48 protein-coding genes and 1 tRNA gene (1 of these 49 running past the window's edge) are annotated in these 57,671 nt (G+C 66.0%); 8 read left to right on the top strand and 41 right to left on the bottom strand.

The window, feature by feature from the left end:
* The coding region (locus F7O44_RS22580) for an HNH endonuclease signature motif containing protein (protein WP_162452579.1) at positions 1-1,020 on the top strand (1,020 nt) is incomplete at its 5' end.
* A 208-nt stretch (positions 1,021-1,228) separates the two neighbouring features.
* Here F7O44_RS22580 and F7O44_RS22585 read toward each other — a convergent pair.
* From F7O44_RS22585 to F7O44_RS22600, 4 genes are all read right to left on the bottom strand, one after another.
* Complete coding sequence (locus F7O44_RS22585; RefSeq protein WP_162452580.1) at positions 1,229-3,049, bottom strand: ABC transporter ATP-binding protein; 1,821 nt, start codon at positions 3,047-3,049, stop codon at positions 1,229-1,231.
* The gene (locus F7O44_RS22590; RefSeq protein ID WP_222851603.1) at positions 3,049-4,887 is read right to left on the bottom strand and encodes an ABC transporter ATP-binding protein; all 1,839 of its coding nucleotides are present in this window, start codon (positions 4,885-4,887) and stop codon (positions 3,049-3,051) included. The genes F7O44_RS22585 and F7O44_RS22590 overlap by 1 nt, the downstream gene beginning before the upstream one ends.
* A 94-nt stretch (positions 4,888-4,981) precedes the next feature.
* The gene (locus tag F7O44_RS22595) at positions 4,982-5,656 is read right to left on the bottom strand and encodes a response regulator (protein ID WP_162452581.1); all 675 of its coding nucleotides are present in this window, start codon (positions 5,654-5,656) and stop codon (positions 4,982-4,984) included.
* A complete protein-coding gene (locus tag F7O44_RS22600; RefSeq protein ID WP_162452582.1) occupies positions 5,653-6,864 on the bottom strand; it encodes a sensor histidine kinase in 1,212 nt (403 codons plus the stop codon). Before F7O44_RS22600 ends, F7O44_RS22595 begins: the two co-directional genes overlap by 4 nt.
* A 204-nt stretch (positions 6,865-7,068) precedes the next feature.
* On the opposite strand from F7O44_RS22600, the gene F7O44_RS22605 reads away from it, so the two are divergent.
* Entirely contained in the window at positions 7,069-8,208 is a 1,140-nt protein-coding gene (locus F7O44_RS22605; protein WP_222851604.1) for a hypothetical protein, read from the top strand.
* A gap of 43 nt (positions 8,209-8,251) precedes the next feature.
* Here F7O44_RS22605 and F7O44_RS22610 read toward each other — a convergent pair whose 3' ends face one another.
* Complete coding sequence (locus tag F7O44_RS22610; RefSeq protein WP_162452583.1) at positions 8,252-9,034, bottom strand: 6-phosphogluconolactonase; 783 nt, start codon at positions 9,032-9,034, stop codon at positions 8,252-8,254.
* A gap of 94 nt (positions 9,035-9,128) precedes the next feature.
* Positions 9,129-10,097: a substrate-binding domain-containing protein gene (locus tag F7O44_RS22615; RefSeq protein ID WP_162452584.1), complete on the bottom strand. Its 969-nt coding sequence runs from the start codon at positions 10,095-10,097 to the stop codon at positions 9,129-9,131.
* Positions 10,098-10,213: 116 nt separating this feature from the next.
* On the opposite strand from F7O44_RS22615, the gene F7O44_RS22620 reads away from it, so the two are divergent.
* The gene (locus tag F7O44_RS22620) at positions 10,214-11,467 is read left to right on the top strand and encodes an AGE family epimerase/isomerase (RefSeq protein WP_162452585.1); all 1,254 of its coding nucleotides are present in this window, start codon (positions 10,214-10,216) and stop codon (positions 11,465-11,467) included.
* On the opposite strand, the gene F7O44_RS22625 is transcribed toward F7O44_RS22620, so the two are convergent.
* From F7O44_RS22625 to F7O44_RS22690, 14 genes are all read right to left on the bottom strand, one after another.
* A complete protein-coding gene (locus F7O44_RS22625; protein WP_162452586.1) occupies positions 11,443-14,007 on the bottom strand; it encodes a hypothetical protein in 2,565 nt (854 codons plus the stop codon). The genes F7O44_RS22620 and F7O44_RS22625 overlap by 25 nt on opposite strands.
* A gap of 108 nt (positions 14,008-14,115) precedes the next feature.
* Positions 14,116-14,997 carry a carbohydrate ABC transporter permease gene (locus F7O44_RS22630; protein ID WP_222851605.1) on the bottom strand — a complete coding sequence of 294 codons (882 nt, stop codon included), beginning with the start codon at positions 14,995-14,997 and terminating at the stop codon, positions 14,116-14,118.
* Positions 14,994-15,914: a carbohydrate ABC transporter permease gene (locus tag F7O44_RS30605; RefSeq protein WP_222851606.1), complete on the bottom strand. Its 921-nt coding sequence runs from the start codon at positions 15,912-15,914 to the stop codon at positions 14,994-14,996. Before F7O44_RS30605 ends, F7O44_RS22630 begins: the two co-directional genes overlap by 4 nt.
* A gap of 74 nt (positions 15,915-15,988) precedes the next feature.
* Positions 15,989-17,239, bottom strand: coding sequence for an ABC transporter substrate-binding protein (locus F7O44_RS22640; RefSeq protein ID WP_162452588.1), 1,251 nt, complete (start codon positions 17,237-17,239; stop codon positions 15,989-15,991).
* A gap of 399 nt (positions 17,240-17,638) precedes the next feature.
* Entirely contained in the window at positions 17,639-18,685 is a 1,047-nt protein-coding gene (locus tag F7O44_RS22645; RefSeq protein ID WP_222851607.1) for a zinc-binding dehydrogenase, read from the bottom strand.
* Between the two features lie 166 nt (positions 18,686-18,851).
* On the bottom strand, positions 18,852-22,742 hold the full coding sequence (locus F7O44_RS22650; RefSeq protein ID WP_162452590.1) for a GH32 C-terminal domain-containing protein: 3,891 nt from the start codon (positions 22,740-22,742) through the stop codon (positions 18,852-18,854).
* 98 nt (positions 22,743-22,840) lie between these two features.
* Entirely contained in the window at positions 22,841-23,821 is a 981-nt protein-coding gene (locus F7O44_RS22655; protein ID WP_162452591.1) for a family 43 glycosylhydrolase, read from the bottom strand.
* Positions 23,822-23,891: 70 nt separating this feature from the next.
* The gene (locus F7O44_RS22660; RefSeq protein WP_162452592.1) at positions 23,892-25,397 is read right to left on the bottom strand and encodes a glycoside hydrolase family 32 protein; all 1,506 of its coding nucleotides are present in this window, start codon (positions 25,395-25,397) and stop codon (positions 23,892-23,894) included.
* Positions 25,397-26,974, bottom strand: coding sequence for an ABC transporter substrate-binding protein (locus F7O44_RS22665; RefSeq protein WP_246221373.1), 1,578 nt, complete (start codon positions 26,972-26,974; stop codon positions 25,397-25,399). The genes F7O44_RS22660 and F7O44_RS22665 overlap by 1 nt, the downstream gene beginning before the upstream one ends.
* Before the next feature lie 40 nt (positions 26,975-27,014).
* Positions 27,015-27,932 (bottom strand): carbohydrate ABC transporter permease, encoded by a 918-nt coding sequence (locus F7O44_RS22670; protein WP_162452594.1) that lies wholly within the window; start codon positions 27,930-27,932, stop codon positions 27,015-27,017.
* Between the two features lie 21 nt (positions 27,933-27,953).
* Positions 27,954-28,964 (bottom strand): ABC transporter permease, encoded by a 1,011-nt coding sequence (locus tag F7O44_RS22675; RefSeq protein ID WP_222851609.1) that lies wholly within the window; start codon positions 28,962-28,964, stop codon positions 27,954-27,956.
* Position 28,965: 1 nt separating this feature from the next.
* Entirely contained in the window at positions 28,966-30,060 is a 1,095-nt protein-coding gene (locus F7O44_RS22680; protein ID WP_162452595.1) for a substrate-binding domain-containing protein, read from the bottom strand.
* Between the two features lie 313 nt (positions 30,061-30,373).
* Complete coding sequence (locus F7O44_RS22685; protein WP_162452596.1) at positions 30,374-31,765, bottom strand: HNH endonuclease; 1,392 nt, start codon at positions 31,763-31,765, stop codon at positions 30,374-30,376.
* Between the two features lie 229 nt (positions 31,766-31,994).
* Entirely contained in the window at positions 31,995-32,579 is a 585-nt protein-coding gene (locus tag F7O44_RS22690) for a TetR/AcrR family transcriptional regulator (protein ID WP_162452597.1), read from the bottom strand.
* 94 nt (positions 32,580-32,673) lie between these two features.
* Here F7O44_RS22690 and F7O44_RS22695 point away from each other — a divergent pair, with 94 nt between their 5' ends.
* Positions 32,674-33,489: an oxidoreductase gene (locus F7O44_RS22695; protein WP_222851610.1), complete on the top strand. Its 816-nt coding sequence runs from the start codon at positions 32,674-32,676 to the stop codon at positions 33,487-33,489.
* Between the two features lie 8 nt (positions 33,490-33,497).
* Here the strand turns inward: F7O44_RS22695 and F7O44_RS22700 are convergent, their stop codons facing one another.
* The 19 genes from F7O44_RS22700 to F7O44_RS22790 form a co-directional block, all read right to left on the bottom strand.
* On the bottom strand, positions 33,498-33,938 hold the full coding sequence (locus F7O44_RS22700) for an SRPBCC family protein (RefSeq protein WP_162452598.1): 441 nt from the start codon (positions 33,936-33,938) through the stop codon (positions 33,498-33,500).
* Between the two features lie 96 nt (positions 33,939-34,034).
* Positions 34,035-34,373 carry an ArsR/SmtB family transcription factor gene (locus F7O44_RS22705; RefSeq protein WP_162452599.1) on the bottom strand — a complete coding sequence of 113 codons (339 nt, stop codon included), beginning with the start codon at positions 34,371-34,373 and terminating at the stop codon, positions 34,035-34,037.
* A complete protein-coding gene (locus F7O44_RS22710; protein ID WP_162452780.1) occupies positions 34,370-34,843 on the bottom strand; it encodes an SRPBCC domain-containing protein in 474 nt (157 codons plus the stop codon). Before F7O44_RS22710 ends, F7O44_RS22705 begins: the two co-directional genes overlap by 4 nt.
* Before the next feature lie 124 nt (positions 34,844-34,967).
* Entirely contained in the window at positions 34,968-36,377 is a 1,410-nt protein-coding gene (locus F7O44_RS32050; RefSeq protein ID WP_162452600.1) for a GH32 C-terminal domain-containing protein, read from the bottom strand.
* Positions 36,374-37,750 (bottom strand): glycoside hydrolase family 172 protein, encoded by a 1,377-nt coding sequence (locus F7O44_RS22720; RefSeq protein ID WP_222851613.1) that lies wholly within the window; start codon positions 37,748-37,750, stop codon positions 36,374-36,376. The genes F7O44_RS32050 and F7O44_RS22720 overlap by 4 nt, the downstream gene beginning before the upstream one ends.
* Positions 37,751-37,796: 46 nt before the next feature.
* Positions 37,797-38,684 (bottom strand): carbohydrate ABC transporter permease, encoded by an 888-nt coding sequence (locus tag F7O44_RS22725; RefSeq protein WP_222851614.1) that lies wholly within the window; start codon positions 38,682-38,684, stop codon positions 37,797-37,799.
* Positions 38,665-39,636 (bottom strand): carbohydrate ABC transporter permease, encoded by a 972-nt coding sequence (locus F7O44_RS22730; RefSeq protein ID WP_162452601.1) that lies wholly within the window; start codon positions 39,634-39,636, stop codon positions 38,665-38,667. Before F7O44_RS22730 ends, F7O44_RS22725 begins: the two co-directional genes overlap by 20 nt.
* A 13-nt stretch (positions 39,637-39,649) precedes the next feature.
* Positions 39,650-41,095, bottom strand: a complete 1,446-nt coding sequence (locus F7O44_RS22735; RefSeq protein WP_162452602.1) for an ABC transporter substrate-binding protein — start codon at positions 41,093-41,095, stop codon at positions 39,650-39,652.
* Positions 41,096-41,134: 39 nt separating this feature from the next.
* On the bottom strand, positions 41,135-42,175 hold the full coding sequence (locus F7O44_RS22740; RefSeq protein ID WP_162452603.1) for a LacI family DNA-binding transcriptional regulator: 1,041 nt from the start codon (positions 42,173-42,175) through the stop codon (positions 41,135-41,137).
* A 261-nt stretch (positions 42,176-42,436) separates the two neighbouring features.
* A tRNA-Leu gene (locus F7O44_RS22745) sits at positions 42,437-42,510 on the bottom strand.
* Positions 42,511-42,666: 156 nt separating this feature from the next.
* A complete protein-coding gene (locus tag F7O44_RS22750; protein ID WP_162452604.1) occupies positions 42,667-42,867 on the bottom strand; it encodes a cold-shock protein in 201 nt (66 codons plus the stop codon).
* Between the two features lie 205 nt (positions 42,868-43,072).
* Positions 43,073-43,618, bottom strand: coding sequence for a peptide deformylase (def, locus tag F7O44_RS22755; protein WP_162452605.1), 546 nt, complete (start codon positions 43,616-43,618; stop codon positions 43,073-43,075).
* Positions 43,615-44,133 carry an ACT domain-containing protein gene (locus F7O44_RS32055; protein WP_162452606.1) on the bottom strand — a complete coding sequence of 173 codons (519 nt, stop codon included), beginning with the start codon at positions 44,131-44,133 and terminating at the stop codon, positions 43,615-43,617. The genes def and F7O44_RS32055 overlap by 4 nt, the downstream gene beginning before the upstream one ends.
* A gap of 7 nt (positions 44,134-44,140) precedes the next feature.
* The gene (locus F7O44_RS22765) at positions 44,141-45,433 is read right to left on the bottom strand and encodes an SAM-dependent methyltransferase (protein WP_162452607.1); all 1,293 of its coding nucleotides are present in this window, start codon (positions 45,431-45,433) and stop codon (positions 44,141-44,143) included.
* Between the two features lie 67 nt (positions 45,434-45,500).
* Positions 45,501-46,841 carry an NAD(P)/FAD-dependent oxidoreductase gene (locus F7O44_RS22770; RefSeq protein ID WP_162452608.1) on the bottom strand — a complete coding sequence of 447 codons (1,341 nt, stop codon included), beginning with the start codon at positions 46,839-46,841 and terminating at the stop codon, positions 45,501-45,503.
* Positions 46,842-47,060: 219 nt separating this feature from the next.
* Positions 47,061-48,011: an LLM class flavin-dependent oxidoreductase gene (locus F7O44_RS22775; protein WP_162452609.1), complete on the bottom strand. Its 951-nt coding sequence runs from the start codon at positions 48,009-48,011 to the stop codon at positions 47,061-47,063.
* 180 nt (positions 48,012-48,191) lie between these two features.
* Positions 48,192-48,854, bottom strand: coding sequence for a methionine ABC transporter permease (locus F7O44_RS22780; RefSeq protein ID WP_162452610.1), 663 nt, complete (start codon positions 48,852-48,854; stop codon positions 48,192-48,194).
* The gene (locus F7O44_RS22785) at positions 48,851-50,005 is read right to left on the bottom strand and encodes a methionine ABC transporter ATP-binding protein (protein ID WP_162452611.1); all 1,155 of its coding nucleotides are present in this window, start codon (positions 50,003-50,005) and stop codon (positions 48,851-48,853) included. The genes F7O44_RS22780 and F7O44_RS22785 overlap by 4 nt, the downstream gene beginning before the upstream one ends.
* Positions 50,002-50,892, bottom strand: a complete 891-nt coding sequence (locus F7O44_RS22790; protein ID WP_162452612.1) for a MetQ/NlpA family ABC transporter substrate-binding protein — start codon at positions 50,890-50,892, stop codon at positions 50,002-50,004. The genes F7O44_RS22785 and F7O44_RS22790 overlap by 4 nt, the downstream gene beginning before the upstream one ends.
* Before the next feature lie 484 nt (positions 50,893-51,376).
* On the opposite strand from F7O44_RS22790, the gene F7O44_RS22795 reads away from it, so the two are divergent.
* From F7O44_RS22795 to F7O44_RS22805, 3 genes are read left to right on the top strand one after another with little or no spacing between them, the layout of a single operon-like run.
* The gene (locus F7O44_RS22795; RefSeq protein WP_162452613.1) at positions 51,377-51,958 is read left to right on the top strand and encodes a TetR/AcrR family transcriptional regulator; all 582 of its coding nucleotides are present in this window, start codon (positions 51,377-51,379) and stop codon (positions 51,956-51,958) included.
* A 33-nt stretch (positions 51,959-51,991) separates the two neighbouring features.
* Positions 51,992-53,368 (top strand): MFS transporter, encoded by a 1,377-nt coding sequence (locus tag F7O44_RS22800; RefSeq protein WP_162452614.1) that lies wholly within the window; start codon positions 51,992-51,994, stop codon positions 53,366-53,368.
* A complete protein-coding gene (locus F7O44_RS22805) occupies positions 53,365-54,117 on the top strand; it encodes an SDR family NAD(P)-dependent oxidoreductase (RefSeq protein WP_162452615.1) in 753 nt (250 codons plus the stop codon). Before F7O44_RS22800 ends, F7O44_RS22805 begins: the two co-directional genes overlap by 4 nt.
* Here the strand turns inward: F7O44_RS22805 and F7O44_RS22810 are convergent, their stop codons facing one another.
* Entirely contained in the window at positions 54,118-54,948 is an 831-nt protein-coding gene (locus tag F7O44_RS22810; protein WP_162452616.1) for a uracil-DNA glycosylase family protein, read from the bottom strand. It lies immediately after the preceding gene.
* A gap of 278 nt (positions 54,949-55,226) precedes the next feature.
* On the opposite strand from F7O44_RS22810, the gene F7O44_RS22815 reads away from it, so the two are divergent.
* Complete coding sequence (locus F7O44_RS22815) at positions 55,227-57,236, top strand: N-acetylmuramoyl-L-alanine amidase (RefSeq protein ID WP_162452617.1); 2,010 nt, start codon at positions 55,227-55,229, stop codon at positions 57,234-57,236.
* A 107-nt stretch (positions 57,237-57,343) separates the two neighbouring features.
* Here F7O44_RS22815 and F7O44_RS22820 read toward each other — a convergent pair whose 3' ends face one another.
* Positions 57,344-57,671 carry the 3' end of a Ppx/GppA phosphatase family protein gene (locus F7O44_RS22820; RefSeq protein ID WP_162452783.1) on the bottom strand. The gene runs 599 nt beyond the window's last position, so the window shows 328 of its 927 coding nt (coding positions 600-927); its start codon lies off the right edge, out of view — the gene reads right to left on this strand; its stop codon occupies positions 57,344-57,346.

Consider the following 57,671-nt stretch of genomic DNA (forward strand, 5'->3'; position numbering starts at 1 on the left):
TCCTCCACCTTCGACGGCGCAGTCGTGCTCGACGGAATCCTCGGCGAAGAAGACGGCACCATCGTCAACACCGCCATCAACGCCCTCGCCACCCCCAGTGGCCCCGACGATCAACGCACCCCATCCCAACGCCGCGCCGACGCCCTCGTCGAACTCTGCCGCCGCGCACTCGCCAACCGCGACGTCCCCACCCACGGTGGCGAGCCCACCCACCTCATCGTCATCACCGACCTGGCCACCCTTGAAGCCCGCACCGGCGGGCTCGGCGAACTACCCAACGGATCCATCCTGCGCGGCGACGCCGTACGCCGCCTCGCCTGCGACGCCCGGATCAGCCGGATCATCACCGGCCCGGACTCCCAACCCCTCGACGTCGGCCGCTCACAACGCACCGCCACCCCCGCACAACGCAAAGCACTACGCCTACGCGACCGCGGCTGCATCTTCCCCGGCTGCGACCGCCCACCCGAATGGACCGACGTCCACCACCTCATCCCCTGGGCCCAAGGTGGGCACACCGATATCGACGAGATGGCCCTGCTCTGCCGCAAACACCACACCGTGGTACACGAGGGCGGCTGGACCATGCTGGCCACCGGGCCGCGACGGTTCCGCTTCGTCGATCCGCATGGAGTTCCTGTACCGGCCGATCCGATCCCACGCACCACCAGCACCGTCACCACCCTCATCAACACCACCCAACCCCCACCCCGAGCCGGACCCACCACCAGCAATGACACCAACACCAACACCGGCTGCGGAAACAGCGGACCAAGCCAGGACCACAAAGACGGCACGGCAGGTGAACACGCCAGAAACCGTCAGGCCAGTGAGCACGCCGCACCCACGGGCAGCACCGACGCGGCCGGCCAGGAAACCGCCGGAGCGACCAGCGATGTAACCGTTGCTGCAACGAGCCATCCAACGCGCTTGGCACCTGGCGAGGCAGCGAACATTGCTGAACCTGCGACGAGCGCGGACCCACCGACCGATCCTGCCGACAGAGCCGACGCCGCCTGAACGGCGAAGCCTGAGCACCACGGTCTTGGACACCACAGCCTTGAGCGCCACAGCCTTGAGCGCCACAGAGCACGGGAACCCGTGCCTGAGCAGGCACCACCGCCAAGCCTACAGTGCTGTGACCGGATACGCGGCGAGCGCCATCGCCATCGCCAACTACAGCTCGGCCGCGATCACCGGTCAGAACATGAGGAGGAGGCGTCCGGCGTCATGGGGCGGCGGGGACGAAACCAGAGCCCGGCTGATAGTTAGGTGACTGGTGCCGGAAGTACGTGTTGTAAACCTCGCAGTATCGGCCGCCGGCCCGCAGCAGCGTCGCGTGGTCGCCTTCCTCCATGATGCGGCCGTGGTCGAGCACAATGATCCGATCCACGTGTTCGATGGTGGACAGCCGATGCGCGATGACGATGGACGTGCGGCCGGCTAGCACCACGTCGAGACCTTCGGAGATCTGAGCCTCCGTCAGCGGGTCAACGCTGGCCGTGGCTTCGTCAAGGACGACGATGGCGGGGTCCTGAACCAGCAGCCGCGCCAGCGCCACCAACTGTCTTTGCCCCATCGACAAGGCACGGCCGAACTCGCCGACGTCGGTGGCCAGCCCGTCCGGCAACGCTTCGAGCCATTCGCCACCCGCGACCTGGCTGGCAGCGGTGAGTACCTCCGCGTCAGTGGATTCCGGGCGCGGGTACCGGATGTTGTCCGCGACCGTGCCACTGAACAAGAACGGCTGCTGGGGCACCGCACCGATCTGCTGGCGGTACTCCCCGATGTCGAGGCTGCGGATGTCTCGCCCGTCGACCAGCAACCGGCCTCCGGAGAACTCGTAAAAGCGGGTGATCAGCTTCGACAACGTTGATTTGCCCGCGCCGGTGTGCCCGACGAGCGCGACGGTCTCACCGGCTTCGATGACGAGGTTGAACTCTCTCAAGACCGGCCGGGCGGGCTCGTACCCGAAGGTCAGATTGCGGAACTCGATGTGCCCGGCCAACCGGCCCACCGGCTGTGAATCTTCCTGAACCACCCGCGGTGTGGCATCGATCAGGGCAAATACCCGTTCGGAAGCAGCCATACCCTGCTGGAACTGCGACCAGAACGCCGCGATGGACGTCAGCGGGAACCAAAACAGGGCAACGGCCTGCAAGAAGAGATACCAGTCTCCGGCACTGAGCGAGCCACCGATCACCGCCGTGCCACCCACCTGGACCAGCACGACGGTCGCCAACCCGGCGACCAGGAACAACAGCGGAAAGATGCCGGAGAAGACAAAGCCCTGCCGCAGGGTGACGGCGTAACTCTGCTGGTTGATCGGGCGGAACTCCGAATAGACCGTGTGCTCCTGCCGGAAGTTCTTGGCCACCGAGATTCCGCCCATGGTCTCCTGTAGGTTCGCATTGACCCTGGCCAGCGAACGCTGGGCACGCAGCGTATTGCGACGGGCGACGCGCCGGAACAACAGCGCCAGCCCTATCACGATCGGCGACACGAGCAGAGTGAGCAACGCCAATTCCACGTTGCGCAGGAACAACAATCCGGTGATGAACCCAACCAGCAATACCTGACTGAGCAGGTTCATGGTGAGGTTGACCACGGTGGCGAAATCGTCGGTGTCGGAGGTGACCCGGCTGACGATCTTGCCGGTGGCATGCTCGTCATAGAACGACATGTCGCGGTCGAGCACCGCGTCGAAGGCATCCTCACGCAGATCGAGCACGACGTCTCCGGTGACCTTGGCGCTGTACCACTGGCGGAAGAAGTTGAACACCCAACCGAGCACACCCGCCGCCAGGATGCCAGCAGTCAGTATCCAGCCGATGTCGGCGACCGTCCCTGCCTCGATCCGGTCGACGCCCCAGCTGATCAGCAGCGGCATGGCGGTCTGGGTCAGTGAGTGCAGCACGATCATGACCGCCACCAGGGCCATGGCGGCGAACTTCGGCCGGAAGTAACGCAGTACCCGCCGCAGCAGCTCCCGGTCGTCATACGTGCGGTCGTAGTCCTCGACATCGAGGCCGTTCATGATGAAGCCCATCAGACGACCGCCCCTTCTTCCGGTTCTTCCGGGACAGACGCCACCTGGCTGCCCGGTGCGACGTCGACCTCGTCGTAATGCGCGAAGATTCGCCGGTAGAGCGAACTGCGCTGGAGGAGCTCGTCGTGGGTGCCGAAGTCGACGAGCTCTCCACGGCGGAGTAGCAGCACCTTGTCCGCCCAGCGGATCTGCGCCAGCCGGTGGGTGATGAGCAAGGTGGTGCGCCCCGCCAGGATCCGCTTGATGGCCTGCTGGATCAGGTCTTCGGTGGCGGAGTCGATGGCGCTGGTCGAATCGTCCAGAATCAGGATGGCCGGGTCGGTGAGCAACGCCCGCGCGATGGCCAGCCGCTGCCGTTGTCCGCCGGACAGTGTGACGCCACGCTCGCCGATCACCGTCTCGTAGCCGTCGTCCAGCTCGGAGATGAACTCCTCGGCCTGGGCATCTCGGGCGGCTTGGACGACGGCATCACGGTCCACCTGCTGGCCGAGACTGAACGCGATGTTCTCCGCCACCGAACGGGAGAACAACACGATGTCCTGTTCGATGGTTGATATCTGCGACCGGAGCGAGTCGAGGTTCCAATCCTGCACATCCACGCCGTCAACCAGGACCCGGCCGGAGTTCACGTTGTAGATACGCGGTACCAGCTTGGTGAGTGTGCTCTTGCCGGCGCCGGTCTCCCCGACCACGGCCACGGTCTCGCCGGGGCGCGCGGTGAATGTGACGTCGCGCAGTACCGGCTCGGCGTCACCGTAACCGAAGGTCACGTTCTCGAAGACGATCTCACCGCGGACTCGCGCCTCGCGCCCGGCCGGATTGTGGTCGAGCTCGCTCTCGCTGTTCATGATCCTCAGAATCCGGCGGGCGGACACAAGACCGATCTGCACCAGCGAATACGCGAAGATCGAGATGAAAGTGGGAAAGCCAAGCAAACCCATCAGACCCATGAAGGCGATCACGTCGCCCAAAGACAGGTCGCCAGCGCCGTAGAGCGTCAGCGCGTGCCACAGCGCTCCCGCCATCGCCACGGCCAGGATGAGCGTGGGCAGGTAGCGCGCCTGGATCAGGCCGTTGCGCACGAACGAGTCGCGGTAGCGCCGCGCATTGCGCTCGAACCGCTGCCGTTCCTGTGCTTCCTGCGCGGTGACCTTGATGACTTCGATGCCCCGCACGGCCTCGTTCAGGCCGGCGTTCAGGTCGCCGAACTGCTCCCGCATCGTGGTGGAGACCGGGCTGAGCTGGCGCATGTAGTGCCACAGCGCGAGAACGAACGCCACCACGAACAGCACCGGCACCAGCAGCAGACGCGGGTCGATGGTGGCGATGAAGATCAAGGGAATAAGCCCTTGCAGCCCCGAGTCCACGATCAGGTCGAGGCCGGGGGTGACCATGTTGGACAGCTGCCGGATGTCGTTGGCCGCGCGGGCCATCAGGTCTCCGACCCGCTGCCGGTTGTGGAAGGTCTGGCTCTTGCCGAGCAGGCTGACATACAGCTCGTCCCGGGCATCGCGTTCCAGGCGCTTGGCCAGTACTTCTCCGCTGAGCCGGGCTCCCAGGTCGAGGATTCCCCGCCCGGCCACCACCAGTAGGAGCGCGACCGACACCATCATCAACGCGCGCGCAGCGTCGCCGTCGCCGCCCAGCACGGCGTCAAAGGCCCGGCCCGTGAGAGTCGGAATCATCGAATTCAGCGCGACCATCACCGCCGAACCGCCGACGAACCCGAGCAGGTAAAACGGCTGACGGCGCATGTGGGACCACACCCACCGGACCGGGCCTCTGCGGTCGAACCGGTGCGCGCCGTCGACGGTGAACTCAGAGTTCAGCAAAGACACAGTGCGCTCCGGACATAGACGGCCTGGGGTCTGCAGCGGTGGGTGGCGACGGACCCACATAGTTCTACCTGATTCCACCGACAGGGTCGCGGCATTATTCGCCGGTTGCGGCGCTCATCAGTCCGCTCGACCACGCCCAGCCCGCGACCCCGACCCGATTGCGCACGCCCAGCTTCTGCTGGATGTTCGCGAGGTGGTTCTTGGCCGTGCCGGGGCTGATGAAGAGCTCGGCGGCCACTTCGGCATTGCTGCATCCTTGCGCGACGAGTCGCGCCACCTCCACCTCGCGCTCGGTCAGCGCACTCGCCGGCACGGTGTCGTGAGTTCCACCGCCCGGCGCCGGAGATCGCATGTGCGCCAATAGGCGGACGGTGATCTGCGGGCTGATCAGCGTATCCCCGGCCACGGCCGCGCGAACCGCCTCGATCAAAAGGTTCGGTCCGGAGCGTTTGAGCAGGAAGCCGCATGCACCACCCCGCAACGCGGCATGCACATATGTGTCGAGGTCGAACGTCGTGACCACAACCACACGCACCGGAGCCGCGACCGAGGGGCCCGCCAGCCGCCGGGTGAGCTCGAGCCCGTCCATCCGAGGCATCCGGACATCGGCCAGCACGACGTCGGGCCGCAGCCTGCTCACCATCTCGAGAGCCGCCATGCCGTCCGCGGCCTCGCCGACTACCTGCATATCCGGCTGCGCGTCCAGCACCATCCGGAACGCGCCGCGGATAGCCTCCTGGTCGTCGGCGATGACGATCCGGGTGGTCATCGTCCCCCCTCCGGACCAGCTGAGTAGGTGGCCACCAGGGGCAGCCGTGCGGAGACCCGCCATCCCTGGCCGTCCGGGCCGGCACGAAACGTGCCGGAGAGCGCCTCGACCCGTTCGGCCAGACCGGGCAGGCCGACTCCGCCGCGGCGACCCAGATCCGGGATCGGTGCTCCACCGGCGTCGTTGCTCACGAGAACCTCCAGCTCATCGCCGTCCTCGCGGATGACGATCCGCACCGTGGTCGCCGACGGCGCGTGCCGGCGTACGTTGGTCAGCGCCTCGACGACCACCCGGTGGACCGTGCCCGCGAGCTCGCGCGGCACCCGGGCGACCAGGTCCGGATCCAGGCACAGACGAACATCCGCCGCGCCGGCGCTTCCGAACCGTTCAACCAGCTCAGGTAGTTCGGCCAGGCCTGGCGATGCCCCGCTCACGCCCACCTGCCGATCGGAGGCATTCCCGTCGCCGCGCAGGAGGTGCACGGTGCTGTCCATCGAGGTCATCGCCCGCAAGCCGGCCGCCTCGATCCGGCGCAACACCACCTGGACCGGGTGACCGTCGTCAGTGATGACCTGGGCGGCCTGCGCCTGGGCGATCATCTCACTGACGTCATGGGCGACGTAATCGTGCAGATCGTGTGCGAGTTCTAGCCGCTGCGCCTGCCGTGCGGCAGCAACGGCACGCGCCCGACGGTGGTCCAGATGGCGCAGGTACAGACCGACCGCGGCGGCGAGAATCGGACCGAGGGCCCAGAATGCCACCGCGTAGACCGACTCCTCGACGGTCAATTGGTCCGCGTCCGAGTAACCGGTGGCCCGCAGAACGCTCACCGAAGCCGCCAGCCCGGCCAGGCAACCCGCGACCACAGCCGCCCGCACCGTTGCCCAGCGGACGACCACTCCGACCAGTACACACAGCAGCGCGGTCTCGGCGACCGCCAACGGCGGCATACCCGGCCAGTCCAGCACCCGGTGGCCGAGCGTCGCCACACCGGACACCACACCGGCGCCACCGACAAGCCACGGCAGCCACGGCAGCCACGACTTCGACCGCGGCCACCAGATCATCAGGATCGCCACGACGGCCGTCGTCGTCGCCAGCGGCCGGGCCCAGGGCACGGCGACGCCCCACCCGAGCAGCGCAATCACCAGTACCGTGCAGCCGGCAGACCGGATCCGGCGGTGTGCGCCGGCGCCGCTCCGGATCATCGGCCACTGCCTGACGCCGTCGAGCGAACCATGACCCCGAGCCTACTGGCCGCCACGGTCCCGCACCTGTGCCGTTCGGCATATTTCCCGTGGTCAGCGCCGACTGATTGCGGCCGAACGGCATCTGGTGACCGGCACGCCCCGGACAGAGGCTGGAAGGGCGAGCGAGAACTGCCCGCATGTCGCGTTCGAAGGGTGCCAAACATGACCGACTCCACATCCGTTGAAACCCCGCACGAGGCCGGGTCCAGCCCAGGAAGCAACCGTGCCGCCCCGGGCGCAGGTGGTGGCCCCGTACGACGAGCCCTGCGCAGATGGCGCTCCTGGGTGGGATATGCCGCGGCTGTCTGGGCGTTCGGCTACGGCCTCCTGGGACTGTTATGGACACTGGGCATGCCCGGCTTCCCATTCGGCGAAGGCGACGTCCCGGATGCCCGGCACCACTCGGTGCTCGGCGAGGCCACGGCGGCCGGCACGGGGCCGTGGATCGCCGCGGTCGGATTCGCGGGCGGGCTGGCCGCGATCGGCCTGGCCCGGGCCGGAGCTCGCGGGCCGCTGCGGTCATCGCTGATCGCGTCCGGCTGGATCCTCGCCGTCGCGCTCATCTTTGTCATCCCGGACCAACGGGTGCTGACGACGATCGCCTATACACCCGCGACTCTCGCCCTCCCATTCGGCTGGCCACCGATGGGGGCTGGTGAGTTCTTCGAGCTGCTGTACCCGTGGACCAACCTCAACCTGATCCTGTGCGCGTTGGGCGGGGTGTTCTTCGCGGCGGCCACGGTGGCCTTCCACCTGCGTACGCTCGGGGCATGCCTGCGCTGCGGCCGGCGCCCTGGACGTGCCGAAGGCTGGACCGCACCGGCGTCGGCGGCACGGTGGGGTCGCTGGGCCGCGTACACGGCCGCACTGGTTCCGTTCACCTACGCCGTGGTCCGCTGGCTCTGGGCCTTCGGGGTCCCTCTCACCATCTCGAGGGAGTTCCTCGATGAACTGCATGAAGAGGGCGTCGTGTGGGCTGGTGCCTATTTGGCGACGCTCGGCGCCCTGGGCGGGGTGCTCACGCTGGGCCTGGTGCAGCGCTGGGGCGTGATCTGGCCCCGGTGGGTGCTCGGCCGGGCCGGCAAACCGGTGCCCCCGATGTTCCCGATCACCTTCGCGTCTGTCGTCGCCGTTGCCTTGGCTTCAGCTGGACTGGTCATGGTACGGCTCACCGACTGGACTGATCCGGAGGCGGTAGTCAGCAACCCAGGTGTCCTGTGGCCGGTGTGGGCCGCGGCGCTCGGTGCCGCTGCCCTCGCCTACCACTTCCGCACTCGCGGACGCTGCCACCTGCACCCATGATCATGAACACTTAGTGACCATATTGGCAACTAAGTGTTCATGATCATCGGTGGGTATGGGGGAGCTGGGACGCGGCGGCGGGGTCCAGATGTACGCTCACCGCCGGATGGGTACGCAGCACGCTCGCCGGGCAGCTGTGGTCGACTGGCCCGGTCAGCGCGCGGGTGACCGCGGGCGCCTTGTGGTCCCCGAGCACGGTCACGACGATGGCCCGGGCCGCCATCAGTGCTGGAACGGTCAGCGTCACAGCCTGGACTGGGACCTCCTGGAGCGATCCGAAGAGCCCTTCGTCGACCTGCTGGCGCCGCGACACGTCGTCAAGGGTGATGATTCTGACCCGCTCCGGATCGTCGAACCGCGCCTCGCCCGGTTCGTTGAAGGCGATGTGCCCGTTGACGCCGATCCCCATACAGGTCAGATCGATCGGCTCAGCGGCGAGAAGGCTCGTGTACCGTCGTGCCTCGGCTGCCGGATCGGAGCCGGGCATGATGCGCTCGAGGCCGCCTGGATTCACCGGTGTCAGCCGCCGCGCGAGCCACTGCCCGAACGCTTGTGGATGACTGGGCTCGAGCCCCACGTACTCGTCCATGTGGAAGGCATACAGCCGTGACCAGTCGATACCAGCATCTTTGATCAGGGCCGACAGCATCGTCTCTTGTGAAGGTGCTGATGCGAACACCACTCGAGCCCGTCCGCGTGTCCGGATCGCCTCCCGAATCACCGCGGTGGCGTCAGCGGCCGCGGCCCCGCCGGCATCCTCCGCGTCGTCGCCAATGCGAAGCGAGACGCCCTCGCCAGCCCCATCTGTCGCCGCGTTCACGCTCATCTACCGTCCTCCAGGTTATGCAAGCGGTTGCAGACCTCGACTGTAACCGGTTGCAGATGACGGGTCAACGACCAGCACCGCGTGCTGAGCGACCTCAGGCAGGGGTCCCCGTAGTGCCGCGCAGAGCCAGCGTGCCCTCCAGGACGATCTGCTCCGGCGCCCCACCGTTCAGGTTCTGTTGCAGTAGATCCACCGCGACGCGGCCCAGTTCCGCGACGGGTGCGGTGACTGTCGTCAGGTTCGGTGTCACCGTACGGGCGAGCAAGACGTCGTCGCAGCCGACGACGCTGCGCGCCTCCGGCACCGGCACACCGGCCTCGGCTAGGCCGGCCAGAACGCCGCAGGCCATGAGATCGTCGAAAGCGAATGCCGCTGTCGCCGCCGAGCCGGCGAACGCGACGGCGGCCTCTCTGCCGCCTTCGTACGACGCCCCAAAGGAGCCCAACTCGATGAGTTCGACCTCGGACTTCTCCGCCCATGCTCGGATCGCGGCGGCACGCCGGCGAGCCGCCCAGGATGCGGCTGGACCACCGATCAGCGCCACTCGACGATGCCCGAGCTCTTGCAGATGACGTCCCGCTTCAGTCAATGCTGCCGAGTTGTCACACACGACGGCGGACATCCCCGGGACCGTGCGATTGATGACGACAGCCGGCAGCCCTCCCACCGCCTCGGTGAGCGACCCCGTGGCCGCCCGTGGCGAGGCGATGATCAGGCCATCGACCTGCGCTTTGAGCCGGCTGATCAGCTCCGGCTCAGCGCTGGCTCGCTCGTCCGCGTCGACCAGCATCACCGATGAGTCGATCTGCGCGGCCGCTTGCTGGATGGCCCGCACCAACGGCGGAAAGAACGGGTTGGTGATGTCCGGCACCATCAGGCCCACCATTCCGGTCCGCCCGGTGGCCAGCCCCCGGGCAGCGCGGTTCATCTGATAGCCCATCTCCCGCGCCGTGACCAAGATGCGCTCACGCAACTCGTCGTTGACGATCTCCGGGCGGCTGAACGCACGCGAAACCGTCGACGCCGACACGCCGCACGCCTCGGCGACCGCATAGATCGTCACGCGCTTCATCCTTGCCTCCCACCGTCGACGATTCCAATACCCACGATCATGCCCGACACGCGAGGCCAGGCTAGCCGCTATCATCTTACGCAACCGGTTGCAGCTCAAGGAGAATCATGCCCGTCCGCGCAGCTCGTGCACAGCTTGAAGCCGTCATCTTCCCGTTCTGGCTGGAACACGGCATCGACCACGTCAACGGCGGGTTCTTCACCTGTTTCGACAACCGCGGCCGCAACTTGCTCTCGACCGACAAGTTCACCTGGTCGCAAGGGCGATTCGTGTGGCTGCTGGCCCGCGCCGCGAGGCTGGCCGACCAGAATCTCCTCGACGCGGATCCACGCGAACTGTCCCGGCTCGCCGAAGCCGGCGCCGCCTTCCTCGTGGAACACACCCTCCGACCCGACGGCACGTGCCACTTCGTCGTGGACCGTACCGGCCGCCCAACAGCCGGGCCTGCCGGGGAGACTCACAGTGTCTACGCGGATTGCTTCGTCGCGATGGGGCTGGCCGAGCTTTCGAGACAGACCGGCGACCCGCAGTGGCTCGAGATCGCAGCACCAGTCTTGGACACGGCATCAGCCAGCATCGGCGCCGGAACCGCCGACACTCCTCCGTACCCGGTCCCCCCAGGGCATACCGCGTTCGGCCCGCGGATGATCCTGCTCAACACCCTGCTCGAATACGCCCGCGCCCGCCAGGAGCTCGGCCTGCTCACCGACGAAGACCGCGCCGCTCTGGGTGCGGCTCGCGATGTGATGCTGAGCCACCGGCTGCCCAACGGCACGTTCCGCGAGATGATCCCGGATCGTCCGGACGAGACCACGCTGGTCTCCCGCCACCGTGTTCCCGGTCACGCCATCGAAGGGTTGTGGGTCGCACTCGAGGCCGGCGAATTGCTCGGCCGCACCGGCATTCCAGCGCTGCTTGCCAGCATCCCAGCCCTCTGTGAGTCGGCGTGGGACGACGATCACGGCGGTCTGTTCCGGTACGTGGACCACGACGGCGCGGCCGAACCGCGCGGCACCGACGCCGGATCTCCCTACGAGGCACTCGTCCGCCGCACCTGGAGCACCAAGCTCTGGTGGGTGCACACCGAAGCCGCATACACCACCGCATTAGCGGCGCAGCGGTACGGCGACTCAGCCGCGCAGGGCTGGTTCGACCGGATCTGGGCCTACACGCTCGACACGTTCCCGGGCGGCGATGAGGGCTCCGAGTGGATTCAGATCCGCGAACGTTCGGGGAAGCCCCTCGACGAGGTGGTCGCGCTCCCCGTCAAGGATCCGTTCCATATCGCCCGCAACCTGATGCAGATCGTCGAACTCGGCGCCCTCACCGCACACTCTTACTCGGCCCCTGCGGGTACGTAACGATAGACGTTGGTCTCGTCGGCGAAATAGATCGTGCCCTCGCCGTCGATACCGGACTGCCTGGCCCCGCTACTCACCAGCACCTCGAAGTCGAGGTCGTCAGGGTCGAAACGGAAGAGCCGTCCGCTGGTGTTGCCGTAGACATAACCGTCCTGGCCCCGGTAGTACAACTCGCTGAGCCGGCCCCAGATGTTGGAGTTGGCGATCCCGGTCTCGAAGGAACGGACGATCTCCCTCGTGTCCGGGTCGAACTCGGCAATGGTGCCAGCCTCGGTCAATACCCACAGCCGGCCGTCCGGCGTGAAGGTCATGGCATGGATGATCGTGGCGCCCGGCACCGCACCGCTCCACACCTTCTCGCCCTGTTGCACATCCCAGATGAACAGCTCAGCCTCCTCCTGCGTGGGTTCGCTGGACAGCCCGCCGTGGATCGACGTGCCCGCGTACACGAGACCGTCGCGATACTCCAACGCGGTCACACTCTGATCTTCGACAACATGCCGGTGTACCTCGTGGTCGCCGTTGTTCGGATTGAGCAGCACGAGCGCCCCACCGAGTTCGCCGTAATTGGGGATCGTCCCGGCCGCGACGAGGTCTCCCGCGGACACCATGTGTAGCGGGCGATCCTGCCCGTGCGGCTCCCCGCGCCCGAGGGTGAATAGGTGAGACGGGTTGGCGCCCCAGTCCCAGTCCTTGTTCGTCTTGCCGACGTAGAACGACGCGTTCGGGTAGACGCCAACCACGATCCGGTTCTTGTGAGCGATCATGCTGTCCGCTTGCCCCGGCCCGGACAACTGCTCGAGGTCTCCAGTCTGGTGGTTCACCCGCGCCATCACGCCGGGACTGAGGTAGGCACCGAAATAGACATTTCCATCCGGGCCGTTCCCTACGGAGTGAATCGTCGCCGGCGCTCCATCGATGTCGCCGGTGACGACGTCACCGCTCCCTTCGGCCAGGTTGTAGCGCCACACGGTGCCGTCGCCGCGCAAGCCCACCAGTGTCGTGCCGGGGAACTGCTCCGTGCCGAGCTCGACCAGCTCCAACGCAATGGTCCCGTCGAGCTGGGTCGCCAGCGGACCGTCGTCCCAGCCGATCGAGACAGTCTCCCTCGCATCGATGTCGTAGCCGTGCACCGATCCACCGGAGAGATAGAAGAACAGACCGTCGACGCTGTCCCGTGTCCACGCGCCGACCTCCTGCTCCAATGTCTCCGAACAGCACCATTCACCCGCGGTGCGGTCGTATACAGCGACGTTGTCCGGGCTGGCCGGCGAGTACGCCACGAACACCAGGTCCCCGTGGCGCACGATCCGGTTGACGAAATCGGGTGCGACGCCGTGCGGCAACCCGATCTCGTCGACGACGCCGGACTCCGGGTCGACGCTCATGAGGCGCCCGACAGCGCCGGTACCAACCCAGAGCTCATCGCCGACCTGCTCGAAGCCCCAGGCGTAGTCGCCGTCGTCGATCACGCTGCCGTAGTCCCGGACGTCACCCGATGGGATGTCGTAGGCGTAGACCTTCGCATTCGGGTACGTCGTGCCGTACAGCGTGTCGCCGTCGAGCAGCAGGCTGCGCAGCATCGCCTCTCCGGCCAGGCGCGTGGCCAGCGTCTCCAGCTCCTGGGACAGCGGGTCGTAGCGCCACAGGGTGCCGTCGTTCGGCGCCCGCACACTGAAGTACACCCGATGGTCGGTATCGACGACGATCGAGCTGGCCACCGTGTAGCCCGTCATGTCGATCGAGTCCAGCATCTCGCCGTCGCGGAGGTCGACCACGTTGAAGCTCACGGGGTTGCCGTCGGAAAAGAGGTAACCGACGGGTGTTCCGTCCGGCAGGACGTCCGTGGCGCCGAGCCGCACGTTCGGCGTCGACATCGCGATCCCGAGATCCTCGACCACCGCCCCCTCGCCCCGGTCGAGCACCCGCACGTCGTCGACGTGGTACGTGGCGATGTTCGCGATGCTCGAGTACCAGAGGACCGCCGCACTGGTGGCCTCGTCCGGCGCGTCGGCGTCGAGGGTCACGTCCTGCCAACTGTCACGAGGCAGGCGCCCGATCGACAACGTGTGCTGCTCGAGCTGCTGCCCGTCGTCGTCGTAGAAGTAGAAATACAGCGCGGACGCCCCGGGGCTGGTGTATTCCTCGATGTAGACCTGCGCGGCGACGCGGAAGGAGTTCCCGCCTTCGACGTCGAAGGCGTCGCTGCGCAGTCCCGCACTGATCTCCGAGCTGGGATTGTGCAGCAGCAGGCTGTATTCGCCTTCGGCCGCCCGGGTGTCGACGACGGAGAACGAGTCCGGATCGGCCGCCCCGTGGGTATGTGTCCAGCCGGGAATGTCGCCGTCGACGACGGGCTCCTCGAATCCGCCGTTGACCGGGCCCATCACCGGTGCCGCGGCCGTCGATGGTCCAGCGCCCGCTCCTGGTGCGAACATCAGCCCGGCTGTCAATGCGCCGGCGATGCCCGCCGCCCACGCCGCCGAGCCCAGTCGTGATCCACCGCCGGAGATCCGGCGCTCTCTCGCTTCTTCACTCATCGCACTACCCTTCGGTTTCGGTAACTGCAAGCGGTTGCAGAGTCGGCGCCGATTCCACCTCCCGTCCGTGACACGAGGAACTCCCAGGTAGGCGCGGTTGCCCGCCGGCTACTTCAGCCCGCTCATCACCACGCCACGAACGAAGAACCGCTGCAATCCGATGAAGATCAACAGGGTCGGCAGAAAGATGATCACAGCTCCGGCCATGGTGGTAGCCAGCACCGTGTCCTGCTGTTGCATGCTGTTCAACCCGACCGTCAGGACGTACATGTCCGGTGTGCGCTGCGCGACCAGCGGCCACAGGAAGTCGTTCCAGTGCCACAGGAAGACGAACGTGCCCAGCGTCGCCATGATCGGCTTCGTCTGCGGCAAAATGATCGACCAGTAGATCCGGAATTCCCCGGCTCCATCGATCCGTGAGGCCTCGATGAGTTCGTCCGGGATATCGCGGATGAACTGGCGCATCAGGAACATCGCCTGGACGTTGGCCAGCGTCGGCAGAGTCAACCCCCACAACGTGTTCAGCCCGCCCATCTCGGACACGATGATGAACTGCGGGATCAGCGTCAGGTGGTAGGGCACCATCAACATCGCCACGAAGGACCAGAAGATGACTTCCCTGCCGAAGAACTTCTTCTTGGCGAAGGCATAGCCGGCCATCGATGCGAAGACGAGCACGAGAACAACGGAGGCGAGCGAATAGACCGCGGAGTTGAACGCCCAGCTCATGATCCGCGAGCTACCCAGCACCTCTCGATAGCTGTCGTACGAGATCACCGACGGGATCAGGGAACCCGGCAGGTCGATCGGCTGGCCCGGCTGCAGCGAGATCACGATCATCGCGTAGAACGGGAAAGCGGTGACCACGGCCGCGAGGATCAGCGGCAGATGCATTGTCCCCGGCCGCCGACGCCGGCCCATCCCCGCCACCCGGGCGCTCGCGGGCCTCACCCGCCGGCCGGCCGTGGGTTCCACCATCGACGTCGTCATTTCTTGTTCTCCTTGTCGAACAGCCACCGCTGAACCAGGGAGACGGTGAGTGTGATCACGAGCAAGACGACACCGGCAGCACTCGCGTAGCCGAAGTCGAAGTACCCGAAGCCCTGGTCGTAGATCATGTAGGTCAGCGTGTAACTCGACCGGACCGGCCCACCGCCGGTCATGACGTAGATGGTGTCGAACACCTGGAAGGACTTGATGATCTCGAGGATCAGCACGAAGAAGAGGGCTGGCTTCAGCAGTGGGATCGTCACATGCCGGAACCGCTGGAACCAGTTGGCGCCGTCGAGCGACGACGCTTCGTAGTAGTCCTTGGGTATGGCGAGCATGCCGGCGAGCAGGATCAACATGTTGTAGCCGAAGTTGCTCCATGCGCTGACCATGGCCAGCGAGGGCAGCACCAGTAGATCGCTTTGCAGCCAGCCGAGCGGCCCCGCCCCGACCAAGCCGATCAACCAGTTCAGCGGCCCCTGCTGGCCGAAGATCCAGACCCAGATGATGCCCGAGATCACCGAACTGGTGACCACCGGCAAGAAGAAGATGGAACGATAGATCCCCATCCCACGCAGCGTCCGGTCACACAGTACGGCCATGAACAACGACACCGTGATCGACATCGGGATCGCGATCACCGCGTAGACCAGCGTCACCCGTAGAGCGCCCCAGAAGATCGGGTCGCTGAACAGCCGCGAGAAGTTGTCCATCCCGACGAAGTCCGCGCCGCCGGTGGGTCGCCAGTTGGTGAAGCTCAGCCCCACCCCGAAGATGGCTGGGATGATCTTGAAAGCCAGGAACAGCACAACGTACGGCAAGATGAAGACGTAGGCGATCACCGCCTTGTCCGACTTCAACCAGCGCCGCTTTCCTGGTCCCCGTGCGGCTTTCTCATCGCGGGCAGTGATGGCCACCACGGCCTCCTGTCTTCCTCACATCGGCCGGGCGGAGCAGTGCGAGAACGCCTGCCCCACCCGCGTATCCCAGATCAGCCGCGCGCAAGCAGCGCGTTGACCTCATCGGCTGCCGTGTTCAGTGCGGCCTCCGGGGTTTCCCGGCCGAGCAGCGCGGCCTGAATATGGGGCTTGATCAGATCGATGATCTCGCGCGCTTGCTCGTGGGGCACCGCGGACCAGATGGTGTCGAGGTACTGCTCCTGTTCGACCATGAGCGGATCCTCGAGGAACCCGGTGACCGATTCACGAGCGGCCGAGTACTCGGCGTCACGGTTGAACGACTCCATCTCCTCGGGGGAAGTGAGGAACTCCACCCAGATTTTGGCAGCGTCGATGTTGTCGCTGGTGTTGAAGATCGACAGGCCGCCGACAGTGCCGAAGTTGGCCTGCTCGACGCCGGTCAGCGGCTCGCTCACGATGAGGTTGTCCGGGTCGACGAATCTCATCACCGTCGACACGATCTCGTTCGGCAGGAATGCGACCTCGCTGCGGCCCGCCGCCGACTGCTCGAAATCTTCCGACGTTGTCAGGCTCTGCTGCGGGACGTAGTCGTTGTCAGCCAGCTCACGCAGGAAAGACAGGGCCTCGACGCCCTCCGGACCGTTGAAGGCCGCCTGGCCGTTCTCGTCGAGCACCTGCCCGCCCGCCTGCAGCAGGTAGGGATAGAAGGACATGTTCAGGGTGACGGTGCCGGGGTATTGCGTGAGGTAGTAACCGGCATCCTTGACCGCGGGCGCGATCTCGAGCGCCTCATCCCAAGTCGTGGGGCAATCGACTCCTGCCTCCTCGAGCACGTTCTTGAAGCAGATAACCGAACTGACGCTCATCAGCAGTGGGACGCTGTACAGCTCACCCTCGTAGCTCATCGCTTCGAGCGCTGAATCACGGAAGTCGTCGAGGTCGTCCTCGACGATGTCGCTCACCGGCTCCAGCACACCTTGCGCGACGAACTTCGGCACGAAGTCAGGGTTGAAATACACCACGTCAGGCGCGAGCCCACCGGCCAGCGAGGTGTTCAGCTGCTCCTCACGGCCGTCCCACGGCTGCACGATCACTTCGACGTCGATATCGGGATACTGTTCGTTGAACCGTTCGACGACCGGCTCCCAGTACTGCTCCGTGTTAGCCGCACCGATCGGGTAGGACCAGAAGGTGATCGCTCCCGAGACTTCGTCAGGCGACACCTGATCTCCGGTGCCGCCGTCATCGCCGCCACACGCCGTGACGAGGAGAGCCGCAGCGATGAGGACCGCTGCCGTCCGAATGCCTTTGGTGAGTCCCATTGCGTCCCTTTCTCGACCAGGCGTTTTCCGACTTCGCTATTTGCGCCCAGCCGACATTTGGTAATTACTGGCAACCAAAATTCGTGCAAGCGGTTGCATCACCTTAGTGAGGGACGCCGCACAGCGTCAAGACTCAATCAGGCGAACGTGAGCGAATCGTGGCCTACCCAGTCGATGACAGGCGGGCAACGCAGCCGATTCGTGGCCGCGGGACGTTGATTCAATTCATCCGGCGGAACGCGCACACCACGTATCGAGACTGTGCATTCAGTGATACCGCTGTGCCAACAAATGAGACATCGCGGATCACAGCTCACCCAGTTCCGGGACGCCACCCTGCGTGGACCTCGGCCACCCGGGTCGAGACCGGGACAGCCCGCGAAGGGCAGTGGCGCCTCGTCACTCGCCCGGCAGGACGACGATCTTGCCGAAGAAGTCTTTCGCGACGAAGCGCTCCTGGGCAGCGGCGAGCTCATGCAAGGGGTACGTGGCAGCCAGCAGCGGCCTGAGCTCACCAGCGGTGATGTGCTCAATCATCTGAGCGAAGTCTTCGTGACTGCCGAACGACGATCCGATCAGCTCGAGCTGCTTGAGATAGACGGTGCGCAAGTCGGTCTCGACCAGCGGCCCGGCCATGGCCCCCGCAACGACGTAGCGCCCCAGTGGACGCAGCAAGCGGAGCAGATCCGTGAATGCCGGCCCGGCGACGACGTCCGCAACAACATCCACCGGCTGATCCCCCAGGACCGCCGCAACCTCCGCCACCCAGTCAGTCGTGTGCCGGTCAATCGCGGCGATGGCGCCGAGCTCCAGCGCCTGCCGGCGCTTGGCCGCGCCCGCGACCGCTACCACCTTCGCCCTCCGCACATTCGCGAGCTGGATCAACGCCGAGCCGACACCACCGGAGGCACCGGTGACCAAGACCGTTTCCCCCGGCTGAACTCTCGCCCGGTTGAGCATGCGCATGGCGGTCGTGTACGCGGTGGGGAACGTCGCGAGTTCAGCGTCGCTCAGGGAACTAGATATCTGGTGCGCGTTACCCGCCGGCACCGTCACGAACTCCGCGAAGCCTCCGTCGCGCTCACTGCCCACGTATTCGTTCTCGACCAGTTCGCGTTCGCCGCCGTCGTAGATCATCGGGTCGACCAGCACGCGCGCACCGATCCGCGACCCCGGCACGCCGGAACCGACCTCGTCGATGTACCCGGCGATGTCAGCGCCTTGAATCCGGGGAAACCGCAGGGCTTCACGCCGCCAGCCGGCATTGGAGGACGGGTCGCGGGGAGATCCGTACGCACCCTCCCGGGTCCAGATGTCGGCGTTGTTCAACGCCGTCGCGGCTACCCGCACCCGGACCTCCCCGGGCGCCGGGCGCGGATCCGCGACATCGGTCCGGTATTCGAGCCTTTCGGGTCCGCCGAAGCCGGTCAGCAATACCGCTCGCACGGCCATCACTCCTAGAGGTATACAGACTGGTATGGCTACTACTGGAGCACGCGTTCGCGGAGATGTCAACTCACCGGTCGGTTTACCTCGCGATGCCCAAGCTGAGTCCCCGCGTATCTCCCGCCCCCAACTCGACATTGTGGCTCGCGGAGACTAGTGGGGCCCGCTAATCGCTCAAGCTCCCTGCCACCACGGGAACGTTCACGTCGTCGATGTTGATGTGCCCGAACCCTCCGGTCGCGTGGTCGACGATTTCGATGTGCAGACGCTCACCGATGTAGTCCGAGGCATCCCACCGGCGGCGAGCGTAGGCAGGCCAGCCGGTTCCGGTCTCCCGCCTCAAGATTTCTCCGTTGTCAGAACGCACCAGAGCGATGTAGAGCTGGTCCAGATCCTGGCCTCCGCCGATGAGGAAGTCGATCTGGCCGTCGCCGCCGAGTTCGAACTCCGCTGACCGCAGTGTGCCGGTCAGTCCGTCTCCACCCGCCGCCTCGTTGAATCCCCACAGGTGACACCGGTTGTCACTGCCCCAGGGGTGGGCTTGCAGGAACGTGCCGCCCCAGCCCCAGTCCTCGGCATCAGTGACGTGGTCGTCGCTGAACGCCTCGCCCTCGACAACCGTCCAGCCGGTCAGGTCGCAGGTCGCGAAGTCGTGGTTGGGCAGCGGTTCGGTGCCGTCGAGGTCCCGTGGATCGAAGTGGGAGGGTACGACGTCACCGTGGATGGAGCCGAGGTTCCAGACCTTGAGTGAGCTGACCTTCACCCGCCCGTCGGCGACGAGCCGCACACCCGTCGAGTCGGCCAGCGTCGGGTAGACCCGGGTGGTGATCAGGTGATCGCCGGCGAACGTCTCGATCGTCGATCGGTCGACGAAGGCACGGAAGGTCACCTTGCCGTTGGGCGCGACGTTAAGCTCGCCTTCCTGCACACCCTTGCGTGGATCCGAGTCGAGGCTGGAGAAGGTTCGATCCACGCTGAACGTTCCGGCCGCCTTATCGATCGAGAAGGTCGTGCGCTCCCGACCGTCACCGCTGCGGCGCAGCTCCAGGCCGACCTCGGTCGCGTCCTTGGTCTTGAGCTCGATCTCGACTTCCAGCATGTCGGTCATGTCGGCATGGGCGTCGTCGAGCAGCGCGTTGGCCGCCTCGAGATCGATATTCCGCCCACTGGCCACCTGCTCGGTGCGCAGCGCCTCGAATTCGGCCAGTGGCGCTACCCCCACCGATCCGTCGTCACGCAGGCGCAACTCCACCGGCATGCCGACCATGTGTGCCCAGCCCGCGTCGAAATGCTCCTGGTTCGGGCGGCGGTCCTGGGTGATGGTGAACAGGATCGGCCGCCCGTCCGGCGCCACCATGCCGGCCGGACCGGTGAAGTGTTCGCCGTAGTCGAGAAGCCGCGGTGTGTCGTCGTCGGGCACGAATTGCCTGGCTTCGGCGTCCCACGTACCGACCCAGTACCAGATGTACTTCACGGCGTGCTCGCTGAACCCTTCGAACCAGGGGTTGACCAGAAGGATGTGCTTCTCGTTGCCTTCGTCATCGGTGCCGAGCGGGAGAAAGATCGGCAGTTCCCAGACCTCACCGGTGGCCGGGTACGTCTCGGAGTCGCCGACCAGAAGCGGCCCCTCGTAGGTCCAGTCGATCATGTTCGTCGACGTGTAAAGCAGCGCCGTACCACCGACGGAGGCCCCGGTGTCCGGGTCCTTGATCCCCGAGGTCACCAGCTGGTACCAGGTGATGGTGCCGTCGTCATCAGTTTCCTGCCAGACGAACGGGTCGCGGAACTGGCCGAACCAGATCTCTCCCTCGTCGGCATGCAGGTCAGGTTCCTGAACCGTCACCGGCTCCGGGTACATCTCCCAATCGACCAAGTCGCCTTCGAGTGAGGTAGGCAGGGCCAAGCCGGTGCGCTGGTTGGGTGTATCACTGTCGTCGCCGGCGGTGAAGAACAGCACCGGATTGCCGTCGGCGTCATAGGTCGCGCTGCCGGACCACACGCCGTCCGGCGCCGGCGAATCCTTCGCCGGAGCCAGGGCGGGTTCGACATCACGCCAATGCACCAGATCATCGCTGACCGCGTGTCCCCAATGGATCTGTCCCCAGTAAGGTCCCTGCGGGTTGTACTGGTAGAAGAGGTGGTACTGGCCTTTGTAGTAGATCGGCGCATGCGGCTCGTTCATCCAGTGATCGGGTGGGACGAAATGGTACTGCGGCCGGTAACGGTCGCCGTCGTACCTGGATCGGTCGGGGGCAACATCGGCATCCGGTACTGTGCCGTCGTCGCCCAGGCCGGCCTCGTAGGCAGCCTGGACCTGATCCGGCCCCGGGATGTCGGCGCCCACCTTCAGTTCGTCGATGAGCCCACCCCATGTGCTCGTGCGGAACGCGCCGATCGGCGCCGCGTGGTTGTTCCGGCCCACCTGCAGGTCAGCGGAGCTCGCCAGCACGTATCCACCGGCGGGGACGGACATCGAGGTGGTCAGCTGGCCATCGAGATAAAGCTCCATGGACCCGGCGTCGCCGTCGTAGGTCGCGACGACATGGGTCCACTGACCCGTCGGCAGCTCCGTGCCCTCCGGCGCGCGCAGCGTGTGCCAGCCGACACCGTCGCCGACCTCGAAGACCAGCCGCCCGAACTCGTGGATACCCAGCACGTAACCGGCGTTCTGCTCACGATCCTGCTGACTGACGATCGCCGTGGCCTGGGCGCGGCCGCGCCACTCGTAGGAGCGCGGCGCCACCCAAGCCTCGACCGCGAGTGTCGTGCCAGGAATGAACGCATCGGCCGCCTGCCGGGACATCCAGGTCGACCAGCCGTCGAAGAGCAGCGCGTTGCCGTGGACACCGGGCCGCCGGGTGGGGCCGCTGTCCGGCTTGTACCGGGCGTCGTTGAAGACGTAGTCGATGTGGTCGACGACACCGCTCGCGACGTCCTCCGCAGTGGTGCCGGACGTCTCGTCGAACGGCCAGTGCATAGGTGTGGTCTCCAGTGTCCGCACCCCGTCGAGGTTGAGATGGCCGGTGGTCGACGCGTCCACCGCCCGCAGGTACAGCTCCTCGCCGAGGTGGTCGGAGAGGTCCCAGCTGACCTTGGTGTAGGCGTCATGGCCGGGCCCGGACACCCGGGCCAGCTCGGCGTCGTCCTCGGCACGGACGGCCGCGACGAACAGGTCATCGTCCTGGTCGCCGCCGATCAGGAAATCGACGACGCCCGTCCCTCGCAGCACGAACCGCGACGACCGCAGCTCCCCGGTGGCCTCGTCAGAGACACCGTGCGCTCCCCAGAGGTGGTAGTTCCCGTCCATGCCCTCCAGCGGCTCGTCCGTGACCTGATCCGGGCCGAAGGCGTCGCCGGAGACCACGGTCCATCCGGTCAAGTCACCGGTTTCGAAGCCGCCGTTGCGGATCACGGGCGGCACGACGTCGATCACAGGGGTCTCGTGGTAGGTCTCTACGTGATCGAGGTTGATGTGGCCCCAGCCTCCGGTGGCTTCGTCGACCACCAGCAGGTAGAACTCCTCCCCCAGATGCTCGGAGACATCCCAGACCACCTGGTGCATCCGCTCGGAGTCGTCGAACCGCGTGTTCGTCGCGCGCCGCAGCTCTGCACCGTCGGACTCACGGACGAGCGCGACGTACAGGTGGTCGATGTCGTTGCCGCCGCCCAGCAGAAAGCTGATGTGCCCGACGCCGCCCAGAGTGAACGTGCTCGACCGCATCCGCCCGGTGAGTTCATCACCGCCGGCGGCGAAACCCCAGAAGTGATAGTCACCCACTCGGTCGAAGCAGCAGCCCCACCCCCAGCCCTCGGCGTCGGTCACACCACCGTCGTTGAACGCCTCCCCCTCCAAGACTGTCCAGCCCGAGAGATCACCTGTCTCGAAGCTCGGATTCTCAACAGTCAGCGGTGGTCCCGCCTCAGCCCGCGGCAGCGTGTCCGGACTCGATAGAACTGCCGCGGCCAAGGCCAGGAGCACCGTCACGACCAGCGCGGGCACCCGGGTGCGTCGTACCCGTTCCTTCGGTCGTTTCGCGTCTGTCACCGATTTCTGCATGCTCGTCACACCTCACCAGGCTGGATGGGTCATGCTCGATGGGTCTTGTTCAATGGGTCATGTTCGATGGGTCTTGTTCGTCGGTCATGTTCGGTCGGTCATCGGGACGAGCCCGCCGTCGTACCGCGACGCAGCCGCAGCCGCCCGTCGGCTCCCACGTCCACCGGGATCGGATCGCTTAGAGCGCCGACGAATGGCTCGTCACCCGGGAACTGGACGAAACCGAAGAACTGCAGCTGTCCGGACCGGTCCCGCAGCATCCGCCCGGCGTACAGCTCACCGCGCGGATCGCCGCAGAGGAACTCGTCGGTCACCGAACGGAATGGTCCGGTGGTTGAGTCGCCCACCAGGTAGTGCGTGCCCGTCACCTCCGGACTCCTGCGTCGCCGCTGTTCGCTGTTGGCCCAGCCGTAGGCGGAGAAGAGGACGTAGACTGCGCCGTTCTCCTGGACCAGTTGCGGTACTTCCAGGTGGGCGAAGTCGCCGGGCTCAGTGACCGGCGGCAACGCCTCCCACATGCGCAGGTCATCCGAACGCGCCGCGCCGATGACACCACGGCCGTCGAGCGGACCGGTGGGCACCCGCGTGGTGAGCAGCATGCGGTAGTCGCCGGTCTCCTCGTTCCAGTACACCCATGGGTCACGCCAGCTCAGGTCCGGCCAGACGTCGGTGTCGAGTTGCTCGTAGAACCGTCCGTCGGCTTCGAGAACCGGATTGGCTGCGTCCTTCGTCCAGGTGATCAGGTCGTCGCTGACCGCGTGGCCGATCCGCTGTTCGAGGCCTTTCTCCGCATGGCTGATACCGGTGTAGAACAGGTGCCACGTGCCTTCGGCGCGGATCACGCTGCCGGTCCAGGTGGACATGTCGTCCCAGCTGCCCTCAGGGCCGGGCTCCAGCGCGTCCGGGAGCTCGGTCCAGTTGCGCAGGTCGGTCGAGACGGCGTGTCCGATCCGCGCGTTGACGTGGCGCAAGTCCGGGTCACCGAGCGACTTCGGCGCCTTGAGGTAGAAGACATGGGTGGTGTCCTCTTCCTGGGCGAACCAGAAATCCCACGTCCAGTGATCAGCGAGTTGTAGCACAGGTGTTCCTTCCACAGGTGTGCGGTGGTACGGGTCGGGCGGCCTAGAGGACCTGTTACTCAGGAACGGCTCATGGCGGAACGGAGACGTTCCGGGCCGGGTCGAGGGGCCAGACTCTCACCCGGTTCAGGGTCACCCCGGCGCTGGCCGATATACCCATGCTCTGGGCCTTTTCGGGGAGGCGCGGGTAGATGCGGCTGGTGAGGCTGCGGTGTCCGTTCACGTACGCCTCGACCATGGAACGGTCGACGAACACCCGGAGCCGGAGCCGGTCACCGTCGAGTGTCAACGGCCCGCCTTGCGCTACGCCATCGACCTCGATCTCTATCCGCCGCTCACCTGCGTGGTAACGCATCATCGCCTTCTCAGCACCGTCCGGGGTACGGCGCACCTCGACCTGTAGCTGAGATGTACCTGGCACCACTGCTTCCAGCTCCAGTTCGGCCATGTCGGTGCGGACGGCCGCCAGCGCCGCCGCCGCGTTGTCGAGCGACGGCTCGCGGAGATCAACGACGCCGCCACGCCGCAAGCGGGCCAACTCCCGGACGGGCGCGATCCGCAGCTCACCGTCGGCACCGAGACTGAGTTCGAGCGGCAGTCCCGCGTTGTGCGCCCAGCCGGCCGCCCGGTGCTCGTCGTCGGTGCGACCGTCCTGCGCGATACTCCACAGCAGGGTCCGGCCCGATTCGTCGACGGTTCCGGTCGGGCCGGTGAAATACCCGCCGTAGTCGAAATGCCTGGGCTCGTCGTGATCCGGAGTGAACCGGCGGGCACGCGCATCCCATGATCCGATCCAGTACCAGGCGTACCTCAGCGAATACTCGGTTGGATCCGGCCACCACGGGCTCATGATGAACACGTGCCGGTCCCCGCCCGGCCCGCTGACGGGCAACAGGTTGGGCAGCTCCCACATCACACCCGTCGCGGGTAGCCGGCCCACATCGCCGACGAGCAGCGGTCCGGCATAGGCCCAGGTGACCAGGTCCTGGGAGACGTACAGCAGGGCCGTGCCCCCGACCCCGCCCACGCCGGAACCGACGAGCATGAACCACTCGTCGCCATCGCGCCACACGAACGGGTCGCGGAACTCGGTGGCCAGGGGCGGACCGTAGCCGGTGTCGAGGCCGGTGTCGAGTCGCACCACGGGCTCGGGTACCGCCCGCCACTCGGATAACTGGTTCGCGCTGTCCGCGCCGTCCGGCCCGGCCGCGGGCGTGGCCAAACCGATCGACTGATTCGGATGCAGCCGGTTGTCGCCCGCGGTGAAGAAGAGCACAGGTGATCCGTCCGGGCCCCGGGTAGCGCTGCCGGACCACACGCCGTCCGGGGCCACCGCGACGGTGTCGGGCGTCAACGCGTCCGGCAGGTGCCGCCAGTTGACCAGATCGTGGCTCACGGCGTGGCCCCAGTGGATCCGATCCCAGAACGGCCCTCGCGGGTTGCGCTGGTAGAAGATGTGGTGCAAGCCGCGATACTGAAACGCCGCGTGTGGTTCGTTCATCCAGTTGGCCGGTGGCATGAAATGGAAACCCGGCCGGTGCGGATCACCGGTGTTCTCCTCGAGCTGATCCGTCATCAGCCGGCCTCGTGATACCGGTCGAGTGCGTCCTGGTAGATCTCGACCATCCGCTCTAGGCCCATCCGATCCAGCTGATCAAGGTAGGCATCCCATTCCGCCTCGGCGCCGCCGTCCACGATCCACCGGGCCCGCTGTTGATCGACCAGGTCGAGGATCTCCGTCTCCAGCTGCGAAAGCTCGCTGAGTTCCTCCTCGGTGAAGAAGACGTCGGGATAGTTCTCCGGCTCGAGATAAGGCGCGTAGTGCTCGTCGAGGTCGGCCAGGCGCTGCTTGGCGCGCTCTTCCGGCTCGACCACGGTCTCGAAGTCCTCTTCGAGCGTGACCCTCGGACCACCCGGGGCGACGAGCTGGCGGAACTCACCCGGAGTGGTTCCCTCCGGCGGCGGCAGATACTGCAGCTTGCCGTTCTCGTCCTCCTCGAAAACCTCCCCGATCGGGCCCCAAGCCACCTGCGCCGAAAGGTACGGTTCGTACAACTCATCCACCCAGCGCATGGTCGCGGCCGGGGCCGGGTTCTCCTTGGTGATGGCAAATGCGTCGCGAGCGTACTCGCCGCCGTTGCTCTGTCCGACGACGCGCCCGGCCGGGCCCTCCAGGGGTCCCATCAGTACGTAGTCGTCCACCCGGTCGGTTCCGACGACCTCCTCGATCTCCCACCACACGAACGACCCGAGCACCGGGGTACTGGTCTTGCCTTTGGCCAGGTACTGACTGGCATCCTGAGCGAACGACTCTGGGTCGATCAGGCCGTCGGCGAACCACTCGTGCAGCTCGGCCACGGCGTCCCGGAACTCCGGCTGCGCCGCCGTGAAGATCACCTCGCCGTCACGGACGATCTTGTGCTGTGGGTTGTCCGGCATCCCGGTCAGCGCACCGAATAGATCACCGATGTCCGCGCACCACCAGCCGTCGATGAAACTCAGCGGGATCTCGTCGGAGCTACCCGATCCGTTGGGATCTTCGGTCTTGAACGCGACCAGCGCTTCCCGGTACTCCTCGACCGTCGCCGGCACATCCAGGCCGAGTTCGTCGAGCCACGTCTTGTTGATCCCCCAGAAGAACGGCACCGCTCCGATCCCGAGTTCTTCGGCCGCCGGCAACGTGTAAATGTGCCCATCGGGAGCGGTCACGGCCTGCCGGATCTCCGGTCGCTTCTCGAAGACCTCCATGAGGTTCGGGGCGTGCTCCTCGATCAAGTCTTCCAAGGGAATAAGCGTGCCGTTCGCGGCGTAGGTCGCGATGTCGCTGTCGGTGAAACCGGTGTTGTAAAAGGCGTCGGGCAGGTCGCCGCTGGCCAAGAGTAGGTTCTTGCGCTCCTCGTAGACGTTGTCCGGGACGTTCTCCCAGGTGATCTGGATGTTCGTCCGTTCCTCCAGATCTTGGAGCAGACTCATCTCTTTATAGTTGGGCGCCAACGGCGCTTTCGCGCCGGAGAAGCGCAGTTGCAGTGGCTCGTCGACGATGGGCAGACCAGTGGAATTGAATCCGTACTCGTCCGAGGAATCGTCGCCCAAGGCACTACCCGAATCACCACCACCGCCGCAGGCGGCGGCGACCAGTAAGGTGGGTAGCATCACGAGGGGGTATTTCCTTCTTCTCATGGTGTGCCTCCGGTCAGTTCTTGACAGCTCCGATGAGCATTCCTTTGGTGAAATACTTCTGCAGGAATGGGAATAGCAGCAGCATGGGCAGGCTGGCGAAAACGATCATCCCGTATTTGATAAGTTCGGCCACCTTTTGCTGCTCCGCATATGACGCGAGATCGCCGACCAGGTTCCCCGTCGTCGACACTTCGTTCTGTACGAGGATGTTCCGCAATACGAGCTGGAGTGGGTATTTCGAATCATCGGTGAGGAAGATGAGCGCGTCGAAGAACGCGTTCCAGTTCCACACCATGTGGATCATGATCATCACCGCGATGAGCGGCTTCGACATCGGCAACACGATGCGGAAGAAGAATCGCAGGTCCGACGCACCATCCATATGCGCGGCTTCCCGCAACGACCCCGGGATGTTCGATTCGAAGTACACCCGCGCGATGATCAGGTTCCATACGGCCACGGCGTTCGGCAGCACCATGGCCCAGATGCTGTCCAGCATCCCCAGGTCGCGAACCACCAGGTAACGCGGGATCATCCCACCGTCGTAGAACATCGTGGCGAGGAAGAGCAACATGAACATCGACCGGCCCGGCATGTCCCGGCGGGACAGTGCATATCCAGCGGTCAGCACCAGGCAGACGCTGATCGTGACGGCCAGCCCGGTGTACAGCAGCGAGTTCATCAGACCGCGCCAGACCGCGGGATCGGACACGATCCGCTCATACCCGTCGAGGGTGAAACCGGCCGGCGCCAGCCAGACGTTGCCCTCGTACACCTGGTCCGGTTCGCTGACCGAAGCGATGAGTATGAAGTACAGCGGATAAATGATGGCCACCAGGGCGCCGCCCAGCACCAGCACGGTGACCGCATTGAATAGCGGGTCGGACAGCTTCCGGCGAAATGACCTCAGGGTGGTGTGTCTCTGTTCCATGACGGAGCTTCCTCCCCTCCGCTAGAAAAGGCTCGCCTGGCGAGCGCGCCGGGCGACGTGATTGAAGACGAGCAGCAATGTCATGTTGATCAGCGAGTTGAACAATCCGACCGCCGCCGAGAAACTGAATTGCGCCTGAAGTAGTCCCACCTCGTAGACATAGGTCTGGATGATCTGCGAAGTGTCCTTGTTCAACGGCGTCTGCATGAGCAACGCCTTCTCGAATCCGATATTGAGCAGATTCCCGATGGAGAGAATGAACAGCACGGAAATCGTGGACGATATCCCCGGCAGGTCTACATGCCGGATCCGTTGCCACCGGGTTGCTCCGTCCATCTTCGCCGCTTCGTGCAGTGACGGGTCGATGGCAGCAAGCGCCGCGAGGTAGATCACCATCGAGAATCCGGCTTCCTGCCAGAGACTCGAGCCGACGTAGACAGGACGGAACCATTCCGATTCGGCCATGAAGAAGATCGGATCCCCGCCCATGAACACGATCAGGTTGTTCACGAGGCCCGACCTCGGCGCCAGGAACACGTACAGCATGCCCACGATCACGACGGTGGAAATGAAGTTCGGCGCATACAGCACGGTCTGCGCGAACCTCCGGAACCGCCCCAATCGAAGCTGATTGACGATCAGGGCCAGCACGATCGGAACTGGGAAAACGACCAGCAGGTTGAACAGCGCGAGCCAGATCGTGTTCGACAGCAGGTCCCAGAACTGGTGCGAGTTGAAGAACCGCTGGAAGTGGGCGAGACCGACCCACGGACTATGCAGGAAACCCGCGTCGGCCTGATAGTCCCGGAAGGCGATCTGAACGCCGTACATGGGCCAGTACTTGAAGACGGCGAAATACACCACCGTCGGCGCCAGCAGCAGGTACAAGTGACGAGCACGCCACATCCGGGCGGCCAGGCCCACCCCACGCCGCTCCACAACGACGCGGGCACCCGGTGGCGCGATCCCCCCGGCCCGGCCCGCTGGCGGGCCGGCGGGCCGGCGGCGCAGGAGATGTGGTCGCCCAGCCACGTCAGCGCCGGCTTCCTGAAGAACGCGCGGGAGTACCCGCTGGCGCACCAGTAGCGGAGCCCGGGTAGCCAGAGTGAGGCGGGGCGACGGACTGGCGGATCACGAGCGGACACGGCATCAGCATGTGCCGCTGTTCGCCCCCGTCTTCCTGCTCTTCAACGCGCGCCAGAACTCGCTTCGCCGCCCAGGAGCCCATGTCGTAGTGCGGCAGGGCCACCGTCGTGAGTTCCGGCTCCAGCGAGTCGGCGACGTTTTCCTGATCGTCGAAACCGACCACCGACACGTCGCCGGGGATGCTCAGGTCGAGATGCCGGGCCGCCCGGAACACGCCCATCGCCACGCGGTCACTGAAACAGAACACCGCCGTCGGGCGATCCTGGCGGCTCAGCAAGCGGTGCGCGGTCTCCACGGCCATGCGCGCGTCATTGCCTGGAGCGCGGACGACTAGCTCCGGGATATACGGCAGCTCGTGGTCCTCCAAAGCCTGGCGGTACCCGGCGAGCCGCTCGTGCACCGCCGGGATGTCCTCGTCAACGAGGATGAATCCGATCCGGTCGTGCCCCGCCTCGATCAGATGGGTCACCGCAGCTCGCGCACCATTGTGTTCATCCGGCACCACCCAGTCAGCCGCCGGTTGCTCACCGGCCGGCCTGCCGTCCAGAACGACGAGCGGAAGCTCTTGCGGCACCGTCGGAAGCTCGACGACACGGTGGTACATCGACGCATAGATCAGCGCATCGACATCCCGCTGAACCAGCGCCTGGACCGCCGCATCCTCCATGTCGGAGTGCCCACCGGTATCGATCAGCACGAGCAGCGAACCAGCCGCCCATGCTGCGTCCTGAGCGCCGGCCAGCATGCGTCCCGCGAATGGCGTACTGGCCACGGAGTCCGAGATCAGGCCGATGGTATGGGTTTGGCGCGTCTTGAGACTCCTGGCGAGAAGGTTTGGTGCGTAGCCGAGCTCCGCGGCGGCTTGCCGAACGCGCTCGCTCACGGTTGCCTTCACCCGTCCCGCGTCTCGTCCGTTCAAGACCAGGGAGACCGTTGCCACTGAAACACCGGCTGCCGCCGCCACATCCTTGAGCGTCGCCACCGAACAGACCTCCAGTTAAACGATTGACGTTAAACGTTTGACGTGAGTCTGCTCGGGAGTTCCGAAGATGTCCAGAGCTGGTCGCCTCCGTTACGGAAGCGTTACCGAACTCGGACGGCCAGATGCTCAGCCACCTGGAGACAACCGGGCTGTTTCGTTCACTTGACCGCGAACCGGCCACGATCTTCTCACCGCCCGATTCTTGGATGAGCGTGGAAGATGCTGCCGCCCCGTTGAAGCGAACATGACTGTTGCTCGCGGCTTCTAGTGCGCCCGCGACGGCCTCAGGGCAGGGTGGCGTGAGCGTCCCGGGTCAGGCGGCGCACGGTCGGCCAAGCTTTCCAGCGGCAGGCCGGCGTCGTATGCCGGGTGCTGACGGGGGTGTTGACATGTACCGGTGTCCGGTGGGTGTGATGGTTTCGACGAGGTGGAGGTCCGGGTCGACGACGCGGATTCTCCAGCCGGGCAACTCTCGCGTGTAATTGCCGCGCTCACATGTGCCGCGCCCGTTTCCCGGCACGGTAGGACCGCCCTCGGCGTGCGGCTGGATGTGGTCGATATGGCGGATCGGGGCATCGCAGAAGGCGTCCCGGCAGAGGTGATCCCGGTAGGTCAACAACCGCGCGAGCACCCCGTCGAAACGACGCCGGCGCGGGTCACAATCCACCACGACCCCGGTGGCCGGGTCGGTGAACAGACGCCGCAGGAATACCCGCGCCCGCTCGACCGCACCAGGACCGCTCATGCCGGCGGTCGCGGATTGGCCGGCGCTCCCGTTTGTGTTGGCGGCCGCGGCTTGGTCAGGGTGCTGGTGAGACCGCAATTCGTGGCCTTGCCGGATCAGGTCCCGCGCCGTCTCGGCCGGAATGGGCCCGTACCCGACAACATCAGCGGCCTCGTCATCCCCACCGAACAGGCTGGCATCAGTCATCACCAGCCCCACCTCGGCAGACACAGCATCAGCCACAGCCTGCCCAGTCACCCGCTCGACGAGAGTGTCAGCCATGATCTGCTGCCGCGAACGCCCATCCCCACCAGCAACAAGCGCATCAGCATGCCGCCGCAACGACGCAAACGCCGCCACCCCCTGCTCACACGGCAACAACGCCGACAACACCGTCATCGTGTCCGGCGCCGGGCGCACACTGACTCGGCGATCTTTACGTGCCCGGCCAGCCCGCGCCACCGCCGCCTCCGGATCAGCCTCAATAGCCAACTTCCGGGCCAGGCTCTGGGCACGCTTCGGCCCCAACCCGACCAACTGCGACGCGAGCTGGTTGTCCACCGCGCGACGACTGTCCGCATCCAGATGGGAAGTCTCGTTCACCACGTGCGTGGCCACGAACTCCGACACCTCCCCAGTTCGCAACAGCGCAAACGTCTCCGGCAGACACTCGCGCAACACCCGCGCCCGCGAGAGCTGCCGCGCCGCAGCCGACGGCGACGTCCTGGTCGCCAACCCGACCTGCTCGGGCACCCCACGCATGGCATGACGCGCCTCGAAGCCCATGGCCTTCTTCGCCTCGGCCTGCGACGCAGCGAACTGGGCGATCTTCTCCAGTTGAAACGCCGCCGTGGCTGCCTTCAGCCGCTCGGCAGCGGCGATCACGTCCACACACGCCGCGTCGTCGTCCATTGCCGATGACAGCTCGATCAGCCGGTCAACCATACCGGCGATCTCACCCACTGCCATCTGCTCGTTCATACGTTCGATTCTATCCCGTCCCCCAGCACAACTACAATCGAAAATCCACATCTCACCAAGCGCGCGGCGATACCTTGCCTCCGCCCTCGATGGCGCTCGATCAGAGGTGAACGGTGACAGCATTCAGAAGAGTTCGGCAACGCCGGGCAGACAAGCGAAGTGGCTAGCCAAACACTGCTCGCAGGCCACCGCGATCCGCGAATGGCGGGTTCACTGGACACGCGTCAGGTCAGCCCCGATCCTCCGCAGGCAGCAGCGCGAGCGTGTTCTGAACACCTTGCTCGAGGATTTGATCAGCTAGCTGCTGGTCGGCCAGGGCGCGGGCGAGCTGCAGCGTCCCGATCATCAACGCGAACGCGGCGATGACCTGCGCACGCACCGACTGCGGATCGCCTGGAGCCAGGCCTGCGGAGATCTCGTCGATGACCCCCAGCGCACCGTCGGTGAAAGCCTCCTTCGTCGCCTGCGTGCACCGCACGATCTCATCGAGCAGAGCCGCCGACGGGCAGCCGCTCTCGGGACTGTCGCGGTGCTCCACCGACAGGTACCGGCGCACGAACTCCTCCACCCCGGCACGGCCGGAAGGCGTCGAGTCGAAACTGGCTCGCTGCTCGCGTAACTGGTCGGCAACCACATTGGCGACGAGGTCGTCCTTCGAGGCGAAATGCGCATAGAAGGCGCCGTTGGTCAACCCCGCGTCCTTCATGAGCGTGGCAACCCCTGAGCCGTCGATGCCGTCCTGCTTGAACCGACGGCCGGCCGCTTCGATGATCCGCTGCCTCGTCGCCTGCTTGTGCTCGCTCGTATACCGCATCGCCAACCCTTTCCCTGGCCAGGAATACATTGGCCCTCGATACCCTTTCACCCTATGACATTATGATCATAATTCAATCTCAAGGGAGATCAGTGTGAAGGCAACGAAACGGGTGGCGCTCGTCACGGGAGCGTCCTCTGGCATCGGACAGTCGACCGCGCTCGCGCTCATCAAAGCTGGCTTTGAGGTCGTCGGAACCAGCCGGAAGGCTTCAGGAAATACGGATCACGACGGCGTGCCGCTCATCGCTCTCGATGTGGGCGACGACGAGTCCGCCAAGGCAGCGGTCCAGCAGATGATCGACCGATTCGGACGGCTCGACGTCCTGGTCAACAACGCCGGCATCGGCTCGACGGGCGCCGCCGAGGAGCGCTCCCTTGCCGAGGACGAGCGCGTCTTCAACATCAACGTCTTCGGACCCATCCGCATGGCCAAGGCCGCTTTGCCGCACATGCGCGCCCAAGGCAACGGCCGCATCATCAACATCTCGTCCGTTCTCGGAATCATCCCTGCTCCCTACATGGCCGCGTATGCCGCCTCCAAGCACGCGATCGAGGGCTACACCGAATCCTTGGACCACGAGATCCGCGAATTCGGCGTCCGCGCGCTCATCGTCCAGCCCGCTTACACCAAGACCTCGTTCGAGGCCAATGCCCTCCCACCCGAGGCACCCCTGCCGCTCTACGCGGAGCGGCGGAAGGTCCTCGACGGAGTCATGGCGGAGGCGATCCAGATCGGCGACGACCCCGCAATCGTGGGCGAGGTCGTCGCCACGGCGGCAACCGATGCGAAGCCGAAACTGCGCTACACCGCCGGCCCGACGGCCAGACGCGTCAGCAAACTGCGCCGCTTCGCACCCGCAGGAGCCTTCGACAAACAGATCCGCAAGCTCAACCGCATCCGAAGCTAGTTAGTGTCCTAGTTCCAGTTGTCGATCTTGACATCATTCGGCGCGGGGGCGCCTTTTCCAGTTTCCACCAGATTTTTCAGGCTCATCAGGAAGGTCGCCCACTTGGTGCTGCAGTGATGCATAAACTCCACCGGCTCCTTCCAGCCTTCATGACGGAACAGCACGATGGTGAAGCCGTCTTCCCGGGAGAGCTCGAATCGGACCCGCGTGCCGATCCACTCGTCCGGGCCATCGATGACCTCCCAGAGCACGAGTTCGCCGGGCCGGACGTCCAGAACCTTCATGTCGAACCCGCCGGCCTCAAACCGGAACCGAAGCACTCCACCAACGTCGCCGTCACCCTCCGTCTCTTCCGTCCACCAGCTCGCCAGCCCGTCAACCGTGGTTAGGGCGGCGTAGACGTCCTCGGGAGGAGACGTCACTCCGATCCTGTGCAGGATGTCTACCATTTCGATGCCTCTTCTCTCGTGCGCCCGCCCGCGTTCGGGCAGGGTTGATCGGCACAGCCACGGATGTGGCGGCGTTCTTGCGTGAAGCCCGGCGGTTCAGCTCTGCTGGCGACGCTGGATCGTTTCCGCGATCCGCTTGATGCGCCGCAGCCGCGCGTCCCAGGTGGCCCCAACCGACGACAGTTGCGCCACCGCACGGGCAAGCTGCGCCTCGTCCACCTCGTAGAGACGCTCGCGTCCGGACGGCGTGACCTGGACCAGTCCGGCCCGATCAAGCACACCGAGGTGCTTCGCGACCGCCTGCCGGGTAACCGGCAATTGCTCGCTCAGCGTGGTCGCCGTGCCGCCGCCGTCGATCAGCAGCAGATCGAGCATCCGCCGGCGAGTGGGGTCGCCCACCGCCGACCAAAGCTCGTCGTCAACAGCCACACTCATCGCGGCGACCGTGCCGACACCAGCCGAGCGACGTACGCAGGCAGGCGCGGAAGGAAGTAGTCCCAGCCGGTGACGTGGTCGCGGTACTTCTCCTCGAGCACAGCCGCCTCCCAGCCCTTCTCCCGGAAACCCGTCTCAGTGAGACGCAGAAGCGTGCCCCCTTCCGACGGGATCAGCTCGAAGGTCACCAGGAGCGAATTGGCCGGCGTCGCGGCCTCGCCTTCGTCGTACACCCATCGGAAGGAGAACCGCCGGGGCGGATCGGCCTCCATCACGGTGAATTGTTCGACGTGTGCCTCCGGAGAAGATCGGTCGCCGAACGAGATGCTGCCGGTAGCGCCGGGCACCGACTCGAACGCTGCCTCGTCGGGCCACCACTCCCGTAGATGTTCAGCAGTGCTCACGACCTCGTAGACCACCTCGGGCGTGGCTTCGACGTGAATCTGCCGCTCAATGCTGCCGTACTCCATGCGACGAACCATCCTTCCGCAACCTTTGGTTGCGGATGACAGTAGCGCGACCTCCACCTAATGCGCAACCATTGGTTGCGTTAAGAATCGACGCAGGCTCCACCATCCGCCTCGACGTGCCTGACTAGTCGTCCACAGCGTCCGGCATCACCGACGTGTCGAGCGCCCACGCTCGTCCGTCCGCCGCTCCGCCGAGCGTGACCGTTAGCTCCGGGGACGGCCAGTACACGCGCGTGGTCAGAGCATCGCCGTCGGAGGTAAAGATCTCGACGAGCGAACCGTCGACGAACAACCTGAGCTCACTCGTCGTCCGCCGGGGGAGCTTTAACCAGCGCGTACCCATGACTGCGTCGGTGACCTCGACGTTCAGTGACCCGCGAGCGATGTCGGCCACGACGCTCAGCCGGGCCGCCCCGGCGACGATCGACCAACCTCCGCCGTCATGTCCGACGGTCCCCGCCAGTTCGACGGCGGGCCGATCGACAACGACGCCCGTCGCCAGGTCCGCGGGCCCGGCCAGAAGGCCTCGCCGCAGCCGCTGAAGTTCGGGCACCGGCTCCACCGTCACCCGGCCATCTTCGATGGACAATGTCCGCGGCACCGACAAGGCGCCCACCTGCCGCATCGATGCCTGTGTCTCCTCCGGCACACGTTCCTGCGCCCAGCCCCATAGCAGCGTCCGCCCGGCTTCGTCGGTCATGACAGCTGGTGCGTAGAAGACGTCCCCGTGGTCCAGCAGCCGGGCGGGGCCACCGGCGAAACCACCGTCGGCCACGGCACCGGTGACGTATACGGCGTGCATCAACGGCTTCGCTGCCGCCGGATCCTGGCAGCCGAACACGAGCAGTGCTCGGTCACCGTCGACGACGAGCTGCGGGCACTCCCAGTGTTCTCCGAGGTCGATCCCATCCTCCCGGCGGCCGGCACTGAAGAACACCCCCCGGTACTGCCACGACGTCGCGTCATCCGACTCGTACCGCAAGACGGTGCCGTGCCGTTCCCCAGTCAATGTGCCGCTGCCCAGCAGCATCTGCCAGCGGTGGCCGTCGTGCCAGAGGAACGGATCGCGGTGGTAGCCGCTGCCCAGCTCCGCAGGGGGCGCTGGGATCAGCGGATTGGCGATGTCCTTCGTCCACTCGGTCAGGTCCGCGGAACCCCAGGCGCGGCAGACCGACTCGACCCGGGCGTCGTCGGCGCCGACGACGCCCGTGTAGTACATGGCCGGGCGCCCCTCGACCTCACGCACGCAGCCCGACCAGCAGCCGTCGACGTCCGCGGCGCCGGGGCCGGGAACGACGGCGTCGGAGTGCCGCTCCCACCGGATGAGGTCCGGCGACGACACGTGTCCCCAGCGTGGCGGCCCCCAGAACGGCGCATCCGGATTCGCCTGAAAGAACAGGTGGTACGTCCCGTTCCATTGAACCGGGCCGTTCGGATCGTTGATCCAGTTCCGCGCCCCGGTGACGTGAAAGCGTGGCCGCCATTGTTCAGGAGCCTGGACAACACCGGCGGCCACCTGCGTTTGCTGCGTCACCGCAGGCCTTCGAGGAACGACGCGCGGATGCGGCTGGCGTTCTCGGCATTGGCGGCCTGCCGCTCACGCGTGTCCTGGGCCCGGCGCTCGAGCCACTCGGCGCGGCGCCGTTCGAACTCATTCATCCGTTCGTCGCGCTGCCTGAGCATCGCCTGCCGGACCTCGTCCAGCGTGTCCCGGTCCGGCAGAACAACGCCATCGGCGGGCGGGGACGCCGGGCGACGCGGCAGCCGCTCCTCCACCGGCAGCATGTCGAGTCGAGGCGAGGGCAGTGTCTGGTACCAGTACGCCGTCGACGCCCAGTCATCTGCCAGGTGGTTCGCATGGCCGTGCTCCATCGTCACCTTGATCTTCTTGTCGAAGCGAACGGGATCGGCTAGGTGGAAACGGTAGCTGACCTGGTAGCCGGGGACGTCGCCCTCGTGCACGATGGTGCCGCAGAACGGGAACGCGTTGCGCTGCATACCCCACGCCTGGTTGAAGTAGTCCTCGCCGCCGGTTCCGTGCATGCTGGGCGGCCAGACGTCGTCATCGATGAAGATCATGTCGTCGCCCTCGCCCCACCAGGTGCCCGGGAAGTGCGCCACGGAATGGTTGCAGCCGATGTAGTTGCCGGCACCCTCGGTCTCCAGGATCACGTAGTTGCCCGCACCATCAAGGTTCGGCACCTGTGTCTCCAGGCTGTTCACCTGCAGGTCCGGGCCCCACCCGTCGCAGGGGTTCTCCCGGCGCCAGTGGGCGTGGAAGTAGAGCGTGTCTTCGGGCAGCGGCTCGGCGTAGAGCTCGTAGTCGACGTAGTAGTACTGCACGTAGGCGACGTCGTTCTGGTTCTCCACTTCGATGCGCGCCCGGCTGTTGAACGGCATCGGCAGGTAGCAGTTCAGCGCGGCCGGGCCGCCGAACTTAAGCCGCTCGTCGTCCTTGACGGAGACGGTGAACGGCAAGGATGCGAAGTTGCCCGCGATCGAGTTGCCGACGCAGAAGAAGTCGCCCAGTGGAGCGACGACGCTCGGCTCCTCCTGGTCGTCCCAGTACATCCGGATCAGCACCTTGCGGTAGTAGTCCGGGTCGGTGATCTCCCAGTTGACGCCCAGGGCGTTGTGGATCTCCAGCATGGCGACGCCGGCCTGCCGCGGATCGATCAGCCCAGGGCCGATGATCCGGCGGCAGGTTTGGGTGAACCACAGGTGCGTGATACAGCCAGGCCCCTCGATGTCGGCGAGCACCGCGGTCTCGCCTGGCATGACGACGAAGGCGTCCTCGTTGCCGCCGGTCTGGTCCCAGCTGGATACGCGGGCGCTGCGTGCCAGGCGGCGCTTGGCCGCCCGTCCGAGGAGGTCGTCACCGATGGCAAAGGGAAGGTTCTGCGACACGAAACGGGTCCTTTCTGGTGGGACAGAGTGGTGTGCGATGAACGCGTCAGCCCTTGAGGCCCGACGCCTTGATCGACTCGATGATCTGGCGTTGAAGGAACAGGAAGACCAGCAACGTAGGGATGGCCGCAAGCAGCGACGCAGCCATGATCAGGTTCCATTCGCCGCCGTACTGGCTCTGGAAGGTGGCGATGCCGACCTGCACCACCCACAGATCACGGTCCCGGGCCACCGTGAGCGGCCACAGGAAGCTGTTCCACGTGGCGAGGAAGGTGATGACGCCCAGCGAGGCCAGCATCGGCTTGCTCAAGGGCAGCACCACACGGGTGAAACGCCGCAGGTAACCGGCACCGTCGAGGTCGGCCGCCTCCTCGAGCTCACGCGGGAAGGACAGGTAGAACTGCCGCATCAGGAACACCGGGAACGCGGTAAAAGCCACCGGCAAGATGAGCCCGGCGTAGGTGTCGGTCAGCCCCATCCGGCTCACGACGTAGAACAGCGGCACCAGGATCACCGGCAGGGCCACCAGCAGCGTCGAGAAGAACATGGCGAAGATCGCCTCCCGGCCGCGGAACCGCAACCGGGCCAGCGCGTAGCCGGCCATCGCTCCGAAGCCGACCAGCAGCACGGTCACCGCCACCGACACGCCCAGGCTGTTGGCCAGGTAGCGGGCGAACGGGATCCGGGTGAAGACCGTGACGATGTTGTCGAGCGTCGGGCTCTCGGGAATGAGGCTTGAGCTGGTCGCTTCCTCGGGCGGCTTCAGCGCGCCGGAGACCATCCACAACAGCGGGAACAGCTGCACCAGCGCCAGCACGCTTGCCAGAACCAGCGCGATGACGGTGGAGATGCGCAGGCTGCGGCGACGTTGCAGGGACTCCGATGTCGGCCGCTCGTGGCGCACCCGGATCTGGTCAGCGGTCGTCGCTCTCAAACCTGCCTCCTTTCGTCAGCCAGAACGCGATACCGGTCAGGAGCATCAGCGCCAGGGCGTACCAGACCGCCATCGCCGACGCGTATCCGAACTGGTTGCCGCGGAAGGCCTGCTGGTAGATGTAGAAAATGCCGAGGCTCGTGGAGTTCGCCGGGCCACCCTGCGTCATGACATAAATGAGGTCGAACGCCTGCAGCCCGGCTAAGCCGGCGATTGTGGCCAGCACGAGCGCGAAGAACGTCGTCGGGCGCAGCAACGGGAGCACCACGCTGAACAGCATGCGGAAGTAGCCGGCGCCGTCCAGCCGTGCGGCCTCATGCAATTCGCTGGGGATGTCCTGCAGGCCGCCTAGCAGAATGATCATGTAGAAGCCGACGAAAAACCAGATGCTGATGAAGACGACGGTCCATAGCGCGAAGTCCGGATCGCCGAGGAAGGACGGCGGATTCTCGATCCCGATAGCCTGCAACCACGAGTGCACGACGCCGACTCGATCGGCCAGCATGTACCGCCACACCAGCCCGACCACCACCAGGCTCACCGTGTACGGGGCGAAGAACGCCGCCCGGAAGAACGCGCGGCCTGGAAGGTTGCCGTTGACCAGCAACGCCATGATCAACGCCAGCACGTACAGACCTGGCACGAACGCCCCGACGTAGAGCAACGTCACCCGCATGCTTTTCAGGAACAGCGGGTCACCGAACATGCGGCGGTAGTTGTCCAGGCCGACGAAGTCCATCCGCCCGAACCCGTCCGCCGATGTGAAGCTGAGCACGAACGCGAGCAGCATCGGCACCATGACGAAGATGCCGACACCGATCGCGGACGGAGCGACAAAGGCGTAGCCGGCCAGAGACTCGCGTTGTCGGCGGGTCAGACGCGCCGCCGCTCGGCCCGGCCGGTCCCGGACCGGGTGTGAACGAAGCGGGTGTGAACGAAGAGTGGTGGACATGGCGGCAGATTCCCTAGGAGCCGAGCGGGGCGCCGTCGTAACCGGCAAGCGCGGCGTTGATCTCCTCGTGCGCTTGCCCGGCGGCCGCCGCGGGATTGGTGCCGTTGAGCTGCGCGGCCTGGATGGCGTCGGTCACGGCCCGCACCACCTCCGGGGTAAAGCGGGGCTCGCCGCGGCCGAACGGTGTGTCGTCGCTGTCGAGATCAGCCGGGTCGAGCCCGAGCACGTCGAAGGCGGCGTAGGCCATGAGCTCGTCCTGCTCGAACAGGCCGTCGTCGTCGGCCTGCTGCATGACCGACTTGCGCACTGGAAGGCTCTTCTTGGCGTCGAACGCCCAGTCGACCATCCGGTCGACGCTCTCGTCACCGGCCAGCGCCCAGGCGCAGAACTCTGCGGCGGCCTCGGCGTGGGCGCTGTTCTTGTTGACGCAGAACGCCCATCCGCCCATGTCGGTGATCGGATCGGCCGACAGGTCAGGCACCGGATGCGGGAACATGCCGTACTCGAAGTCGGGCGCGCCCTCCTCGAGGAATGATCCGCCCGCGGTCACCATCTGCGCCATCGCTGTGTACCCGCTGGCAAGGTTCGCGACGAGATCGCCGCCACCGCCGCCCTGCATGGTCCGTGGCGCGACACCGCGCTCGATCGCGTCCTGCCAGAATCCCAGCGCCTCGGCGGTGGCGGGGGAATCGAACGCGGAGCTCAGGCCCGACTCGTCGACCACGTCGCCACCGGCCTGCCATAGGAACGGGTACCAGGTGAAGTTCTGATAGACGTTCGGCGTGGTCTCGAACAGCACACCGAACTGGTCACCGGTGGTCAGCTTCTCCGCCACGTCGAGCAACTCTTCCCACGTTCGCGGGATGTCCCCTTCGGAGAGCCCGGCGTCCTCGAATGCCTGCACGCTGTAGAACATGGTGAGTGGCTCGCTCTCCATCGGGATCCCGTATATCCGCCCGTCTACGGTCCGGGTGCTCAGCGCGGAGGCGTAGAAGTCGTCCACGTTGTCGCCGAGCGCGTCGGTGAGGTCGTACAGCACGTCGCCGTTGTGATAGCGCAAGAAGTCGCCGGGGCTGATGACGAAGATGTCCGGCCCGGTCCCAGCGGAGAAGGCCGACTGCAGCTGGGTACCCTCGATGTATTCCGAGATCGGGATATAGGTCAGGCGGATCTGCACGCCGCCACGCTGATTCCATTCCTCAACCAGGTCGAGGAACCACGCGTTCTGCGCCTCGACGGCGTAGCCGCCGCCTTCTTGCGGCGCGTACCACTGCCAGAAATCGAGCGTGTCCGAGCTGCTGCCGGTAGTGCCCGAGCTGTCGTTGCCGCACGAGGCGAGCACGCTGGCACCGGCTGCCAGACCGGCACTCACACCCAGAGACGTGGTGAGGAAACGTCGGCGGGTGAGGCTGTGTCGCGGCGTCCATAACTGGCCGCGACGCGTCGCACGAGGATTCATGACGATCCTTTCGTCAGTTCCCGGCTGAGCAGAGCTTGGTCAGCCGGACGCCGATGCTGCGGGACATCCGCAGGAGCGGCGCACGTGAATGGTCGGAGGAAGAATCACGCTTCGAACGTCTTGCCCGGAGTCAGCGAGCCGATCGAAGAGCAGGTCTGCAGCCGCACGGCCGAGGTCTTCGACGGGTTGCGCCGCGACGGTGAGCGGTGGGTCGAGCAGATCGAAGAACGGCTGGTCGTCAAAGCCGACGACGGCGATGTCTTCGGGGACGCGCAGGCCGAGACGGCGAACTGCTCGCAGCACGCCGAGGGAGATGAGGCCGTTGGCGCAGAAGACAGCGCTCGGGCGGTCCCGCTGGGAAAGGGTTTCGATGGCCAGTCGCTCCCCCAACTCGAACGTGCCCTGGACGCCCACGGCTTGGCGCATAGTTCCTTCGATGACGGTCAACTGCGCACTCGCGGCGTCCGCGATCGCCTCACGGCATCCGGCCAGGCGCTCCAGGCTGGGGGTGGCCGCCGTCGTCCCCATCACCGCGGCGATCTGCCGGTGCCCGTGGTCGACCAGGTGCGCGACAAGTTCCCGGGCGCCCAGCCGGTGATCAACCAGCACGGCGTCGAACGGGTCCCCGGCCACCTTGCGATCCAGCGTGACGGTGGGGATACCGGCGCTCCTGAGCTGCTCAAGCGGGCCGATCTCCTGAGCGGACGGGGCGACGATGACGCCGGCCACGTTCTCACCGATCATCAGATCGAGGTAGAGGCTCTCCTGGTCGAGATCCTCATCGGTATTGCAGAGCAGGACTGCGTGCCGGTGCTCTGCCGCAACGCCCTCGATGGCCCGCGCCACGGAGGCGAAGAAGGGGTTCTCCACGTCGGAGATCACCAGCCCGATGGCGTCTGCTCGCTGCTTGCGCAGGGCCTTCGCGGCGCGGTTCGATCGGTAACCGAGCGACGCCGCGGTATCCCTTACCCGCTGCGCCATCTCGGAGCTGACCCCCAGTTCTCCGGCGAGCGCGCGGGACACCGTCGCCGTCGATACTCCCAGCGCCTGGGCGATCTCCCGATACGTCGGTCCCGGCATGTGCGCGCTCCTGTCGAGTGAACGTAATCGATTGCGTAATCGATTACGTCGCACCGTATTCCCATCGACATTCAGATGACAAGTGTCCGTGACGCCTTCGTTACCCGACCGCACCGGAGGCCGTGCCGATCAAGCTGCCGCCGTGGTCCCGCGAACTCGCCCGGAGAACTGATAGGCCCCCATCGGGCCCCCACCGCGGCACGCCAACGTCGATTTTCCGCATGAATGCATAAAAGCCCAGGTCAGAGACTCACAGGAGGGTGCCCCCGGTGGGACTCGAACCCACACTGGCCAGATTTTAAGTCTGCTGCCTCTGCCGATTGGGCTACGGGGGCATTTCCGACAAAGAACTCTACGCCACACTTCACCTGAGCGCAGCGGCCGATGATCGTAAAGCAGCCGGGCTACGGCAGGCAAACAGCGAGGGGCGGCACCTAGCCGGTGCCGCCCCTCGCGCAGTCTTGCGTTTAGCGGGCTATGCCCGCCGCGAATCAGATCGCGCGTACGCCCGTGGCCTGGGGGCCCTTGGCGCCCTGGGTCACGTCGAACTCGACCTGCTGGTTCTCTTCAAGGCTACGGAAGCCGTCGCCGGCGATCTCCGAGTAATGCACGAAGACGTCCGGGCCGTCCTCCCGAGCGATGAAGCCGAAGCCTTTTTCCGCGTTGAACCACTTGACGGTTCCTTGTGCCATTTTCTGCTCCCTTAAGGGCTGGAAATCAAGGTTCCACACCGTGTGAAACCTTGGGGTCGGTCTAGACGCGACGTCTCCAGCTTTCCTGAAGGTAAGCGGCGCGCCCGCAACGTCGAAATCTGCGAGCGTGCTGGAAACACGAACACAAAACTACGACCGTGCAGACAACATACCAAAGTCTCGGCTGGTTTCCATCATCCAGGCGTCAAAGATAGGTCTTCCGGGGGAAAACAGCGTGCGCGCCGGCCACCCGGTCGAGAAAGAGAAGGCCTTCGCAGTGGTCGATCTCATGCTGCAGCGCCCGTGCCTCGAAGGCGTCGGTTTCCACAACTACCTCTTCGCCTGTGCCGGGCAGCACGCCCACCACGGTGAGGCGGGTGGCGCGCTTGACGTCACCGGTCAGATCCGGGACCGACATACAGCCTTCACGTCCTCTCTCCTTCCGCGAGGCCTCGACGACGCGCGCGTTGCACAGCACGAACGTGCCGTGTGACGTGCGTGCCTTCGGATGGTCGGTGACGTCGACGCTGAACACCTTCCGGTCGACGCCGACCTGGCAAGCCGCGAGGCCGACACAGCCGGGCGAGACTCGCATCGTCGCCACCAGGTCGGCGGCCAGCTGGACGATCTCGGGGTCGGTCGGATCCACCGCCGCCGACGACGACGTCAGCACCGGGTTCGGAGCGTGGACGACGGCAAGGACACGCCCTTCTGCGCCGAGTTCGTGCTCGGACCAGTCGCGGAGGTTCACAGGACGTCGGTCTCCTGGGGACGGAACGTCATGTCCACCCCCAGCTCGCGGGCGACCTGGTCCAGCTCGGCGCGGAGACTCTCCACCGCCACGTCGGCCGGCAGGTCGACCTCCGCCACGACCAGGTAGAGGTCTCCGGTCAGGCGGGTGGTCAGGTCAGTGATGTTGCCCGCGAAGCTGGCCACGGCATGGGTCATGGCCGACACGATGCCCGGCCGGTCACCGCCGTGGACGCTCAGAACATAGGCACGCTGCGCCGGAGCCGCGGCGTCTTCTTCGGCCACCTCGCGGACTGAGACCTGCAGTGTGCCGTCCGCGCTCAAGCCGGCCAACGCGTGCTCGACTGTCTCTACCGAGACGTCACCGGCGCAGAGCAGCATCATGGCGAAGTGTCCGCGCAAGCGGGTCATGGTCGAGTCTTCGAGGTTCACCCCGAGCTCGGCCAGCGAACCGGTGGTTTCGGCGATGATTCCAGGGCGGTCGTGCCCGATGACGGTGATGGCGATGAGGCTCACGCCTCTATCAAACCGTACGCACTCCGGGCATGTCGCTCCGGCCGTCCTCGTCCGGACGCACGGCCAGCACCTGGTGGACACCGATGCGCCCGGCGTCGAACGACAACGCCGAGCCGGTCATGTAGAGCCGCCATACCCGCGCGCGCTCCTCGCCGGCCGCCTGCACCGCGCGGTCCCACCCGCCGTCGAGGTTTGCCACCCAGGCGCGCAGCGTGCGCGCATAGTGTTCGCGCAAGCCCTGCACGTCGCGGACCTCGAGCCCGCCCTCTTCGAGGCGGCTGACGACGTCGCCGACCGGAATGAGCTCCCCGTCGGGGAAGACATACGCGGCGATGAACGACCGGCTCCCCCGGTTCGACGATGCGGACACCGGACGATCCCGCAACTTGACGATCTGGTGGTTCAGCAGCCGCCCGCCTGGCCGCAGGATGGCATGCAACCGGTCGGCATATTCCGGCCAGGTGGCCGCACCGAGATGCTCGGCCATGCCCACACTGGCGATCGCGTCGTACGGGCCGTCGTCTACATCACGCCAATCCTTCACGTACACCGCCGCCAGGTCGCTGAGACCCGCGTCGGCGATTCTGCGCTGGGCGTACTCCCCTTGCGCCGCGGAGATCGTCACCCCGACCGCTTCGACGCCGTGCTCGCGAGCGGCATGAATCACCAGCGAACCCCACCCACAGCCGACGTCGAGCAGACGCATGCCCGGCTCCAGGCCCAGCTTGCGACAGATGAGCTCGTGTTTGTCATGCTGGGCGTCTTCTAGCGTGTACGACGAGCTGCCTGGATCGGTCCAGTAGGCGCAGGAGTACGTCATGGAGGTGCCGAGAACGATCTCGTAGAAGTCGTTACCGACGTCGTAGTGGTGGCTGATCGCGGCTTGATCGCGTTGTTTCGAGTGACGTTCGCCTGCCAGTTCAGCCTCGATCGAGGGCGGCTTCGGCTGTGGACCGACGGCGCCCAGCAGCACGGCTGCCCGCAGCGCCTCGGCGCGGTCGACAGCCGAAAGCTTCGGCCGGGAATCGAGTTCATTCAGCACGTTGTTCAACCGCGCCATGGCCTCCTCGAGATCACCATCGACGTCGATCTCCCCAGCTACCCACGCGCGGGCCAAGCCGAGCTCGTCCGGCTGCCACATGACCCGCCGCAGGGCACGGCGAGACTTCACCACCACAACCGGGCCGTCTACCGGGCCAGCGCTCGAGCCGTCCCACGCCCGAAGCCGCACCGGAAGCGACCGATCCAGAACACGTTCGATCAGATCGGCGATCCGGCCGGCCGCTCCAGCAGCCGACATGTCATTTCCTCCCTCAGTCCTCCAGTCTTACCCACCCGCGAGGATCTCGCGCGCCTCACAGCGGAGATCAGTTGGACCCATCCCGTTGTGATCTCTTCGGCGTCGCGGCACGGCGGAACTCTTCGCGGGGCATCCGCATGCGGCCCAATGTCACCACTTCGCGGCGGAAGAGCAACGCCATAGTCCAGTCGACGAGCACCCGGGCTTTGCGGTTGAACGTCGGCATCTTGCTCATGTGATAGGTGCGATGCATGAACCACGCGGGGAATCCCTTGACCTTCACGCCGTACACGTGAGCGACGCCCTTGTACAGCCCGAGGCTGGCCACCGAGCCGACGTACTTGTGCCGGTACTCCTTGGGCTGGCCGCCGTTCAGCGTTGCCGCGATGTTCTTCGCCAGCAGTTTGGCCTGGCGGACCGCGTGCTGGGCATTAGGTGCGCACAACGCGTCCGGGTCGTCGTCGGTGAGATCCGGAACGGCAGCGTTGTCGCCCGCCGCCCACGCGTCATCGAGTCCCGCGACACGCATAGTGGCCGCGCAGCTGACCCGCCCCCGATCGTCGATCGGGAGGTCGCTGTCGGCGAGCACCGGGTTTGCCTTCACCCCGGCCGTCCAGACGATGGTGTCCGCGTCGAACGGCTTGCCCTTCGAGAGCACCACATGTCCGTCGACGCATGACTCGAGGAACGTCTTGAGCCGGATCTCGATGCCGCGTTTGCTCAGCTCCTCGACCGTGTAGACCCCCATCTCATCGCCCACCTCGGGCAGGATGCGATCAGCGGCGTCGACGAGCACCCAGCGCATGTCTTTGGCGCCGATCTGCGGATAGTAGCGGCGCGCATACTGCGCCATGTTCTCCAGCTCGCCGAGCGCTTCGGCGCCGGCGAATCCACCCCCGACGAACACGAACGTCAGCGCGCGGCGACGGACGTCCTCATCCGTGGTGGAAGCGGCGATATCCAGCCGGTCGAGAACGTGGTTACGCAGCGCGATCGCTTCTTCGACCTGCTTGAAGCCGATACCGTTGTCAGCCAGGCCGGGAATGGGCAGCGTCCGGGGTATGGAGCCCAGCGCGACGACGAGGATGTCGTACTCGAGCTGGTAGGGCTCGCCGGCCTCGGGTTCGATCGTCACGGCTTTGTCGCCATGGGCGATCGAGGTGATCCGGCCGGTGATGACGTCGCACTTGCGCAGCACGCGGCGCAGCGGCACGACGACGTGCCGGGGTTCCAAGGCGCCGGCCGACGCCTCGGGCAGGAACGGCTGGTAGGTCATATAGGAGCGGGGATCAACGACCGTGATCCGGGCCTGGCCCCGGCGCAGCTTCTTCTGCAGGCCCAGTGCCGTGTACATGCCGACGTAGCCGCCGCCCAGGATCAAGATGTGTGGAACTCTGTCTCGGGTCATCTTCACTCTGTACCCCTGGCTTCTCGATGCAAGACGAGTAATGGCGCGCCGTTGCAAGCCACTCCGGGTTCGTTCTCCCGGCACGGTTCCACACTATCGAGCTTGTGAACACATTCACAAGCCGTTTGGTGAATGATCTCGGCACAACTATGCGACCCGAAGGCGGCGAGTTCGCCCCGGCCTCCCCTGGGGCCCAGCCTGTCGGTGATCGTTGCGACGTCAGGTCAGCTGCCGCTTGCCCTCGGCGATCATCTCGAGCCCGCGCAGCCAGTCCGCGCCCTCTCCCGCCGGACCGGTGACGAGTTCATCGACCCCGACGTCGAGGTAGGCCCCTAAGGCGTCGACCACCTGCCCAACGCTCTGCGCGATCGGGATCCGCGCGGCCTCCTCGGCCGTGATAAAGCCCTCAGCCACCAACCCCGCCGCCCGCTCATCGCGGGCCTTGCCGGCCGCGCCCGCGACTCCGAGCGTCACCTCGGGTGCGACGGTCACCCGCGGCATCGGCATCCCGACTTCAGCCGCGATCTCCCGAAGCCGGTCTAGTCCAGGCCGCAACGTCTCCGGACCACCGCTGCCCGCGCCCCCGCCGAACCAACCGCCGTGCCGGACCGCCCGAGCCAGCACGGCGTCGGCGTTGCCGGCGATGCGCAACGGCGGCATCGGCGTGGCCGGCTGCAATGCGATCGGAACCCCGGCACCGTCGGGATCCACCTTCTCACCCGCCACCAGGCGCGGCAGCGTGTCGAGGGCGTCATCCAGCCACGGGCCACGGCGTTTCGTCGGCGCACGAACGGCCCGCCAGAAGGGCTCTCCGGTGAATCCGCCGATCCCCGTGCCCAGCACCAGCCGGTTGCCGGAGATGTACTGCAGGGTCTGAACCTGGGTTGCGGTCCAGGCGAGTTGTCGCAACGGCAATGCGAGGATGCAGGTCCCCAGTTCGATCCGGTTCGTCGCCCCGGCGGCGGCCGCGAGCACCGTCATCGGCTCGAGGGCCGGACGAGAGTCGCCGGTGATCACGTCCGGAACCCAGACGGAGTCAAGGCCCGCCTGCTCGACTTCACGCGCCGCCGCCGGGACGTTGTCCAACGTGCTGGCGTCGTCTCCGACCTCGGCAATGATGCTGAGTGTGATCCCAATGTGTGGGGTTGATGCGGTGCCGTCAGCAGGCATGTCGACGTTCTCCGTTCGCCCGCTCGATCTATCCACCCAAGCGTCAAACATGAACCAAAGTTCAAGTCAAACCGGAGACAGCTACGTGCGCCACTTCAATACCGCCAGGTGGCGTTAAAGCCGGATATGGCTGCGAATCGCCATCTGGCGGTATTGAAGTCGGAGGAAAACCGCGTCACATCAGCGGTGCAGTGCCTTCCGGGCCAGCCAGTTGCCGAGCATCTGAGCAAGCTGGACAAGAAGGATGATCACGACGACGGTCACGAACGTCACTTCCCAGTTGAACCGCTGATAGCCGTAGACGATCGCGAAGTCGCCGAGCCCGCCGCCACCCACATAGCCGGCCAGCGCCGACATGTCGATGATGCCGATCAGCAGGAACGTGTACCCCAGGATCAGCGGCGCGAGCGCCTCCGGGATGAGCACCGTCATGATGATGCGCATCCTGGACGCGCCCATCGCCCGGGCCGCCTCGATCACGCCGGGGTCCGTAGCCACCAGGTTCTGCTCGACGATGCGTGCCGTGACGAAGGTCGCCATGATCGACATAGCGAAGATGACGGCGTCGTTGCCGATGGTGGTACCGATGGTCGCCAACGTCAGCGGCCCCACAGCCGTGATGAAGATGATGAACGGGATCGGCCGGACGATGTTGACCGCGACGTTCAGGACGGCGAAGACGACGGCGTTCTCGAGCAGGTTGCCCTTGCGGGTCGCATAGAGCAACACCCCGATGATCAGCCCTAGGAGCCCTCCGACCAGCAACGTGACCGAGACCATGTACAGCGTCTCGCGGACCGATTCGAGCAAGATCGGGGTGAGGGTGGACCAGTCCCGGTTCATCTCGGCCCTCCGTGCCGCCTGATGGCGTCGATGGCCGGACCATACGGGTCGGCGGGTCCGCGCGGCGGATCGTCACCAGCCGATCCCGGCGGTGCGTCCCCAGTTACCGCCGACGGGTCGTCACGCGGATCAGCGGCGGTACCGAGGTCGTGCACGTCAGTGGTGCCGCGCAGGTCGGCGATGAGCGCGTCGATAGCCGCGCCGTCACCGCCGAGTTCGACCGTCAGGCTGCCGAAGGGACGCTCGTCGATCTCGGTGATGCCCCCGAACACAATGGTTCCGTCCACACCGTGTGCGCGCAGCACCGCCGTGAGATCGTTCGCCTTGCCGCCGCCTTCGCGGATGCCGACGGTGATCATCCTGCCCGGGTGCCGGTGCCGGAGCCGTTCCAGAGCCTCGGGGCTGGGCCGGTCCTTCAGCGTCGTCGCGACAAAGCGGCGGGTAGCACGCTCCCGAGGCGAGGCGAACACGTCGTAGACGCGCCCGTGTTCGACGACCCTGCCCTGCTCCATGACAGCTACCCGCTGGCCGATGGAACGCACGACGTCCATCTCGTGGGTGATCACGACGATGGTGATGCCGAGTTCCCGGTTGACCCGCTTCAGCAGCGTGAGCACGTCCTGAGTGGTATCCGGATCGAGCGCGCTCGTCGCTTCATCGGCCAGGAGAATCTTCGGCGAGGTCGCCAGCGCCCGGGCGATCCCGACTCGCTGTTTCTGGCCCCCGGACAACTGACCTGGGTAGGACCGCGCCTTGTCCGCGATCCCGACGAACTCGAGGAGTTCGGCCACCCGTTCCTGGCGTTTCTGCTTCGGCCATTTGGCGACCTTGAGCGGGTAGGCGACGTTACCGGCCACGGTCCGCGAGTTCATCAGGTTGAACTGCTGGAAGATCATTCCGATGCCGGCTCGCAACTGCCGCAGCTGCGCCTCTCCCATGGCGGTGACATCCTGACCGTCGACGAGCAACTGGCCCGAGCTCACCCGCTCCAGCGCGTTCACCAACCGGACCAGTGTGCTCTTGCCGGCGCCCGAGTAGCCGATCACGCCGAAGATCTCGCCCCGCCCGATGTCGAGCGTGACCGAATCGACGGCCCGGACAGCGTCCGGGCCGTCGCCGAAGACCTTCGTGACCTCGCGAAAGCTGATCATGGAGTGGTGAGGTTCGTTTCGATCTCGTCGAGGATCTCCTGCAACTCGGTCGCCGGGTTGTCGACGAACACGGCGGTGCCGCCGGAAGCGTGCGAGGCCGCTTCCTGCACCTCGTCAGTGTGATACAGCTCGATCAGCCGCTGGAACGTCTCGTTGTCCTGATCACCCGCCCGGGACGCCCAGATGTTGATGTAAGGGCGCGCACCGGGGCTGTCGGCCTCGTCCTGATAGAGCGCGTCCGAGGGGTCCAGACCAGCGTCGGTGACGAAGTCGTTGTTGATGATCGACGCATCGACACTGTTCAGCGCCACGGCCGTCTGCTCCGCACCAACCGGCGTCACCGACACCCTGGACTCGTCCTCGACAATGTCCGACGGCAACGACGTAGAGTCGCCGCCACCTTCCAGAGTGATCAGCCCGGCGTCCTGGAGCACCAGCAACGCTCGTGCCTGGTTGGTCTCGTCGTTCGGGATGGCGACTTCGCCACCCTCGGGAATCTCGTCGAGCGACGAATGCTCGGTCGAGTACAGGCCGAGCGGATAGATCGCCGTGGCCCCGACGGGGGTGAGCTCCTCACCGTTACCGACGTTGTACGCGGCGAGGTACTGCAGGTGCTGGAACTGATTCAGGTCCAGCTGTCCCTGCGACAGAGCGGGGTTCGGCTGCGTGTAGTCGGTGAAGTTGATCAGCTCGACCTCGATGCCTTCTTCGGTCGCGAGATCGGTGAACACCTTCCAGTGGTCGTCAGCGGCACCGACGACGCCGATCTTGATCGGCTCCCCGTCCTGACCAGAGGCGGCCTGGTTGTTGTCATCACCGCCGCACGCGGCAAGTAGCAGCGCGCCACCGGTGATCGCGGCGACCAGCGTCGCATTTCGACGAATCATGAGGGTTGTCCTTCCGCAGAGATGGTCCACGCCACGGGTTGCCCTGGCGCAGTGGAGGTGACTGGGTGCGGGGATGACCGCGCCGGCCAGCAGCCCAGCTGCCGGTCGCAGGGACCGGCGGTGAGGCGCTACCGGGAGGTCGCGTCCAGACGATGCCGTCTCCGGCTCTGAGCCCGCTTATCGCCCGATAGCACCGACTGAATCGGCTTGTCCGGTGACGACGTCAGACGCGACAGCCGCGCATGCGCATCAGACACATGGCCATGCCACAGCCGTGTGCTGTCGGCCTGGCCTGGAACGTGTCGATGCAGTCGCGGGACATAGCCAACCATCATGAGCGCTAGACCGCCGGCCTTCAACTTCAACAAGGCGCAAGTCCATATATTGGACTCGATATGACCGAATTGTGAGACGCATCGCCAGCCAGTCACTCTCGGTGCCGTTTTAATTGACCGATCGTTCCAGATAAGCTACGGTTATCCTCATGGCCCGGACCAAAGAATTCGACCCCGACGCGGTCCTGCAGCGCGCACTCGAGCTGTTCTGGGAGAACGGCTACGAGGCGACCTCCATGACCGACCTGGTCGAGCATCTGGGCATCGGCCGGGCCAGCATCTACGCCACGTTCGGCAGCAAACACGATCTCTACCTGCAAGCGCTCAACCGGTACCTGGAGACCCGCGACCCCAGCCTGATCGAGCTGCTCTCGCAGCCCGGGCCCGCCTTGCCGGCCGTGCGGACGCTGGTGGAGACGTATATCGCGGAAGCCGCAGAGGACCGCCGCCGGCGGGGGTGCATGGTGGTCAATGCCGCCACCGAGATGGTTCCGGGCGACGAACAGGTCGCGAGATTCGTCGAAAGCTCCTGGAACACCCTCGAGGCTGCCCTGACGTCAGCCTTGACCCGGGCGCGCGCCCAGGGCGAGATCGCCGCCGACTCCGATCCGCGCGCGCTGGCGCGCTTCCTTCTGGTCTTCCTGCAGGGGGTCCGCGTCACCAGCAAGGGCGCGATGCCGCCGAACTGGCATCGAGACGCAGCCGATCAGGCTCTCGCGATCCTGCGCTGATCCACCGACACCTGCCGCAACAGGAGCCTAAGCGTGACCTCTTATTGGACCGTTCAGTCAAAAACTGCGTTGCCGTTTGCTGTGCTCGGCGCCACACAGGTTGGGCTGATAGCCGCCATCACCCTCATCGTGGTGCCGCTGCCAGCGATCCAGCGCGAGTTCGCCATATCACCGTCCGAGTTGGCACTGCTCAGCGCCGCATACGGGCTAGCATTCGGTGGGCTGCTGCTCGTTGGCGGGCGGCTCGCCGACCGGCTGGGCGCCAACCGGATGTTCATCAGCGGCATGTCGATCTTCGGCACCAGCTCTGTCATCGGCGGATTCTCCGCCGAGTACCTGATGGTGCTCGGCGCGAGGTTCACTCAAGGTATCGGTGCCGCGCTGGCCGCTCCCGCAGCGATCGGCCTCATGATGCGCCTCTATCCGGACCAGCACCGCCGCAACCGCGCACTTGCCGTGTGGGGAACGCTGTCCGTCACCGGCGCTGTCACCGGAACTGTCGCCTCCGGCCTGATCACCACCGTCGCATCGTGGCGGTGGACGTTCTTCGTGCCGGCTTTGATCGCCGTCGTCGCCGCAGCCGGTGCGCGGCACCTGCCCCGAATTCACCCACACGCCACCTCCAGGCTCGGCGTGGTCGACGGCACACTGGCCACCACCGGACTGCTGATGTTCAGCTACGGAGTGCTGGAATCCGCACCCGCGCTCGTGGCGGCCGGTGCTGTCACGCTGACCGGTTTCCTGATCCGCCAGGCCCGCAGCGCGGATCCGCTCTTGCCGATCGCGATGATCGCCGACCGAACGCGCGGCGTCGCGCTGCTCGTCATCTGGCTGACCGCCGCGGCAAGCACGACGTCGACCTTCCTGCTCAGTCTCTACCTTCAGCAGATTCAAGGCCGGAGCGCAACAACGACGAGCGCCGCTTTCCTCCCGTTGCTGCTCGTCATTGCCATGGGCCCGATCAGCGCGCGACTTGCCGGCCGGTTCGGCGCCCGCCACATCACCGTGCTCGGATCACTGCTGGCTGCCGCCTCAATGGCTCTACTGAGCCGGATCAACGTCGACTCGCCGTACAGCGGCGTGATCCTGGCGGCGTTGATCATCTTCCCGATCGGTGCCGGACTCGCCTTCGCCGGCGCAACCGTCGCCGCCCTGGGCGGAGTCGCACAAGAACGCCGCGGAGTCGCCGGTGGCCTGGTCAACACCGCGATGGAGATCGGCCCGACCGTCGGGCTCGCACTGCTATTGGCTTTGGCCAGTAACCGCACGCACGGCCTGCTGCGCTCCGGGCATGACGCTGTCCAGGCGACCACGTCCGGCTACGCCGCCGCGATGGCCGCCACCGCGTTGGCTTTCGTCGTCATCGCCCTCGCTGTCAGATTCACCTTCGAGAGAAAGAAGCAACCATGAAGTATCGGGACAAGATCGTGCTCGTGACCGGTGGCGGATCCGGCGTCGGCCGGGCCACAGCCTTGGCGTTCGCCCGCGCCGGCGCCGAGGTGGTGGTCTCCGGCCGAAACCCGGAGACGCTCGGGCACACGGTCAAACAGGTGGAGACTCACGGTGGCCGAGCGGTGGCCATCACCGCGGATGTCACCCGGTCCACGGACGTCGGCCAGCTCGTCGACGATGTCATTCAGCGGTTCGGCCAGTTGGACATCGCGGTCAACAACGCCGGCGTCCTGGCGGTCGGAACGGTGACAGAGCTGCCCGAGCAGGAATGGCACCGGGTGCTCGACGTGAACACCACCGGCGTCTTTCTCGCCATGAAGCATCAGATCCCGGTGATGCGCGCTGCCGGAGGCGGCGTCATCGTCAACATCGGCTCCAACATCGGCGCGCACATGCGGCTACCCGGATTTGGCGCGTACGCCGCGTCCAAAGCGGCTGTGGGCGTGTTGAGCCGGACCGCGGCTCTCGAGTACATCCGCGACGGCGTGCGCATCAACGTCGTCAGCCCTGGGCCGGTGGAAGCCCCCATGTCCCTGTTGCCCGGCGAGACCGATGCCGATCGTGCGGCGCGGTTCCAGGACCAACAGCCGATAGGCCGGATCGCCACCGTGGACGAGGTCACCTCCGCTGTCCTGTGGGTGGCCTCCGACGAGGCGTCCTACGTCGTGGGGCATGACCTCGTCATCGACGGCGCGGCAACGGCCTGATCACTCGCCCGCCACCGCGGCCGCGCGAGTGAATACGTCGTCGAGCATCTGCTCGGTGAGCTTGCCGGTGAATGTGTTCTGCTGGCTGGGGTGGTACGACCCGATCAGCGTCACCGCGCCCACCACTCGCGGCAACACGACCTCAGCGCCGTGACCGAATTTCGGCCGGGGACGTGGGATGCTCACGCCGAGGCGTCCGAGCGTCGTCAGCGCAGCCGTCCAGGCGTAGGACCCCAGCGCCACGACGGCCCGCACGGAAGGCAGCAGCAAGCCCACTTCCCGGTCGAGCCATGCAGAGCACGCGTCCCGCTCAGCCGGGGTCGGCTTGTTGTCCGGCGGCGCGCACCGGACCGTGGCGACCACACGGACGCCGGCCAGCCGCAGTCCATCACCCGCATGCTCCGACGTCGGCTGGTTGGCGAAGCCGGTCCGGTGCAATGCGGCGAAGAGCCAATCGCCGCTACGGTCGCCGGTGAAGATCCGGCCGGTGCGATTGCCTCCGTTCGCCGCCGGCGCCAGGCCCACGATCAGGACGCCGGCTTCCGGGTCGCCCCAGCCCGGCGTCGGCCGGCCCCAGTACGGCTCCCCGGCGAACGAGTGCCGCTTGGTGGAGGCGACATCTTCACGCCATTGCACGAGCCGCGCGCAGGCGCGGCAGACCGAAGAGCAGGCAGTCACCTGGTCCAACGACGCGTCAGCCGCTAGTGCCGCGACGTCGGAGGCGGAGCAGGCCACCGGCGTGTCACCAGCGGCCAGGTCGTCCGGCCAGCCCTGACCTGGCGGCACCGGGCTGGCAAAAGCTGTGCCCGTCACGGGATGGGGTAGTTCCACATCGCCTCCACGAATCTTCAGACCGTACCCGCCCGATTCTGCCCTCCCGGCGGCGCGGCGAACGATTCCCCACCCGGTACCTGATCTGCCGGAGCACCCGTCGAGCCGCGCGGCGGCACGCTAACCGCGTGATTCGCGAAGAATTTTCGACAGACGAGCTTTCTTGCTTCCTATTGACGCCAAATTTTCATGTCCGGCAGGATGATCTCTCATGTGACTCACTGTGTACGCACCGTCACCCGGCGACGGCGGCGACCAGATCACGCCTGGAGGTCCAGATGCGTCCCCCGTCTATCTCTCGCCGACGTACCCGGATCGGTGCCGGCGCCGTCGGCATCGCCATGTTGGTTCCCCTTGCCGTCTCTCCGATCGGGGCGGCAAGTTCGGACGATGCTCCATCGCCTACCGAAACCCGCCAACAGCAGTTCGCCGCGGCTGCGGGCGAGTTCGGCGTTCCCGAGGCTGTGCTGCTGGGGGTTTCCTATCTGCAGTCCCGCTGGAACAGCAATGCCGGCTCGCCTAGCACGAGCAGCGGGTACGGCCCGATGCACCTGACCGACGCCGAGTACGTGGCCAGCCTGCCCCACGGCGATCACCACCACGGCGACGGCAAGGATCCACGCGGCGACGACTCTCGTGACACGCTGAGCATCGCCCATCCCGACGTTCCTCCACCGGACGACGACGCGCTGCGGACCCTCGGCACCGCGGCCACACTCACCGGCGAGGCCGAAGCCGCTCTACGGGCCGACCCGATGGCAAACATCCGAGGCGGCGCGGCGCTGCTCGCGTACTACCAGGAGGAGCTCGGCGGATCGACCGGAACGTCGGCTGATCCGGCCGATTGGTACGGCGCCGTCGCGCGGTACAGCGGAGCGGAAACCGTCGACGCCGCTAGTTTCTTCGCCGACGAGGTCTACGCGACGATTCGCGAAGGCGCCCAGCGCATCACCGACGACGGCGAACTCGTCACCCTCGCCGCGAACCTTGAACTCACCCCGGACCGATCTACCCTGGCTGAGCTGGGCTTGCGCAACGTCGACCGCCCGGACGAGATCGAATGCCCGCCTGATATCTCCTGTGAATGGCTGCCCGCGCCGTACGAGCTACGCGGGGACGGTACCAACATCAACAGCTATGGCAACCATGACCTCGGCGATCGTCCCGAGCAGCAGAAGATCGAGTACATCGTCATCCATGACGCCGAGGGCTACTTCGACTCGACAGTCCGCCTCGCCCAGGACAAGAACTGGGTTAGCTGGCACTACACACTGCGCTCGTCGGATGGGCATATCGCCCAGCATCTCGAATCGACGAACGTGGGCTGGCATGCCGGCAACTGGTTCGTCAACGCTAAATCGATCGGCCTCGAGCACGAAGGCTTCGCCGCGCAAGGCACCTGGTACACCGAAGCCATGTACCGGACGTCGGCCAAGCTGGTCCGCTACCTCGCCAAGAAGTTCGACATCCCGCTGGACCGGCACCACATCATCGGTCACGACAACATCCCGGGAATCACGCCCGACTTCGTCCGCGGGATGCACTGGGACCCGGGGCCGTACTGGGACTGGTCGCACTACTTCGACCTGATGGGCGCGCCATTCCGGTCGACCGGAACGCCTCGCACGGGCCTGGTCACGATCGACCCCGACTTCGCCACCAACCAACCAGCGTTCACCGGCTGCGAGGAAGCCGGGGTGCCGTGCCCGGCGCGTGGCTCGTCAGCGGTGATTCTGCACACCGAGCCGAGTCACGACGCTCCGCTGGTCAACGACATCGCGCTGCGCCCGGACGGCACTCCGGCCACGATGCACATCTCCGATCACGGAGCGCGAGCCTCAGGCGGACAAACCTTCGCCATCGCAGACCACGAGGGCGACTGGACCGCGATCTGGTACCTCAGCCAGAAGGCGTGGTTCTACAACCCGCCGGAGAACCGGGCCGCTGTGTGGTCCAAGGGCTTCGTCGCCACCCCGAAAGCGGGCCTCGACGAGATTCCGGTCTACGGGCGTGCCTATCCCGAGCCGGATGCCTATCCGGACGGCGTACCGGTCCAGCCCATCGTGCCGCTGCAGTACACGATCTCCGCGGGTGAGCGCTATGCCACGGGTCCGGCGTTGCAGGGCGAGTATTACCGTGCGACGACGTACGACGGTTCCTCACCCGGCGACTGGACGCTGATCAGCGGCGACATGGAGTACGTGCAGATCCAGCTGGGCCATCGGATGATGTTCGTCGATCGGGCCGACATCGACCTGATTCCGGCGGTACGCGGCGCACCCCGGTAGTGTCCCGAACCGGACCCTCATGGTCGGCACATGGCTGAGGGATAGGTGTAGCCAGAGCCGCACCTATCCCTCAACCATCTTTGCCGCTCCGCCCTGGTGTCTTGAGCTCAGGTGGTGACAAGGCTCCAGGCGATGCCGTCGAGGATGTCGTGCTCACTCAGCACCACTTCCTCCACCCCGGCCCGCTCCGCGACGCAGCGCAGGATCAGCGCACCGGCGGCGATCACGTCAACCCGGCCAGGGTGAATCACCGGAATGGCGGCACGCTCGTCGTGCGACGCGGCCAGCAGCCGATCGCTGATCTCCGCGACGCCACGCACCGGCACCCGCGCATGGTGAATGGCGTCCCGATCATAGGCGGAAAGGCCCAGGTGAATGGCGCCGACGGTGGTCACCGACCCGGCCAGTCCGATCAGGCTGGACGCGCCCCGCAGC

The sequence above is a fragment of the Phytoactinopolyspora mesophila genome (genome assembly GCF_010122465.1).
GTDB classification, from domain to species: Bacteria; Actinomycetota; Actinomycetes; order Jiangellales; family Jiangellaceae; genus Phytoactinopolyspora; species Phytoactinopolyspora mesophila.

Excerpts from the sequence above, each read along its gene's own strand:
- F7O44_RS22780 (WP_162452610.1), bottom strand. The coding sequence starts at position 48,854 with ATGAACCGGGACTGGTCCACCCTCACCCCGATCTTGCTCGAATCGGTC.
- F7O44_RS22775 (WP_162452609.1), bottom strand. The coding sequence starts at position 48,011 with ATGCCTGCTGACGGCACCGCATCAACCCCACACATTGGGATCACACTC.
- F7O44_RS22735 (WP_162452602.1), bottom strand. The coding sequence starts at position 41,095 with ATGAATCCTCGTGCGACGCGTCGCGGCCAGTTATGGACGCCGCGACAC.
- F7O44_RS22640 (WP_162452588.1), bottom strand. The coding sequence starts at position 17,239 with ATGGGACTCACCAAAGGCATTCGGACGGCAGCGGTCCTCATCGCTGCG.
- F7O44_RS22765 (WP_162452607.1), bottom strand. The coding sequence starts at position 45,433 with ATGTCGGCTGCTGGAGCGGCCGGCCGGATCGCCGATCTGATCGAACGT.
- F7O44_RS22585 (WP_162452580.1), bottom strand. The coding sequence starts at position 3,049 with ATGGGCTTCATCATGAACGGCCTCGATGTCGAGGACTACGACCGCACG.
- F7O44_RS22665 (WP_246221373.1), bottom strand. The coding sequence starts at position 26,974 with ATGCTACCCACCTTACTGGTCGCCGCCGCCTGCGGCGGTGGTGGTGAT.
- F7O44_RS22740 (WP_162452603.1), bottom strand. The coding sequence starts at position 42,175 with ATGCCGGGACCGACGTATCGGGAGATCGCCCAGGCGCTGGGAGTATCG.
- F7O44_RS22705 (WP_162452599.1), bottom strand. The coding sequence starts at position 34,373 with ATGAGTGTGGCTGTTGACGACGAGCTTTGGTCGGCGGTGGGCGACCCC.
- F7O44_RS22600 (WP_162452582.1), bottom strand. The coding sequence starts at position 6,864 with ATGATCCGGAGCGGCGCCGGCGCACACCGCCGGATCCGGTCTGCCGGC.
- F7O44_RS22660 (WP_162452592.1), bottom strand. The coding sequence starts at position 25,397 with ATGACGGATCAGCTCGAGGAGAACACCGGTGATCCGCACCGGCCGGGT.
- F7O44_RS22700 (WP_162452598.1), bottom strand. The coding sequence starts at position 33,938 with ATGGTAGACATCCTGCACAGGATCGGAGTGACGTCTCCTCCCGAGGAC.
- F7O44_RS22730 (WP_162452601.1), bottom strand. The coding sequence starts at position 39,636 with ATGTCCACCACTCTTCGTTCACACCCGCTTCGTTCACACCCGGTCCGG.
- F7O44_RS22625 (WP_162452586.1), bottom strand. The coding sequence starts at position 14,007 with ATGAGTGAAGAAGCGAGAGAGCGCCGGATCTCCGGCGGTGGATCACGA.
- F7O44_RS22605 (WP_222851604.1), top strand. The coding sequence starts at position 7,069 with ATGACCGACTCCACATCCGTTGAAACCCCGCACGAGGCCGGGTCCAGC.
- F7O44_RS22595 (WP_162452581.1), bottom strand. The coding sequence starts at position 5,656 with ATGACCACCCGGATCGTCATCGCCGACGACCAGGAGGCTATCCGCGGC.
- F7O44_RS22770 (WP_162452608.1), bottom strand. The coding sequence starts at position 46,841 with ATGACCCGAGACAGAGTTCCACACATCTTGATCCTGGGCGGCGGCTAC.
- F7O44_RS22685 (WP_162452596.1), bottom strand. The coding sequence starts at position 31,765 with ATGAACGAGCAGATGGCAGTGGGTGAGATCGCCGGTATGGTTGACCGG.
- F7O44_RS22670 (WP_162452594.1), bottom strand. The coding sequence starts at position 27,932 with ATGGAACAGAGACACACCACCCTGAGGTCATTTCGCCGGAAGCTGTCC.
- F7O44_RS22815 (WP_162452617.1), top strand. The coding sequence starts at position 55,227 with ATGCGTCCCCCGTCTATCTCTCGCCGACGTACCCGGATCGGTGCCGGC.
- F7O44_RS22785 (WP_162452611.1), bottom strand. The coding sequence starts at position 50,005 with ATGATCAGCTTTCGCGAGGTCACGAAGGTCTTCGGCGACGGCCCGGAC.
- F7O44_RS22805 (WP_162452615.1), top strand. The coding sequence starts at position 53,365 with ATGAAGTATCGGGACAAGATCGTGCTCGTGACCGGTGGCGGATCCGGC.
- F7O44_RS22710 (WP_162452780.1), bottom strand. The coding sequence starts at position 34,843 with ATGGAGTACGGCAGCATTGAGCGGCAGATTCACGTCGAAGCCACGCCC.
- F7O44_RS22790 (WP_162452612.1), bottom strand. The coding sequence starts at position 50,892 with ATGATTCGTCGAAATGCGACGCTGGTCGCCGCGATCACCGGTGGCGCG.
- F7O44_RS22620 (WP_162452585.1), top strand. The coding sequence starts at position 10,214 with ATGCCCGTCCGCGCAGCTCGTGCACAGCTTGAAGCCGTCATCTTCCCG.
- F7O44_RS22750 (WP_162452604.1), bottom strand. The coding sequence starts at position 42,867 with ATGGCACAAGGAACCGTCAAGTGGTTCAACGCGGAAAAAGGCTTCGGC.
- F7O44_RS22630 (WP_222851605.1), bottom strand. The coding sequence starts at position 14,997 with ATGACGACGTCGATGGTGGAACCCACGGCCGGCCGGCGGGTGAGGCCC.
- F7O44_RS22690 (WP_162452597.1), bottom strand. The coding sequence starts at position 32,579 with ATGCGGTATACGAGCGAGCACAAGCAGGCGACGAGGCAGCGGATCATC.
- F7O44_RS22650 (WP_162452590.1), bottom strand. The coding sequence starts at position 22,742 with ATGCAGAAATCGGTGACAGACGCGAAACGACCGAAGGAACGGGTACGA.
- F7O44_RS22795 (WP_162452613.1), top strand. The coding sequence starts at position 51,377 with ATGGCCCGGACCAAAGAATTCGACCCCGACGCGGTCCTGCAGCGCGCA.
- F7O44_RS22610 (WP_162452583.1), bottom strand. The coding sequence starts at position 9,034 with ATGAGCGTGAACGCGGCGACAGATGGGGCTGGCGAGGGCGTCTCGCTT.